The 54,607-nt window shown below is 67.3% G+C and carries 58 protein-coding genes and 5 tRNA genes (1 of these 63 cut by a window edge); 19 read left to right on the top strand and 44 right to left on the bottom strand.

The features are described 5' to 3' along the window. Positions 1–641 carry the 3' portion of a bifunctional 4-hydroxy-2-oxoglutarate aldolase/2-dehydro-3-deoxy-phosphogluconate aldolase gene (locus tag SOM39_RS12325; protein WP_320458500.1) on the top strand. The gene continues 19 nt to the left of window position 1, outside the view, so only the last 641 of its 660 coding nucleotides appear in the window; its start codon lies off the left edge, out of view; the stop codon is at positions 639–641. A 51-nt stretch (positions 642–692) separates the two neighbouring features. Here SOM39_RS12325 and SOM39_RS12320 read toward each other — a convergent pair whose 3' ends face one another. From SOM39_RS12320 to ispG, 3 genes are all read right to left on the bottom strand, one after another. Next, positions 693–1,340, bottom strand: a complete 648-nt coding sequence (locus SOM39_RS12320; protein WP_068850981.1) for a response regulator — start codon at positions 1,338–1,340, stop codon at positions 693–695. 223 nt (positions 1,341–1,563) lie between these two features. Beyond that, the gene (locus SOM39_RS12315; RefSeq protein ID WP_093534152.1) at positions 1,564–2,271 is read right to left on the bottom strand and encodes a phosphatase PAP2 family protein; all 708 of its coding nucleotides are present in this window, start codon (positions 2,269–2,271) and stop codon (positions 1,564–1,566) included. Continuing rightward, positions 2,252–3,517: a flavodoxin-dependent (E)-4-hydroxy-3-methylbut-2-enyl-diphosphate synthase gene (ispG, locus tag SOM39_RS12310; protein ID WP_093534150.1), complete on the bottom strand. Its 1,266-nt coding sequence runs from the start codon at positions 3,515–3,517 to the stop codon at positions 2,252–2,254. The genes SOM39_RS12315 and ispG overlap by 20 nt, the downstream gene beginning before the upstream one ends. An 84-nt stretch (positions 3,518–3,601) precedes the next feature. On the opposite strand from ispG, the gene SOM39_RS12305 reads away from it, so the two are divergent. Together SOM39_RS12305 and SOM39_RS12300 are read left to right on the top strand one after the other, a co-directional pair. After that, complete coding sequence (locus SOM39_RS12305) at positions 3,602–4,828, top strand: ATP-binding protein (protein WP_320458499.1); 1,227 nt, start codon at positions 3,602–3,604, stop codon at positions 4,826–4,828. Then, positions 4,825–5,403 (top strand): response regulator transcription factor, encoded by a 579-nt coding sequence (locus SOM39_RS12300; RefSeq protein ID WP_320458498.1) that lies wholly within the window; start codon positions 4,825–4,827, stop codon positions 5,401–5,403. The genes SOM39_RS12305 and SOM39_RS12300 overlap by 4 nt, the downstream gene beginning before the upstream one ends. A 126-nt stretch (positions 5,404–5,529) precedes the next feature. Here the strand turns inward: SOM39_RS12300 and pgi are convergent, their stop codons facing one another. The 6 genes from pgi to pcnB form a co-directional block, all read right to left on the bottom strand. Then, on the bottom strand, positions 5,530–7,041 hold the full coding sequence (pgi, locus tag SOM39_RS12295) for a glucose-6-phosphate isomerase (RefSeq protein WP_320458497.1): 1,512 nt from the start codon (positions 7,039–7,041) through the stop codon (positions 5,530–5,532). Beyond that, positions 7,038–7,418 carry an aspartate 1-decarboxylase gene (gene panD, locus SOM39_RS12290; protein ID WP_068850963.1) on the bottom strand — a complete coding sequence of 127 codons (381 nt, stop codon included), beginning with the start codon at positions 7,416–7,418 and terminating at the stop codon, positions 7,038–7,040. The genes pgi and panD overlap by 4 nt, the downstream gene beginning before the upstream one ends. A 647-nt stretch (positions 7,419–8,065) precedes the next feature. After that, positions 8,066–8,908 (bottom strand): pantoate--beta-alanine ligase, encoded by an 843-nt coding sequence (gene panC / locus SOM39_RS12285; RefSeq protein ID WP_320458496.1) that lies wholly within the window; start codon positions 8,906–8,908, stop codon positions 8,066–8,068. After that, positions 8,905–9,720, bottom strand: coding sequence for a 3-methyl-2-oxobutanoate hydroxymethyltransferase (panB, locus tag SOM39_RS12280; protein WP_068850957.1), 816 nt, complete (start codon positions 9,718–9,720; stop codon positions 8,905–8,907). Before panB ends, panC begins: the two co-directional genes overlap by 4 nt. Positions 9,721–9,751: 31 nt before the next feature. After that, positions 9,752–10,240 carry a 2-amino-4-hydroxy-6-hydroxymethyldihydropteridine diphosphokinase gene (gene folK / locus SOM39_RS12275; RefSeq protein WP_320458495.1) on the bottom strand — a complete coding sequence of 163 codons (489 nt, stop codon included), beginning with the start codon at positions 10,238–10,240 and terminating at the stop codon, positions 9,752–9,754. Positions 10,241–10,243: 3 nt separating this feature from the next. Next, complete coding sequence (gene pcnB / locus SOM39_RS12270; protein ID WP_068850951.1) at positions 10,244–11,614, bottom strand: polynucleotide adenylyltransferase PcnB; 1,371 nt, start codon at positions 11,612–11,614, stop codon at positions 10,244–10,246. 50 nt (positions 11,615–11,664) lie between these two features. On the opposite strand from pcnB, the gene SOM39_RS12265 reads away from it, so the two are divergent. Next, a tRNA-Glu gene (locus SOM39_RS12265) sits at positions 11,665–11,739 on the top strand. Between the two features lie 63 nt (positions 11,740–11,802). Here SOM39_RS12265 and SOM39_RS12260 read toward each other — a convergent pair. Further along, the gene (locus SOM39_RS12260) at positions 11,803–13,224 is read right to left on the bottom strand and encodes a sugar porter family MFS transporter (RefSeq protein ID WP_217535945.1); all 1,422 of its coding nucleotides are present in this window, start codon (positions 13,222–13,224) and stop codon (positions 11,803–11,805) included. A gap of 247 nt (positions 13,225–13,471) precedes the next feature. Between SOM39_RS12260 and fdxA the strand changes: the two genes are divergently transcribed. Then, positions 13,472–13,798, top strand: a complete 327-nt coding sequence (gene fdxA / locus SOM39_RS12255; RefSeq protein WP_068850945.1) for a ferredoxin FdxA — start codon at positions 13,472–13,474, stop codon at positions 13,796–13,798. A 547-nt stretch (positions 13,799–14,345) separates the two neighbouring features. Here the strand turns inward: fdxA and SOM39_RS12250 are convergent. Together SOM39_RS12250 and dapA are read right to left on the bottom strand one after the other, a co-directional pair. After that, a complete protein-coding gene (locus SOM39_RS12250; RefSeq protein ID WP_095364060.1) occupies positions 14,346–14,855 on the bottom strand; it encodes a hypothetical protein in 510 nt (169 codons plus the stop codon). A 28-nt stretch (positions 14,856–14,883) separates the two neighbouring features. After that, the gene (gene dapA, locus SOM39_RS12245) at positions 14,884–15,777 is read right to left on the bottom strand and encodes a 4-hydroxy-tetrahydrodipicolinate synthase (protein WP_068850938.1); all 894 of its coding nucleotides are present in this window, start codon (positions 15,775–15,777) and stop codon (positions 14,884–14,886) included. 163 nt (positions 15,778–15,940) lie between these two features. Here dapA and SOM39_RS12240 point away from each other — a divergent pair, with 163 nt between their 5' ends. From SOM39_RS12240 to SOM39_RS12200, 9 genes are all read left to right on the top strand, one after another. Continuing rightward, on the top strand, positions 15,941–16,501 hold the full coding sequence (locus tag SOM39_RS12240) for a glycine cleavage system protein R (protein ID WP_019183297.1): 561 nt from the start codon (positions 15,941–15,943) through the stop codon (positions 16,499–16,501). A gap of 81 nt (positions 16,502–16,582) precedes the next feature. Continuing rightward, entirely contained in the window at positions 16,583–17,062 is a 480-nt protein-coding gene (locus SOM39_RS12235) for a peroxiredoxin (protein WP_320458494.1), read from the top strand. Between the two features lie 81 nt (positions 17,063–17,143). Beyond that, positions 17,144–18,544 (top strand): PhoH family protein, encoded by a 1,401-nt coding sequence (locus SOM39_RS12230; RefSeq protein ID WP_068850934.1) that lies wholly within the window; start codon positions 17,144–17,146, stop codon positions 18,542–18,544. Then, positions 18,541–19,044 (top strand): hypothetical protein, encoded by a 504-nt coding sequence (locus SOM39_RS12225; protein WP_093534132.1) that lies wholly within the window; start codon positions 18,541–18,543, stop codon positions 19,042–19,044. Before SOM39_RS12230 ends, SOM39_RS12225 begins: the two co-directional genes overlap by 4 nt. A gap of 55 nt (positions 19,045–19,099) precedes the next feature. Beyond that, complete coding sequence (gene thiD, locus SOM39_RS12220) at positions 19,100–19,909, top strand: bifunctional hydroxymethylpyrimidine kinase/phosphomethylpyrimidine kinase (protein ID WP_210132277.1); 810 nt, start codon at positions 19,100–19,102, stop codon at positions 19,907–19,909. Beyond that, complete coding sequence (locus tag SOM39_RS12215) at positions 19,906–20,745, top strand: alpha/beta fold hydrolase (protein WP_093534130.1); 840 nt, start codon at positions 19,906–19,908, stop codon at positions 20,743–20,745. The genes thiD and SOM39_RS12215 overlap by 4 nt, the downstream gene beginning before the upstream one ends. A gap of 61 nt (positions 20,746–20,806) precedes the next feature. Then, positions 20,807–20,883 (top strand) — tRNA-Arg (locus SOM39_RS12210). Between the two features lie 56 nt (positions 20,884–20,939). Continuing rightward, positions 20,940–21,016: transfer RNA gene (locus SOM39_RS12205), tRNA-Arg, on the top strand. Positions 21,017–21,048: 32 nt separating this feature from the next. Further along, positions 21,049–21,125, top strand: a tRNA-Arg gene (locus SOM39_RS12200). Between the two features lie 53 nt (positions 21,126–21,178). Here SOM39_RS12200 and SOM39_RS12195 read toward each other — a convergent pair. Both SOM39_RS12195 and SOM39_RS12190 read right to left on the bottom strand, forming a co-directional pair. Next, positions 21,179–22,327, bottom strand: a complete 1,149-nt coding sequence (locus SOM39_RS12195) for an alpha/beta fold hydrolase (RefSeq protein WP_320458493.1) — start codon at positions 22,325–22,327, stop codon at positions 21,179–21,181. Positions 22,328–22,438: 111 nt separating this feature from the next. Beyond that, on the bottom strand, positions 22,439–23,362 hold the full coding sequence (locus SOM39_RS12190) for a LysR family transcriptional regulator (protein WP_320458492.1): 924 nt from the start codon (positions 23,360–23,362) through the stop codon (positions 22,439–22,441). Positions 23,363–23,502: 140 nt separating this feature from the next. Here SOM39_RS12190 and SOM39_RS12185 point away from each other — a divergent pair, with 140 nt between their 5' ends. Next, on the top strand, positions 23,503–24,204 hold the full coding sequence (locus SOM39_RS12185; RefSeq protein ID WP_068850916.1) for a pirin family protein: 702 nt from the start codon (positions 23,503–23,505) through the stop codon (positions 24,202–24,204). Positions 24,205–24,259: 55 nt separating this feature from the next. On the opposite strand, the gene SOM39_RS12180 is transcribed toward SOM39_RS12185, so the two are convergent. From SOM39_RS12180 to rlmE, 17 genes are all read right to left on the bottom strand, one after another. Continuing rightward, positions 24,260–25,414: an aldo/keto reductase gene (locus tag SOM39_RS12180; RefSeq protein WP_320458491.1), complete on the bottom strand. Its 1,155-nt coding sequence runs from the start codon at positions 25,412–25,414 to the stop codon at positions 24,260–24,262. A 136-nt stretch (positions 25,415–25,550) separates the two neighbouring features. After that, positions 25,551–25,643, bottom strand: a tRNA-Ser gene (locus tag SOM39_RS12175). 81 nt (positions 25,644–25,724) lie between these two features. Continuing rightward, positions 25,725–25,928 (bottom strand): carbon storage regulator CsrA, encoded by a 204-nt coding sequence (gene csrA, locus SOM39_RS12170; protein ID WP_068850911.1) that lies wholly within the window; start codon positions 25,926–25,928, stop codon positions 25,725–25,727. 141 nt (positions 25,929–26,069) lie between these two features. Further along, complete coding sequence (gene alaS / locus SOM39_RS12165; RefSeq protein WP_320458490.1) at positions 26,070–28,718, bottom strand: alanine--tRNA ligase; 2,649 nt, start codon at positions 28,716–28,718, stop codon at positions 26,070–26,072. A gap of 143 nt (positions 28,719–28,861) precedes the next feature. Then, positions 28,862–29,353, bottom strand: coding sequence for a recombination regulator RecX (gene recX, locus SOM39_RS12160; RefSeq protein WP_320458489.1), 492 nt, complete (start codon positions 29,351–29,353; stop codon positions 28,862–28,864). Between the two features lie 109 nt (positions 29,354–29,462). Then, positions 29,463–30,506: a recombinase RecA gene (recA, locus tag SOM39_RS12155; RefSeq protein ID WP_068850903.1), complete on the bottom strand. Its 1,044-nt coding sequence runs from the start codon at positions 30,504–30,506 to the stop codon at positions 29,463–29,465. A gap of 202 nt (positions 30,507–30,708) precedes the next feature. Next, the gene (gene lexA / locus SOM39_RS12150; protein WP_249834059.1) at positions 30,709–31,359 is read right to left on the bottom strand and encodes a transcriptional repressor LexA; all 651 of its coding nucleotides are present in this window, start codon (positions 31,357–31,359) and stop codon (positions 30,709–30,711) included. A 262-nt stretch (positions 31,360–31,621) separates the two neighbouring features. Further along, positions 31,622–33,295, bottom strand: coding sequence for a 2-polyprenylphenol 6-hydroxylase (ubiB, locus tag SOM39_RS12145; protein WP_320458488.1), 1,674 nt, complete (start codon positions 33,293–33,295; stop codon positions 31,622–31,624). 35 nt (positions 33,296–33,330) lie between these two features. Continuing rightward, complete coding sequence (locus tag SOM39_RS12140) at positions 33,331–33,825, bottom strand: CinA family protein (protein WP_217535972.1); 495 nt, start codon at positions 33,823–33,825, stop codon at positions 33,331–33,333. 208 nt (positions 33,826–34,033) lie between these two features. Then, a complete protein-coding gene (gene hflX, locus SOM39_RS12135) occupies positions 34,034–35,344 on the bottom strand; it encodes a ribosome rescue GTPase HflX (RefSeq protein ID WP_068850890.1) in 1,311 nt (436 codons plus the stop codon). A gap of 23 nt (positions 35,345–35,367) precedes the next feature. Next, positions 35,368–35,652 carry an RNA chaperone Hfq gene (gene hfq / locus SOM39_RS12130; RefSeq protein WP_068850887.1) on the bottom strand — a complete coding sequence of 95 codons (285 nt, stop codon included), beginning with the start codon at positions 35,650–35,652 and terminating at the stop codon, positions 35,368–35,370. A gap of 102 nt (positions 35,653–35,754) precedes the next feature. Then, positions 35,755–36,708: a tRNA (adenosine(37)-N6)-dimethylallyltransferase MiaA gene (miaA, locus tag SOM39_RS12125; RefSeq protein WP_320458487.1), complete on the bottom strand. Its 954-nt coding sequence runs from the start codon at positions 36,706–36,708 to the stop codon at positions 35,755–35,757. Next, on the bottom strand, positions 36,708–37,607 hold the full coding sequence (gene folP / locus SOM39_RS12120; RefSeq protein WP_068850881.1) for a dihydropteroate synthase: 900 nt from the start codon (positions 37,605–37,607) through the stop codon (positions 36,708–36,710). Before folP ends, miaA begins: the two co-directional genes overlap by 1 nt. Positions 37,608–37,685: 78 nt before the next feature. Beyond that, on the bottom strand, positions 37,686–38,126 hold the full coding sequence (locus tag SOM39_RS12115; protein ID WP_093534110.1) for a hypothetical protein: 441 nt from the start codon (positions 38,124–38,126) through the stop codon (positions 37,686–37,688). Positions 38,127–38,269: 143 nt separating this feature from the next. After that, the gene (locus SOM39_RS12110; protein WP_068850876.1) at positions 38,270–38,452 is read right to left on the bottom strand and encodes a hypothetical protein; all 183 of its coding nucleotides are present in this window, start codon (positions 38,450–38,452) and stop codon (positions 38,270–38,272) included. Between the two features lie 108 nt (positions 38,453–38,560). After that, positions 38,561–40,504 (bottom strand): ATP-dependent zinc metalloprotease FtsH, encoded by a 1,944-nt coding sequence (gene ftsH / locus SOM39_RS12105; protein ID WP_068850873.1) that lies wholly within the window; start codon positions 40,502–40,504, stop codon positions 38,561–38,563. A 53-nt stretch (positions 40,505–40,557) separates the two neighbouring features. Then, positions 40,558–41,190 carry a 23S rRNA (uridine(2552)-2'-O)-methyltransferase RlmE gene (gene rlmE, locus SOM39_RS12100; RefSeq protein ID WP_068850870.1) on the bottom strand — a complete coding sequence of 211 codons (633 nt, stop codon included), beginning with the start codon at positions 41,188–41,190 and terminating at the stop codon, positions 40,558–40,560. A gap of 65 nt (positions 41,191–41,255) precedes the next feature. Here rlmE and yhbY point away from each other — a divergent pair, with 65 nt between their 5' ends. Together yhbY and SOM39_RS12090 are read left to right on the top strand one after the other, a co-directional pair. Next, positions 41,256–41,561: a ribosome assembly RNA-binding protein YhbY gene (yhbY, locus tag SOM39_RS12095; RefSeq protein WP_249834056.1), complete on the top strand. Its 306-nt coding sequence runs from the start codon at positions 41,256–41,258 to the stop codon at positions 41,559–41,561. Positions 41,562–41,566: 5 nt separating this feature from the next. Continuing rightward, complete coding sequence (locus SOM39_RS12090) at positions 41,567–41,962, top strand: Mth938-like domain-containing protein (RefSeq protein ID WP_068850864.1); 396 nt, start codon at positions 41,567–41,569, stop codon at positions 41,960–41,962. A 91-nt stretch (positions 41,963–42,053) separates the two neighbouring features. On the opposite strand, the gene SOM39_RS12085 is transcribed toward SOM39_RS12090, so the two are convergent. The 4 genes from SOM39_RS12085 to surE are packed head-to-tail and all read right to left on the bottom strand — an operon-like array spanning position 42,054 to position 44,914. Next, positions 42,054–42,830 (bottom strand): peptidoglycan DD-metalloendopeptidase family protein, encoded by a 777-nt coding sequence (locus SOM39_RS12085; protein WP_217535985.1) that lies wholly within the window; start codon positions 42,828–42,830, stop codon positions 42,054–42,056. Further along, positions 42,827–43,441, bottom strand: coding sequence for a YqaA family protein (locus SOM39_RS12080; RefSeq protein ID WP_068850859.1), 615 nt, complete (start codon positions 43,439–43,441; stop codon positions 42,827–42,829). Before SOM39_RS12080 ends, SOM39_RS12085 begins: the two co-directional genes overlap by 4 nt. Positions 43,442–43,460: 19 nt before the next feature. Then, positions 43,461–44,138, bottom strand: coding sequence for a protein-L-isoaspartate(D-aspartate) O-methyltransferase (locus SOM39_RS12075; RefSeq protein ID WP_068850856.1), 678 nt, complete (start codon positions 44,136–44,138; stop codon positions 43,461–43,463). Continuing rightward, a complete protein-coding gene (gene surE / locus SOM39_RS12070; RefSeq protein WP_184124344.1) occupies positions 44,135–44,914 on the bottom strand; it encodes a 5'/3'-nucleotidase SurE in 780 nt (259 codons plus the stop codon). The genes SOM39_RS12075 and surE overlap by 4 nt, the downstream gene beginning before the upstream one ends. A 187-nt stretch (positions 44,915–45,101) precedes the next feature. Here surE and SOM39_RS12065 point away from each other — a divergent pair, with 187 nt between their 5' ends. Continuing rightward, positions 45,102–45,641, top strand: a complete 540-nt coding sequence (locus SOM39_RS12065; RefSeq protein WP_068850850.1) for a Smr/MutS family protein — start codon at positions 45,102–45,104, stop codon at positions 45,639–45,641. 20 nt (positions 45,642–45,661) lie between these two features. On the opposite strand, the gene truD is transcribed toward SOM39_RS12065, so the two are convergent. From truD to SOM39_RS12020, 9 genes are all read right to left on the bottom strand, one after another. Continuing rightward, positions 45,662–46,705, bottom strand: a complete 1,044-nt coding sequence (truD, locus tag SOM39_RS12060; RefSeq protein WP_320458486.1) for a tRNA pseudouridine(13) synthase TruD — start codon at positions 46,703–46,705, stop codon at positions 45,662–45,664. Then, on the bottom strand, positions 46,702–47,196 hold the full coding sequence (gene ispF, locus SOM39_RS12055) for a 2-C-methyl-D-erythritol 2,4-cyclodiphosphate synthase (protein WP_320458485.1): 495 nt from the start codon (positions 47,194–47,196) through the stop codon (positions 46,702–46,704). Before ispF ends, truD begins: the two co-directional genes overlap by 4 nt. 37 nt (positions 47,197–47,233) lie before the next feature. After that, the gene (ispD, locus tag SOM39_RS12050; protein ID WP_414715874.1) at positions 47,234–47,929 is read right to left on the bottom strand and encodes a 2-C-methyl-D-erythritol 4-phosphate cytidylyltransferase; all 696 of its coding nucleotides are present in this window, start codon (positions 47,927–47,929) and stop codon (positions 47,234–47,236) included. After that, positions 47,929–48,279, bottom strand: a complete 351-nt coding sequence (gene ftsB / locus SOM39_RS12045; RefSeq protein WP_068850838.1) for a cell division protein FtsB — start codon at positions 48,277–48,279, stop codon at positions 47,929–47,931. Before ftsB ends, ispD begins: the two co-directional genes overlap by 1 nt. A gap of 5 nt (positions 48,280–48,284) precedes the next feature. Next, positions 48,285–49,574, bottom strand: a complete 1,290-nt coding sequence (gene eno, locus SOM39_RS12040; protein ID WP_068850835.1) for a phosphopyruvate hydratase — start codon at positions 49,572–49,574, stop codon at positions 48,285–48,287. 119 nt (positions 49,575–49,693) lie between these two features. Next, positions 49,694–49,966 (bottom strand): hypothetical protein, encoded by a 273-nt coding sequence (locus tag SOM39_RS12035; protein WP_320458484.1) that lies wholly within the window; start codon positions 49,964–49,966, stop codon positions 49,694–49,696. A 77-nt stretch (positions 49,967–50,043) separates the two neighbouring features. After that, positions 50,044–51,708, bottom strand: a complete 1,665-nt coding sequence (locus SOM39_RS12030) for a CTP synthase (RefSeq protein WP_068850828.1) — start codon at positions 51,706–51,708, stop codon at positions 50,044–50,046. Then, positions 51,705–51,968, bottom strand: a complete 264-nt coding sequence (locus SOM39_RS12025; protein WP_320458483.1) for a hypothetical protein — start codon at positions 51,966–51,968, stop codon at positions 51,705–51,707. Before SOM39_RS12025 ends, SOM39_RS12030 begins: the two co-directional genes overlap by 4 nt. Before the next feature lie 108 nt (positions 51,969–52,076). Then, positions 52,077–52,319 (bottom strand): hypothetical protein, encoded by a 243-nt coding sequence (locus tag SOM39_RS12020; protein WP_068850822.1) that lies wholly within the window; start codon positions 52,317–52,319, stop codon positions 52,077–52,079. Positions 52,320–52,481: 162 nt separating this feature from the next. Between SOM39_RS12020 and parE the strand changes: the two genes are divergently transcribed. After that, positions 52,482–54,371 carry a DNA topoisomerase IV subunit B gene (parE, locus tag SOM39_RS12015; RefSeq protein ID WP_068850819.1) on the top strand — a complete coding sequence of 630 codons (1,890 nt, stop codon included), beginning with the start codon at positions 52,482–52,484 and terminating at the stop codon, positions 54,369–54,371. The last annotated feature ends 236 nt before the right edge of the window (positions 54,372–54,607 follow it).

Raw genomic sequence — 54,607 nt, 5'->3', positions numbered from 1 at the left:
AGAAACGCGCTGAATCGCTGTTGCTTGCCGCCGGCATCCTGCCGGTCGTTACCGTGCATACCCTCGACCAGGCACGCGCGGTCAGCGCGGCGCTGTTGGAAGGGGGCCTGCCGGCGATCGAGCTGACCCTGCGCACGCCGGTGGCGATGGAGGCGTTGGCGATGCTCAAGCGCGAGCTGCCGGATGTGGTGGTGGGTGCGGGCACGGTGCTCACGGTCGAGCAGATGCAGCAGGCCATTGATGCGGGCGCGGATTTCCTGGTGACGCCGGGCACGCCGGCGTTCATGGCCGATGCGCTGGCGGAGGCGCCGTTGCCGGTGGTGCCGGGTGCGGCCTCGCCGACGGAGCTGCTGGCGCTGTACGCGCGCGGGTTCCGGGTGTGCAAGCTGTTCCCGGCCTCGGCGGTCGGCGGGCTGGCGATGATCAAGGGCCTGGCCGGTCCGATCCCGGACCTGAAGCTGTGCCCGACCGGCGGCATCACGGAAACCACGGCGGCCGAATACCTGGAGCAGAAGAACGTGGTCTGCATCGGCGGTTCGTGGATGGTGCCGGGCCCCTGGATCGAGAACGGCGAGTGGGACAAGGTGCGCGACAGCGCGGCGCAGGCGGCGAAGATCGTGGCGCGGGTCCGCTCGCGCTGAACGAAAAAAGCCCGGGAATTCCCGGGCTTTTTTCTGGAGCGCGAGGCGGGCTTACATCGGCCGTGACGGGTCCACCAGGCCGTACTGGCTGGCCATGCGCGCCAGCGCGATGTTGTCGTGGATGCCCATCTTCTCGAACAGGCGCGCCTTGTGGGTGTTGACCGTCTTGGCGCTCAGGCTCAGGCGCTTGGCGATGTCTTCCTGGCGCAGGCCCTGGGTCAGCAGCAACGCCACTTCCAGTTCGCGCGGGGACAGGCTGTCGAACGGCGACTGGCTGCCTTCGACGTTGGACAGGGCCAGGTTCTGGGCGATGCTGCTGCCGAGGTAACGCCGGCCGAGCGCGGCGTCGCGCACGGCGCGCAGCAGTTCCTGGGCGTCGCAGGCCTTGCCGATGTAGCCGGAGGCACCGGCTTCGAGCAGGCGTTTGGGCATCGGGCCGTCTTCCAGCACGGACACGATCACCACGCGGGTGCCGTGGTCGCCACGCACCACGCGTTCGGTGACTTCCATTCCGCTTACCCCGGGCAGGTGCAGGTCGCACAGCACCACGTCAGGGCGCAGCAGGCGGATCGCAGGCAGCGCGTCCTCGCCGGATTCGGCTTCCCCCACCACTTCGATGTCCGTCTCGTTGGACAGGATCATCTTCATGCCGGTTCGCACCAGCGCGTGGTCGTCCACCAGATACACTCGAATCGTCATCCCACCCACCTTCGTCCAAACGCTGCAAACCGGGGCCAGCCTAGCGACGGGGTCGGACGATAACAAGGAAGTATTTTCCCCATCAGCGCATTCTGATGCCCGCGTCACATCCGTGCCGGGCTACCCCTGCCCCATGCCTATCACCCCAGGCCATATCGGTTTATTGGACCTATGACGGTCCGCGGAAACCCCTGCCGCATCCGGCCCGCTCCCAGCAGGCCGGTCAGTGCCGGCGGCGCCAGGGATGGCGGCGGCGGAACATCACCAGGAAACACCCTACCACCCAAACCAGTGCGGCACACCATCCGGCCAGGATGTCGGACGGGTAATGCACGCCCAGGTAGATGCGTGACAGGCTGACCGAGCCGGCGAACAGCACGCCGAACACCAGCGCCGGCCAGCGCCAGCGGGTGTTCCAGGCCAGCAGCACCAGCACGGCGGCGAGGGTCATCGAGCCCATGGCGTGGCCGCTGGGGAAGCTGTAGGTACTTTCCGGGGCGATCGACTCCCACAGGGTCGGCCGGTCGCGCTGGAAGAACTGCTTGCTGCCGATGTTGAGCAGGGCCGAGCCGGCGAAGCTGAGCGCGGCAAAGCTGGCTTCACGCCAGCGCCGGCGCAGCAGCAGCACGGCCACGATCAGGATGTCGGCCGGGATCACGCCCCACTGGTAGCCGATCCGGGAAATGAACACGAACGCGGCATCCAGGCTGGGCCGGGCCACGTCATGCATTTTCCACAACAGCGGGGCATCGAAGTAGAACGCCTCCAGCTCGTGCACTTCGTCGGCCAGCGCCACGAACCCGGCCAGCGGCAGCAACACGCCGGCAAACAGCAGCACGAAGCGCCAGGCATTGCGCGCCATCCAGTGGCGGACGCCGGCGGCCGGCTCCGGCGCGGCCAGCACGGCGGGCTTATCCGACGCTTCGGACATACTTGCGTTCGACGTACTCGTCGATCAGCGCCACAAATTCCTGGGCGATGTTGTCACCGCGCAGGGTGACCGTCTTTTCGCCGTCGACGAACACCGGTGCGGCCGGGGTTTCACCGGTGCCGGGCAGCGAGATGCCGATGTTGGCGTGGCGCGATTCGCCCGGCCCGTTGACGATGCAGCCCATCACGGCCAGGGTCATGTTTTCCGCGCCGGGATGGCTCACTTTCCATTCGGGCATCTTGCCGCGCACGTGGTTCTGCACGACCTTGGCCAGCTCCTGGAAGAACTCGGAGGTGGTACGGCCGCAGCCCGGGCACGCGGTGACCAGCGGGGTGAAGGCGCGCTGGCCGGTGGTCTGCAGCAGTTCCTGGGCGACGATCACTTCCTGCGTGCGCGACTGGCCCGGTTCGGGCGTCAGCGAAATGCGGATGGTGTCGCCGATCCCTTCCTGCAGCAGCACGGCCAGCGCCGCCGAGGAAGCGACGATGCCCTTGCTGCCGATGCCGGCTTCGGTCAGGCCCAGGTGCAGGGCGAAGTCCGAACGCTGGGCCAGGTCGCGGTACACGGCGATCAGTTCCTGCACGCCGCTGACCTTGGCCGACAGCACGATGCGGTCGCGCGGCAGGCCCAGTTCCACGGCGGTGTGCGCCGAATCCAGCGCTGAACGGATCAGCGCTTCGCGCAGCACCCGGCCGGCGTCCCAGGGCTGGGCGCGCTGGCTGTTCTCATCCATCAGGCGCGCGGCCAGCGACTGGTCCAGCGAGCCCCAGTTGGCGCCGATGCGGACCGGCTTGTCGTAGCGGATCGCGAACTCGATGAGCTGCGCGAACTGGGTGTCCTTCTTTTTGCCAAAGCCGACGTTGCCCGGGTTGATCCGGTACTTGGCCAGCGCTTCGGCGCAGGCCGGCTCCTGGGTCAGCAGCTGGTGGCCGTTGTAATGGAAGTCGCCGATCAGCGGGACCTCGATCCCCATCATCCGCAGCTTTTCCACGATGCGCGGAATGGCGGCGGCCGACTCGGGATTGTTCACGGTCAGGCGCACCATTTCCGACCCGGCCCGCCACAGCTCGGCCACCTGCTTGACACTGGAGGCCACGTCGGCGGTGTCGGTGTTGGTCATCGACTGTACTACCACGGGCTGGCCCCCACCCACGACCACGCCGCCGATGCGGACAGGCTGGGTCTGGCGGCGGGCCCACACGGTGGTGTCGGAAGGTTGGGTCGGTTGGCTGACGGCGTCGTGCATTCCCCATTTTAACGCACCCGCGCGCCCCCGATGCGGCCGATTGTCGCAGGCAGCGAACCGCGCAAGCGCATACGATGGCAGCCGATGACCGGTACCGACGCCCCCTTCCTACGCACCCTGTGCAGCCTGCGCTGGCTGGCCGTGGCCGGCCAGGCCGCGACCATCCTGGTGGCCAGCTGGGTCCTGGGGCTGGAACTGCCGCAGCTGCCGCTGTGGTCCGGGGTGCTGGTGCTGATCCTGTTCAACCTTTACGCGCAGCTGCGCGTGCTGGATGCCGATACCGCGCCGCTGACCGCGTTCTGCCACATCCTGGTGGACGTGGCGGTGCTGACCTGGATGGTGGGCTGGAGCGGCGGGGTGGGCAATCCGTTCGGCTCGCTGTTCCTGATCCTGATCGCACTGGCCGCGCTGGCCCTGCCGGTGCGCTGGACGCTGGCCGTGGCCGCCGCCTGCCTGATCGGCTATGCGGTCAGCGGCATCTTCGGCAAGCCGCTGCCGCATGGTTACTTCACGGCCATGGACCTGCACCAGTGGGGCGTGGTGGCCAACTTCCTGCTGTCGGCGGCGGTGGTGCTGGCCTTCGCCACCCGGCTGGCGATGGCACTGCGCCGGCGCGAACACGAACTGGCCCTGCTGCGCGAACGCTTCGCGCGCAACGAGGGCATCGTGGCGCTGGCCACCCATGCCGCCTCGGTAGCGCATGAACTCAACACCCCGCTGGCGACCATGACCCTGCTGGCCGACGACATCGCCGACCAGACCGACAACCCGGAAGTACGTGACGATGTCGACACGCTGCGGGAGCTGCTGGTGCAGTGCCGCGAACGGGTGCTGGCGCTGGCGCGCCCGGCCGCCGGCCAGGCGCGCGGCAACGCGCCGGTGACCCTGCCGCAGGTGCTGGAGCAATGGCAGCTGGTACGCCCGACCATCACCCTCAAGCGCAACGAGGATGCCCCGCTGCAGCAGCCGCTGGACCCGGGCATCGGCCACCTGCTGATGGTGCTGCTCAACAACGCCGCCGATGCCGGCGAACAGGCCGAACGGCCGCAGGTGGACCTGACCCTGCGTATCGAAGGCAGCGACCTGATCGGCGAAGTGCGCGATTACGGGCGCGGCTTCGACGCACGCGATGCGGTGCTGCCCGGCACCTTGTTCAGCAGCGGCAAGACCCAGGGCATGGGCGTGGGCCTGGCCCTGTCCCATGCCACCATCGAGCGCCTGGACGGCGAGTTGTGGATGCGGCCGGCGCAGGGCGCCGGCACCCGCGTCGGCTTCCGCCTGCCCCTGGCTGCACCGGAGATTTCGCCATGAATACCCCCACCCTGCCCGCCTCCAGCCACGGCCTGCTGGTCGATGATGACGAACTGTACCTGCGCACGCTGCAGCGCAGCCTGGCCCGCAAGGGGCTGGAAACGGTGACCGCCAGCGACATCGCCTCGGCGTTGCTGCTGGCGCGGCAGCAGCCGCCGGCCTACGCCCTGATCGACCTGAAGCTGGGTTCGGAATCCGGCCTGTCGTTGATCCAGCCGCTGCGGGCACTGCGCGAGGACATGCGCATCCTGCTGGTGACCGGCTACGCCAGCATTGCCACCGCGGTGGAGGCGATCAAGCTGGGCGCCGATGACTACCTGCCCAAGCCGGCCACGGTGCCGATGATCCTGCGTGCGCTGGGCGAGGAAGACGACGGCCCGGCCGACGATGGCGAGATGGAGCCGCCGGATGCGATGACCCCGATCAGCCGCCTGCAGTGGGAACACATCCAGCAGGCGATGCATGAAACGGGCGGCAATGTGTCGGCGGCGGCGCGCCTGCTCGGCATGCACCGGCGGTCGCTGCAGCGCAAATTGGCCAAGCGGCCCAGCCCGGAGCGCGATCCGACGAGGTAATGGCGGGATCGCGGCGCGACGACCAACGGTCGTCGCCTACCGCGCATCACGATCGGCGAACCGGTAGGTATCGACCGTTGGTCGATACGCCGCTGGTAGGTATCGACCGTTGGTCGATACTGCTTGTCAGCGCAAACGCCCCAACAGCTCCAGCGTCACCGGATCGGTGATGCCATGCGCTTCACCCTGCAGCGCCGGCAACAGCTGGCTGGCCAACTGCTTGCCCAGCTCGACGCCGAACTGGTCGAAGGCGTTGATGTTCCAGATCAGCGACTGCACGTACACGGCGTGTTCGTACATCGCGATCAGCGCACCCAGCGACTGCGGGGTCAACGCGTCCAGCAGGATGAGCGTGCTCGGGCGTCCACCCGGGTACTCGCGGTGCGGATCGTCGCTGCCCTGGCCGTTGGCCAGTGCTTCGGTCTGCGCCAGCAGGTTGGCCATCAGCGCCTGGTGGTTGATTTCATACGGGTCGTCGTTGTGCACGCAGCCGATGAAATCGGCCGGAATCACGCTGGTGCCCTGGTGCAGCGCCTGGAAGAAGCTGTGCTGCACGTCGGTGCCCGCCCCGCCCCACCACACCGACACGGTGTCGCTGCCGACCGGGGTGCCGTCGAGCTGCACGCGCTTGCCCAGGCTTTCCATCACCAGCTGCTGCAGGTAGGCCGGCAGCAGCGCCAGGCGCTGGTCGTAGGTCATCACCGCATGCGTGGCATGGCCAAGCAGGTTGCGGTTCCAGATGTCGGTCAGGGCATGCAGGACCGGCAGGTTCTGCGCCAGCGGCGAACTGAGCGCATGCGCGTCCATCTCGGCCGCACCGGCCAGCAGCTGTTCGAAACGCTCGAAGCCGATTGCCAGCGCGATCGGGAAACCGACCGCCGACCACAGCGAATAGCGTCCGCCCACCCAGTCCCACATCGGCAGCACGCGGCCGGCGGCGATCGAGAACGCCTTGGCGGCACGCTCGGGATTGGCGCTGACGGCGTACAGGCGCTCGCTGCCGCCCAGCCAGTCATGCAGGATCTGCCCGTTGAGCAGGGTTTCCTGGGTGCCGAAGGTCTTGGAAATCAAGATGCCGGCGGTGGTGGCCGGGTCCAGCGTGGCCAGCGTGCGCTGCATGGCGGCGCCGTCCACGTTGGAAACGAAATGCACGCGGAAGCGCGCGCCGGTGACCGGACGCAGCGCGTCGGCGACCAGGCGCGGACCGAGGTCGGAACCGCCGATGCCGACGCTGACGATGTCGGTGACAGTGGTCTTTTCCAGCGCGGCGATCAGTTCGCCCATCTGCGCACGCACCTTGGCGGCGGTGGCGAAGGCTTCTGCGGCGACCGGGGCGCCACTGACATCGCCGCGCAGGGCGGTGTGCAGCGCGGCGCGGCCTTCGGTGACGTTGACCGTCTCACCGCGGAACAGGCGCTGGAAGCCGCCGGCGACATCGCGCTCGGCGGCGAGCTGCAGCAGCGCATCCAACGCCGCGCGGTCGTACTTCTGCCGCGCGAAGTTGGCATACAACGGACCGACCCGCAGCCCCAGCGATTGTGCGCGACCGGGTTCGGCGGCGATCAGTGCGGGGATGCTCGCGCCACGCAGGCGCTGGGCATGGGAGTGAAGCGGGTCGAATCCGTTGGTCTGTGTCATGCGGCCTGGGTCGGGATGCTGTCGTTGGTGTGGGAGATCTGGTTGTTGCCGTCCACATATACCAACTTCGGCCGGAAGCTGTCAGCTTCTTCTTCACTCATGCTGGCGAAGGCGGCAATGATGATGATGTCGCCGACCTGCACGTGGCGCGCGGCGCCGCCGTTGAGCGAGACCACGCCGCTGCCCGCTTCGGCGCGGATGGCATAGGTCGAGAAGCGCGCACCGTTGGTGACGTCCCAGATGTGCACCTGCTCGAACTCGCGGATGCCGGTGGCCAGCAGCAGGTTGTCATCGATGGCGATGGACCCTTCGTAGTTCAGCTCCGAATGGGTCACGGTGGCGCGGTGGATCTTGGTCTTGAGCAGGGAGAGGTGCATGGCACGGGACGACGTAAAGGAAAGGGAAATTCTAGCACCCGGGCACCGGGCGGCAGGGGTTTCCACCCACCCGCTGCCGGCGGTTCAGGCAGATGAGGGTCCCTACCGCCAATGGCGACTTTTTTGCGGCATTCGACGGTTGGCTGATTTGCCGGGCTTCGCCCGGCAGCTGACGATTTATGGCGAACAGCTGGTTGCCAGCAGTTTCCCTGGCTTGGCGGGACGGTGCGGGTTTGCGGGGGACGCCGTGAACCCATCCTTGGGGGCTTGGTCGCCGCATCCATGCGGCTCACACCCCCGCAAACCCGCCCCGACCCGCCATTGACAGTGTGTCGTTGCCATGGGAGAGCAAAAGCACACCTGGAGCGAGATGCACTGGCGCTGCTGTGGTTTTGGCTTTTTCCGTGGCAACCGACAGATTCAGGAGGGTCGGCCGGGGCGGGTTTGCGGGACCGTAGAAAACATGGATGTTTTCTACGAGCCCCCATGGACGGGTTCACGGCGTGTCCCGCAAACCCGCACCGGTCGGCCCAGCTCAGGCCAAGGCTCAGCTATCGGCTGTTTGCCAGATTGCGTGAAGCAGTCGGCCTCTGGGCCGACTGGCAGGGATCCAGCGCAATCCCTGGCCGGCGCTCACCCAATCGCTATCAAAACTCGAGGTTGTCGATCAGCCGGGTGTTGCCGATGCGCGCGGCGATCAGGGCGACGCGGTTGCCGTCTTCGCTGTCGGCCGGCTCGGACAGGTCCGGCTTGCGGACCACGGCGTAGTCGACTTGGAAGCCGGCGGCCTGCAGGGCCGCGGCGGCTTCTGCTTCGATCAGGCTGCGGGTCTTGGCGGTGATGAAGCCTTCGCGCATGCCCAGCAGCACCTGGTGGATGGTGGTCGAGACCGGGCGCTGTTCGGCGTTGAGGTACTGGTTGCGCGAGCTCATGGCCAGGCCGTCGGTTTCGCGCACGATGTCGCCGCCCACGATCTGGATCGGGAAGGCCAGGTCTTCCACCATCTGGCGGATCACCGCCAGCTGCTGGTAGTCCTTCTTGCCGAAGGCAGCCACGTCCGGCTGGACCTGGTTGAACAGGCGCGAGACTACGGTGCACACGCCGTCGAAGTGGCCCGGGCGGTGGGCGCCTTCGAGCAGGCTGGAAATGCCCGGCACGTTCACGCTGGCCGCCAGCTCCACCCCGAACGGGTACATCGATTCGACCGTAGGCAGCCACAGCACGTCACAGCCGGCCTGCTCCAGTCCGGTGGTGTCGGCTTCCGGGGTGCGCGGGTAGCGGGTGAAGTCTTCGTTCGGGCCGAACTGGGTCGGGTTGACGAACACGCTGGAGACCACGCGGTCAGCGTATTGCTTTGCCAGGGTGACCAGGGAGTAATGGCCGGCGTGCAGGTTGCCCATGGTGGGGACCAGCGCGACGCGCAGGCCCTCGCGCTTCCAGCCGTTGACGACGGCGCGCAGGCGGGACAGTTCGGTGACGGTGTCGATCATGAGGCGTAGGCGTGTTCTGCGTCGGGGAAGGAGCCGTCGCGCACGGCGTCGGCGTAGGCACGGACCGCGCCGGCGACCGACCCGCCTTCGGCAAGGAAATCCTTGACGAACTTGGGACGGCGGTGGCCGCTGTCCAGGCCGAGGAAATCGTGCAGCACCAGCACCTGGCCGTCGCACTGCGGGCCGGCGCCGATGCCGATGGTGGGCACCGACACCGCGGCGGTGACCTCTGCAGCCACCGGCGACGGCAGGCATTCGAGCACCATCATGCTGGCACCGGCCTCGACAACGGCCTTGGCGTCTTCAACCAGCTGGCGGGCCGCATCGCCGCGGCCCTGCACGCGGTACCCGCCCAGGCGCAGCACCGACTGCGGGGTCAGGCCGAGATGCGAGCAGACCGGGATCTCGCGATCCACCAGGTAACGGATGACGTCCAGCTTGAAGCCGGCGCCTTCGATCTTGACCATCTCCGCGCCGGCCTGGAGCAGGCGCAGCGAGGCCTCGAAGGCGCGCTCAGGGGTGGCGTCAGCGCCGAATGGCAGATCGGCGATCAGCAGCGCGCGGGTCAGCACCCGGGCCACGCAGGCGGTGTGGTAGACCATGTCGTCGGTGGTCACCGGCAGGGTCGAATCGTGCCCCTGCACCACCATGCCCAGTGAATCGCCGATCAGGATCAGGTCGACGCCATTGGCGTCGAACGCACGCGCGAAGCCGGCGTCGTAGGCGGTCAGCATGACCAGCTTCTGGCCGTTGCGCTTGGCCTCGGCCAGTGCGGGGACGGTCCAGGGCTTGCTGTCTGCGTGGGTACTCATGAGCTGATAACCGGTGGCGATAAGCCCCGCATTATCCTCCTATTGGCGCGATCCCGCAGGCCTCGATACGCATCGCAGCGTCCCGCACGCGGCCCTGCCCCGGAATCATCGCCTCCGGGGCGATCTCGGCCAGCGGCAGCAACGCGAACGCGCGCACGTGCAGGTAGGGGTGCGGCACCTTCAGCTGCGGCAGGTCGATCACCGCCTCGCCGTACAGCAGCAGGTCCAGGTCGAGCGTGCGCGGACCCCAGTGCACCGCCGCATCGCGGACCCGGCCGAAGTCGCGCTCGATGCCCAGCAGCGCCTCAAGCAGTGCGGTCGGTTCCAGCCCGGTGTCGAGCAGCGCGGCGGCATTGACGAACGCCGGCTGGTCTTCATTGCCCCAGGCCGGCGTGCTGTACAGCTGCGAGCGCGCCTGCAGCGTGGTCAGCGGCAGCGCGGCCATGGCGGCGAACGCCGCGCGCAGGGTCTGCGCGGCGTCGCCGAGGTTGGCGCCCAGTCCAATACAGGCCAGGGTCACGACTTACTCGCCTGCAGCGCCACCGGGACGACGACGACGGCGGCGGCGCTTGCGCGGCGCCCCATTCTCGTCCAGCTCGCCTTCGGCCTGCGCGGCGTCCAACGTGGAATCCAGCTCGGGCCCGGACTGCAGCTGGGCTTCGCGCCAGAACTCCACATCGGCCTGGTGCTCGCTGGAGGCCACCTGGCGCAGCGCAAGGAAGTCGAACGCGGCACGGAAGCGCGGGTGGGTCAGGGTGCGCACCACGCGCTTGCGCTGGCGCGAGCTGAAACGGCCCTGCAGCAGCCAGATTTCCTGCATCGGCAGCGAGAACCGACGCGGCAGCGCGATGGTGGTCAATTGGTGCAGGGTGACCCGGTCGGCGGCACGGCGCTGCGCTTCTTCCAGCTGCACGCCCTGCTTCTGCAGGGTCGCCAGCGCGCGGCAGAACGCCGGCCACAGCAGCAGCGCGAACAGGAACGAGGGCGAGACCGGCTCGTCGTTGGCCACGCGCTGGTCGGTGTTGTGCAGGCCTTCGATGACCATGCGGCGCAGCGCGCCACTGCGGTTGCTGCGCAGCGCGGCGGCACTTTCCGGGAACAGCACGTCGAGCAGCCCGTAACGCTCCAGCCCTTCGAAGCTGGCCACGCCGTGGCCGGACAGGAACAGCTTGAGCACTTCTTCGAACAGGCGCGCCGGCGCGGCTTCGCCCAGCAGGCTGGCCAGGCGCGGCAGCGGTTCGGCGCTGGCGTCGTCGATCTGGAAGCCGAGCTTCGCGGCCAGGCGCACCGCGCGCAGCATGCGCACGGGATCTTCCTGGTAGCGCTTTTCGGGATCGCCGATGAGTTTCATGAGGCGCGCCTGCACGTCTTCGAAGCCACCGGTGTAATCGCGCACCGAGAAATCCTCGATCGCGTAGTACAGGGCATTGCAGGTGAAGTCGCGGCGCACCGCATCGTCTTCGATGCTGCCGTACACGTTGTCGCGCACCAGCATGCCGTTTTCCATCTCGCGGTCGCCGCTGCCGTCGTCAATGTTGGCGCGGAAGGTGGCCACTTCGATGATTTCACGGCCGAACACCACGTGCGCCAGCCGGAAGCGGCGCCCGATCAGGCGGCAGTTGCGGAACAGCGACTTGACCTGCTCCGGCGTGGCATCGGTGGCCACGTCGAAATCCTTGGGGTTGCCGCCGACCAGCAGGTCGCGCACGGCGCCACCCACCAGGTAGGCGCCAAAGCCCGAGTCGCGCAGCCGGTACAGGACGCGCAACGCGTTGGGGCTGATGTCCTTGCGGGAGATGTTGTGCTGGTCGCGGGGGATCACGCGCAGACTGAACGGTGATGTAGCGGAGGAATTGATGTTGGCGCTTCCGGTTGAAGTTTCGGGATTGCCCAATGGCATCGAGGTCCATATACTAGCGCGCTGCGCAGTTCGCGACAAAGCATGCTCCCTTCGTCTAGAGGTTAGGACGTGGCCCTCTCAAGGCTAAAACAGGGGTTCGAGTCCCCTAGGGAGCACCATTTGCCGCGCCAGCCGACGAAAAACCCCGCCTTGGCGGGGTTTTTGCGTTGTGGGGCCGGGCCTCAGCCCTCCATCTGCTCCAGCTCCTTGCCCTTGGTCTCGCGCACGTAGCGCAGCACGAAGAAGATCGAAGCCACCGCCGCCACCGTATAGATGCCGTAGGCGCCGGCCAGGCCGATGCCGGCCAGCAGGATCGGGAAGGTCACGGTGATGGCGAAGTTCGAGGTCCACTGGGCCGCGCCGGCCACCGCCAGGCCCGAACCGCGGATCTGGTTGGGGAACATCTCGCCCAGCATCACCCACATGACCGGGCCCCAGGACATGTTGAAGAACACCACGTAGACGTTGGCCGCCACCAGCGCCAGCCGTCCCATGCCGTCGGACAGCTGCAGGTGGCCATCGGCCAGGGTGCCGCTGGCAAAAGCCACCACCATCAGCGCCAGCGCCACCGACATGCCGACCGAGCCGACCCACAGCAGCGGCTTGCGGCCGACCCGGTCGATCAGCACCACGGTCAGCAGGCAGGCGCCGATGCTGAGCGCGCCGGACAGCACATTGATCAGCAGTGCGTCGTTTTCGGAGAAGCCGACCGCCTGCCACAGCACCGCGCCGTAGTAGAACACCACGTTGATGCCAACCAGCTGCTGGAACACGGCCAGGCCGATGCCGACCCAGACGATGCCGCGCAGCTTGCCGGTGCCCTTGTCGACCAGATCCGACAGCCGCGGGCGATGCTGGTCCTGGGCCAGCGAGCCTTCGATCTCGGCGATCTTGGCCTGGGCCTCGGCCGCGCCGTACAGGCGGGTCATCACGGCCAGCGCATCGGCGCGACGCCCCTTCACCACCAGGTAGCGCGGGCTTTCCGGGATCCCCAGCAGCAGCACCAGGAACAGGGCCGACGGAATGGCCTGCATCCAGAACATCCAGCGCCAGGCTTCCTGGCCCAGCCACAGCGGCTCGGTGGAGGCCCCGGCAGCGCGGGCCAGCAGGAAGTTGCTCAGGAACGCGCAGAACAGCCCGCTGATGATGGCGATCTGCTGCACGGTGGCCAACCGCCCGCGATAGCGCGCCGAAGCCACCTCGGCGATGTACGCCGGCGACATCACGCTGGCGGCGCCCACCGCGAAGCCGCCGATCACGCGCGCGATCACGAACGCAAGCGAGCTGTGCGCCGAACCGGCGCCCAGTGCCGACAGCAGGAACATGACGGCGGCGATGATCAGCACCCCGCGCCGGCCGAGGCGGTCGCCCAGGCGGCCGGCGAAGAAGGCGCCAATCGCGCAGCCCAGCAGCATGGAGGCGACCTCGAAGCCGATCCCGGCCTCGCTGGACTGGAAGGTCTGCTTGAGGCCATCGACGGTGCCGTTGATGACGCCGCTGTCGAAGCCGAACAGGAAGCCGCCGATGGTGGCGACGCAGCTGATCAGCACGATGAAGGAGGTGTTCTCGCCGCGGGCGGCGTTGGCTGCAAGTGTGGTGGACATGAAGGGTCCTGGCAGGAGTGGGACAGCAACGGGTCAGCGCAGCGGGGTCTCGTCCGGCAGGTTCTCACACGCCCTGCCTGCCCACAAAGGGCTGCCAGGGCCTGATCTGCCTGCGTCTTGGCCCCCGGGTGTCTACCGGTAGGCATCGGCATCTAACCGCACCCACCGGCTCCGGCGCATCGTGCACTGCGACAAAGCCGCAACTGTTCTAGAATTGTCCGGCTTACTGTCGGATCCAGATCCAGCCATGCCCTTTGTCGTCACTGAAAACTGCATCAAGTGCAAACACACCGATTGCGTGGAAGTGTGCCCCGTGGATTGCTTCCACGAAGGCCCGAACTTCCTGGTGATCGACCCGGATGAGTGCATCGACTGCACCCTGTGCGAGCCCGAATGCCCGGTCAACGCGATCTTCCCCGAAGACGACGTGCCCGCCGGCCAGGAAAAGTTCGTGGAACTCAACGCCGAGCTGGCCAAGGCCTGGCCGGTACTGACCGTGCGCAAGGACCCGCCCGCCGACGCCGGCGAGTGGGACGGCAAGCCGGACAAGCTCCAGTATCTGGAGCGGGGATAGGAAAAAAGGCGCCGTCGGCGCCTTTTTTGTTTGGATCGGTGGCCATCTGGAACCCACCGGGCCTGTAACGGTTCGGGGCCCATGGTTGATTGATCCGGATCCCAATGGGGCCCGTAACAATTCGTAGCCCCGGCCGTTGGCCGGACACCGCGCGCAGCGCGGCCCAAGCGTCCGGAGCCGATGGGTTATCGCTTGCGGCCAACATCCCGGCGTTTAAAGGTTCCGAAACCGCCCGTCAGGCGTTCATGACGCCTGATGCACGGTTTCGTTTTGGTTGCACACCCGGATGTACGGTCGCGACCGACAGCATGTCAGGCTCCGGACCCTTGGGCCGCGCTGCGCGCGGTGTCCGGCCAACGGCCGGGGCTACGAACCGTTACGTAACGCCCGCAAATCGGGATCAATCAACCATGGGTGGGCAACCGTTACGGGCCCATTGGGAACTGGATCAACCCACCATCTGCCCGGGACCGTTACGGATTGCCCCGAACGTTTACCGGCCCACCCGGGCCCACAGGCCCGGCCGGCGGCCGGACCCATGTCAGCATCATTGCGCCAGCTTCGCCTTCAGCTCACCCAGCAGCTTGGTCGGCGCAGCACCGGTAGCCGGCAGGCCGCGCGGGTCGACGGCCGAAATGTAGGCGCCGGCTTCGACTGCGACCACGCGGATCAGGAAATCGCTGCCTTCGAAGGCCACGTCGTAGGAGCCCAGCAGCTGGGCCTTGCTGGCGACCTTCACGCCCTGAACCGACTCCAGCGCCGTGCCGACCTTGCCGAACACCTCGTCCTTGCTGCCCGGGACGGTGAAACCGGCATTGTTGGCGGCCGGCGCCTGGGACGAGGCCGGCTTGGCGGCCTGCGAGGCCAGTACCGGCACCTGCGCGGCCGGGCTGGCGCCCGGGGCGTTCAGATCCGGCGGGATTTCCAGCGGGCGCACTTCCGGCGCCAGTGCGTAGTCGCCCTTGACGCCGCGCTTGCAGCCGGTGACACCTGCCAGGGTGGCGGTGGCCAGAATCGCGAACGACAGCACGCGGATGGCGGAAACGGATTGACGCATGTGAATCTCCTGGGTCAGGCCACTGATGTCAGTGGCTGGAAAGGGCTTCGAGCGCACCGATGTCGGTGGCCAGGTGTTCGGCGGCGGCGTGGTGGGCGGCCGACAACGACAGCAGCGGCAGGCGCAGGCCGTGGCCGATGCCGATCCGGCGCAGCAGGTCTTTGACCGGGATGGGGTTGGGTTCCACCCCGCAGAATTCATGGAACGGCTCCAGCCGGGCATCCCAGGCCTCGGTGGCCTCGCGTTCGCCGGCCGCGGCCAGGTCGCACATGCGCCGGTAGGCACCGGGCAGCGCGTTCGAGCCGACCGAGATCAGCCCATCCACCCCCGACAGGATCGAACGGGCGGCCGTGCCGTCATCGCCACTGAGGATCGCAAAGGTCGGCGACCGCAGCGCCAGCAGCGCCTGGACCCGACCCACATCGCCCACCGCTTCCTTGATGCCCACGATGTTCGGGTGCGCGGCCAGCTCGGCCACCGTTTCCGGCAGCATGTCGCAGCCCGTGCGGCCCGGCACGTTGTACAGGATCACCGGCAGGCCGCCTTGGTCCGCCACCGCCCGGTAGTGGGCGATCAGCCCGGCCTGGGTCGGGCGCACGTACGGCGGGGTCACCACCAGCGCGTGGGTCGCGCCGCTGGCCGCCGCCCGGCGGGTCTGCTCGATCGTTTTGGCGGTTCCGGACAGGCCGGTACCCGCCAGCACCGGAACCCGCCCGGCCACGGTTTTGACCGCACTGCGCAGCAGCTGGTCATATTCGTCATCGGACAGGGTCGCGGCCTCGCCGGTCGACCCGGCCACCACCACCCCGTGAACGCCACCCTCCAGTTGCAGGTGCAGCAGGCGCTGCCAACCGTCGGGATCCAATGCGCCATTGGCCTGGAAAGGCGTGGCCAGCGCGGTGATGAGACCGGAAAGGGACAAGGAAACGATGCTCGGAAGTAAGGGGGACGAACGCCGCTGGAAGCGCGGTCGGACGTACGTTGCATGTTACTTGCGGGTCGAAAGCGCGGGCAAGTATGCTGGACTCCGGCGAACGCGCCGTCGTCGGCGCCGTTCAGACTCATCCCGCATTACCGGAACCACCTTGACCGACACCACGCCGCGGCCTGCGCCGACCGAAAACCATCTCCTGATCAACGCCTACACGACGCATCCGGAGTCCCCCCTGCTGCCCGTCACCCGGCGCATCGCCGACAGCGGCTGCAACCTGGTCGATGCCCGCCTTGCCACCGTGGGCCGCGATGTCTCCGTCACCGCCCTGGCCACCGGCTCCTGGGACTCGGTGGCCAAGCTGGAAGCCATGCTGACCCGGCTCGAGCGCGAGGAAGGCCTGAAGCTGGTGTGGTACCGCACCGGTGCCAAACAGGCACAGTCCAACCTGCTGCCCTACATCGTGGAAGTGATCGCCGCCGACAAGCCCGGCATCCTGTTCCAGCTGGCCGATTTCTTCGACCGCCAGGGCATCACCATCGAAAACCTGCAGAGCACCCGCTACCGGGCCATGCAGACCGGCGCGGAAATGTTCTCGGCGCAGGTCACCATCGGGGTGCCCGCCAACATGCACATCGCCGCCCTGCGCGACGATTTCCTCGAATTCTGCGACCACCTCAACCTGGACGCGATCATGGATCCGATGAAGTTCTGACGGCTTCGCGCGTTCATCACCAACGCGCGGTGTTTCATGCAGTTGTAAGACGCTTCACTCAGGCTCCGCAGCAAGGACCTCATGAACAACGGCGATACCCTGGACAGCACCACCCTCGCCCTCCCGCTGGCCCTGTCCGGCGGCGACCACACCACCCTCGGCGATCTCGCCGGCCAGTGGCTGGTGCTGTACTTCTACCCCAAGGACAGCACCCCGGGCTGCACCACCGAGGGCATCGACTTCAACGCCCTGCTGCCGGCGTTCAAGCGTGCCGGCGCCCGGGTGTTCGGCGTCTCCCGCGACTCGGTCAAATCCCACGACAACTTCTGCGCCAAGCAGGGCTTTGCCTTCCCGCTGGTCAGCGATGGCGACGAGGCGCTGTGCAACGCGTTTGATGTGATCAAGCTGAAGAACATGTACGGCAAGCAGGTGCGTGGCATCGAACGCAGCACCTTCCTCATTTCGCCCGACGGTCGTATCGTGCAGTCGTGGCGCAAGGTGAAAGTGGCCGGCCACGCCGAATCCGTCCTTGAAGCCCTGAAGGCCGCGAAAACCCAGTGATCCACCTGTACCCCACAATGGCCATCACCCTGCCCCGCAGGTCGTGATGGCTTGTCCCTGTTCTGCCACCAGGAAATGACGATGACCCGAGGCAAGCGCATCTACGTTCTGGATACCAACGTGCTCATGCACGATCCAACCGCGCTGTTCAAGTTCGAGGAGCATGATGTCTACCTGCCGATGCAGGTGATCGAAGAGCTGGACAACGGCAAGAAGGGCACGTCCGAAGCGAGCCGCAACGCCCGCCAGGTGAGCCGCTTCCTCAACGAGCTGGTGCAGGCCTCGGGCCTGGACAACCTGGCCGACGGCATTCCGCTGCAGCGCCCGAACGGGCTGCAGCTGCGCGGCAAGCAGAGCGTGGGCCTGCTGCGCTTCCAGACCAGCCATTTCGATGCCGGCAAGAGCTTCGGCGCGGTCATCCCGGACAACGCCATCCTCGGCGCGATCCTCGCCTTGAAGGAACAGGTGCCGGAGATTCCGGTGGTGTTCGTCTCCAAGGACATCAACCTGCGGATCAAGGCGGCCATCGCCGGGATCGTGTCGGAAGACTACGAGAATGATCGCGCACTGGACGATTTCAGCCTGCTCTACACCGGCGCCACCGAGCTGCCGGAAGACTTCTGGAAGAAGCACACCGACGACCTGCGCAGCTGGAGCGACAAGGGCCGCACCAGTTACGAAATCCTGGCCAAGGATGACGAAGACTGGCATCCCAACCAGTACGCCTACCTGCCGGGCGACGATGAAGTCGAACTGCGGGTGGCCAAGGTCGATGGCAGCGGCAAGGTGATCCTGTCGCTGGTCAACGATTTCCGGCATGGCAGCCATGCGGTATGGGGCATCAGCGCACGCAACCGCGAGCAGAATTTCGCGCTCAACGCGCTGATGGACCCGGAGATCGACTTCGTCACCCTGCTCGGCACCGCCGGCACCGGCAAGACCCTGCTGGCGCTGGCCGCCGGCCTGGCCCAGACCATGGACCAGCAGCGCTACCGCGAAATCATCATGACCCGCGCCACGGTCAGCGTGGGCGAGGACATCGGCTTCCTGCCCGGCACCGAGGAGGAAAAGATGACTCCGTGGATGGGCGCGCTCACCGACAACCTGGAAGTGCTCACCCACACCCAGGAAGGCGGCGCCTGGGGTCGCGCGGCGACCAACGACCTGATCGCCAGCCGGATCAAGATCCGCTCGTTGAACTTCATGCGCGGGCGTACCTTCCTGTCGCGCTACCTGATCCTGGACGAGGCGCAGAACCTCACCCCCAAGCAGATGAAGACGCTGATCACCCGTGCCGGCCCCGGCACCAAGATCGTCTGCCTGGGCAACGTCGAACAGATCGACACGCCCTACCTGACCGAAACCACCTCGGGCCTGACCTACGCGGTGGACCGCTTCAAGAACTGGCCGCACAGCGCGCACATCACGCTGCGCCGTGGCGAGCGTTCGCGCCTGGCCGATTACGCTTCGGAGGTGCTGTGAACCGTTCCCTGTCCCGTGCGTTGCTGCCACTGGCGCTGGCGGCCGTGGCAGCTGCCTGCACGCCTGCCAACACCCGCCCCGGCGCCACCGTGCCGACGGCGGTCAAGACCGGCCAGTCGTGGGTGGTCACCCGCCCGCTGGTGGTTGCCCAGGTCCTGGATACCTGCTCGCGTCCCAGCCCCGGCCAGACGCCGGGGCGGGTCACCGGCTACTGGGCACCCAGCCGCCAGCAGATCGAACAGCTGGAAAGCCGGTTGCCCACACTGGAAGCGCAGGTACCCAACGTCACCGATTTCGACCGCCAGTATGTCGGCATCGAAGTGGAAGGACGCAAGCTGATCTACCTCAACGCCTTCCACCTGCCCGACCACGGCGACATGGACCCCGCCCGCGAAGCGATCCGCGTGTGCGATGGTGGCAACCAGTTCTGGGGCGCGCTGTTCGATCCGACCAGTGGCGAGTTCTCCGAGCTGCAGTTCAACGGCGGCTTCGGCGGGTAGCGCCACGCCCTGCGCGGCTGCCGCTACGTCCGGGGCGGCATGGCACAATCGCGAAATGAGCCCTTCCACCCCCGTGTCCGTCCTCACCATCGCCGGTTCCGATTCCGGCGGTGGTGCCGGCATCCAGGCCGACCTGAAAGCCTTCGCCGCGCACCGCGTGCACGGATTGTCGGCGATTGCCGCGCTCACCGCGCAGAACACCCGCGGCGTGACCGCCGTGCACGTGCCGCCCCTGGATTTCCTGCAGGCGCAGATCGACGCCTGCTTTACCGACTTCGACATCCATGCGGTCAAGCTGGGCATGCTGGCCAACGCCGAGGTGATCGGGCTGGTCGCCGATGCGCTGGAGAAGCATCGCCCCACCCACGTGGTGCTGGATCCGGTGATGGTGGCCACCAGTGGCGCGCGCCTGCTAGAAGACAGCGCCCTGGACGCGCTGCGCACGCGGCTGCTGCCGCTGGCCACGCTGCTTACACCGAACACCCCGGAAGCCGAACTGCTGCTCGGCCGTCGCATCGTCAGCGCCGATGACGCGGAGGATGCCGCCATCGCACTGCTCGACCTCGGCGCCGGTGCGGTATTACTCAAGGGTGGCCACATGGCCGAAGGCGCGCGCGTGATCGATCGCTACTTCGATGGTGTCACCCGCGAGGAGTTCAGCCACGCCCGACTGCCGGTAGACGCGCACGGCACCGGCTGCACGCTGGCCTCGGCGATCGCCGCGCAGCTGTGCTGCGGCTTGTCGCTGCCCAACGCCTGCGAAGCCGCCATCGACTACGTCGCGCGCGGCCTGCAGGGCGGTTACACGCCGGGCCGCAGCGCGGTGCTGGTGCTGGATCACTTCGGCGCGGCGCGGCCGGCATGACGCGCGCGCTGGCGGTACCGGTCCAGAGCGACGATGGCCATCGCTTCGAACTGATCGGGCGCGTGCCCGCGCAGCCGCGCGCGCAGCTGCTGTGGCTGCCGGCGCTGGGCGTGTCGGCGCGCAATTACCAGGCGTTCGCTGATGCACTGGCGGCATGCGGCATCAGCGTGTTCCTGCACGAGTGGCGCGGCAACGGCAGCAGCAGCCTGCGCCCGTCGCGCACGCAGGATTGGGGCTATCGGGAAATCCTCGAGCAGGACCTGCCAGCCAGCCTGGCGGCGGTGCGCCTGCACGGCAACGTGCCGCTGATCATCGGTGGGCACAGCCTGGGCGGGCAGCTGGCCTGCGTGTTCGCCGGGCAGCACCCGGACCTGTTCGCCCGGTTCTGGCTGGTGGCCACCGGCACCCCGTTCTGGCGAACGTTCCCCGCCCCGCGCTGCTGGGCCCTGCCGCTGGTGTACCGGTTCCTGCCGTGGCTGGCGCAGCGCCAGGGCGTCCTGCACGGGCGCCGCCTCGGCTTCGGGGGCACCGAGGCGCGCGGCCTGATCCGCGACTGGGCACGCGTGGGCCTGAACAACCACTACGCCGGCACCGGCATCCACGCGGACCTGGAGGGCGGCATGCGGCGACTGCGCGGCCAGGCCAGCGCGGTGGTGATGGCCGACGACTGGTTCGCTCCGCCGGGCTCGATGCAGGGGCTGCTGGTGAAGCTGCCCCAGGTCGTTTCCACGTTGTCGGTCCTGCCCGCAGGCGCACTGGGAACCCGGGCAGATCACTTCGCATGGATGAAGTCGCCGGAGGCCGTGGTGAAGGCACTTTTTCATTCATTTGAATGAAGTCCTTCACAAAAGCGTTGACGGATGCGGCGTCGATCCGCATAATTCCGCTCCTGTTGACGCGCCCGTAGCTCAGTTGGATAGAGTACCTGGCTACGAACCAGGCGGTCGGGAGTTCGAATCTCTCCGGGCGCACCATCAACAGGCTGGCAGTTTCGCCTCTGCCGGAAGCAACACCACAACGTGATGTAAATGCGCCCGTAGCTCAGTTGGATAGAGTACCTGGCTACGAACCAGGCGGTCGGGAGTTCGAATCTCTCCGGGCGCACCATTACATCGCGGCAACAACCAGACAATGCAAGCGCGCCCGTAGCTCAGTTGGATAGAGTACCTGGCTACGAACCAGGCGGTCGGGAGTTCGAATCTCTCCGGGCGCACCATTGCATCGATGACGAAAAAAGGCAGCCACGGGCTGCCTTTTTCGTGTGCGCGTTCATGACCGGATCGGGTCGCCGGCACGTACCGCCGACATGGCCATCCGGTCCGCCTCGCGCGGGATCTCCGGCGCCGGGCAGCTGCCACCGGCATGCTCGTCATGCGCCAGCCAGTCATCGACCACGCCGCCGAGCAGGTCCAGCCGCAGTGGCAGGGTGATGTGGTCTTCGCCACGCATCTCGATGTAATGCACGCGCGGGCTGGCGGCGGCCAGTGCACGCCCCTGGTCCACCCGCACGTGTGCGTCATCCTGGCCGTGCAGCAGCAGCACGCAGGCGCGCGTATCGGCCAGCGCACGGGTCACGTCCACCGTGTCCAGATCCAGGTCCAGGCGCTGGCTGGCAGCGGCGATCACCGCATTGATGTCCTGTCCGCCGTAGCGCCAGCGACCATACGCGGCCATCGCCTGCGCCTTCCATGCGGTGGGCTGCAGCGACATCAGGTGCGGAATCATGCTGCGGATCGCATCGCCGGCATTGGCGAACGACTCCATCGCCACCACGCCGGTGACCCGGTCGCCCAGCTTGTCGGCGGTGAACAGCGCGGTGGCGGCGCCATAGGACACGCCGAACAGGTACAGCGGCCCGACCACTTCCCCACGGCGCTGCAGCGCGTCGATCACATCGATCACGTCATCGGATTCGAACGTCCCGTAGCCCGACGGCCCGGCACCGGAATGGCCATGGTTGCGCAGGTCGATGGTCACCACCCGGTAGCCGGATTCGGCCAACTGCAGCGACCACGGCAGCATCGAATCGCCGTTCATCATCCAGCCGTGCAGCAGCACCACGGTGCCACGCGGCGCCTGCGGCTGGAACGGCTGCGGCAGGGCCAGCTGCAGCCCGGTGCTCAGGGGCTCGCCGTTGTCATGCTGCTGCGCCAGGTAGTGATAGCGCAGCCCGTAGCGGCCCGGATCGAAGGCGCGCCAGAACAGCGGCACGCCGGCGCGGCCGGTCACGAACCCATGGCGGTTGGGGACCGCCTCCACCGCTTCGGCGATGCGCGCGGTATCGAGCAGCGTGGAAACGCCGCCGGGCGCGACCAGGCGGTCGCTGAGCGAGGTGGAGGCAGCGGATGAGGTGAGCGATGAGCACGCGGCCAGCCACAGGCCGGCCCCGGCCAGCGCGAGCAGCAGCAGGCGTTTCATGGGCACAGGAGTTCACATTGGGCCGCGCAGCGTAGCGACGGCGCGCCGGGCGCTCTACCGCAACCATATGACCAAACCGTGACACCCCAGCCGCGGTTCAGCCATCGGCGGTCACAGCCATGCCGACATCTGCCCCCACCATCCCTCCATCAACCCCGGCTGGCGCATCCGCTCGCGCCACCAGCGCAGCGCCGCCCCCTCCTCGCCGGTGCGCCAGGCCAGCCAGAAGGTCTCGTCCGGCTTGGGCTCCTCCACCTGCCGCACCACCAGCCGCCCCTGCGCCACCGCTGCCTGCACATAGGGTTCGGGCAGGAAGCCGAAGCCCAGCCCCGCGCTCTGCAGGCGGAACTTGCTGACCGTATCGGGCACGGTCACCGTCTCCTGCCCCATCAGCAGCCCGACCGTGCGCGGCAGCAGCCGGCGCGCGGAATCGGCCACGGCAATGGCGCAGTGCGCGGCCAGCTGTTCCCGCCCGAGTGGTTCCGGCAGCGCCGCCAGCGGGTGTCCCGGCGCCACCGCGAACACGAACCGCACCACGCCCAGCGGCTCCACCACGTAGCCACCGCCACTGGGGCCCTCCCCGGCTGCGCCGACCAGTAGATCCGCACGCCGGTCCAGCAGCGCCTCCCACGTACCCGACAGGGCTTCGCTGATCAGGCGGATCCGGGTCTGCTCGGCGACCGTGCTGAAGGCCCGGACATCCTCGGCCAGCAGCGCCGGCTGGAACAGCGAATCCACCGCCACGGTCAGCTCGGCCTCCCACCCGGAAGCCACCCGCCGTACCCGCATCTCAAGCTCGCGGGCGGCGCGCAGCAGGTGCCGGCCCTCGTCCAGCAGCGCGACCCCGGCCTCGGTCAAATGCGCGCGCGGGCCGATCCGGTCGAACAGCTGCACCCCCAGGTCCTGCTCCAGCTTGGAGACGGTGTAGGAGATGGTCGAGGGCACCTTGTGCAGCTCCTTGCCGGCAGACGCGAACGAGCCACGGCGGTCGATGGCATCCAGGATCTGCAGCGCGTCGAGGCTGAGCTTGAGCATTCGAATTTTTCGATGATGGCTTGCAAAACTATCCGTTTTTCAAGCGGCAGGCGCAAGCGGATACTGGCGCCAACAGGAAAGGGGCAGCCACTACGCCCCGGACCGCCATCGAAACCATCGAACACCCGAGGAGAACCACCATGCTGCAGATCCGCAAGAGCGCCACCCGTGGCCAGGCCAACCATGGCTGGCTGAACTCCCAGCACACCTTCTCCTTCGCCGGTTACTACGACGCGCGCTACACCAGCTTCGGCCCGCTGCGCGTGATCAACGAAGACAAGGTAATCGGCGGCCAGGGCTTCGGCACCCACAGCCACAGCAACATGGAGATCATCTCCTACGTGCTGGGCGGCGCGCTGGAGCACAAGGACTCGATGGGCACCGGCTCGGTGCTGCGTTACGGCGACGTGCAGCGCATGAGTGCCGGCAGCGGGGTCAGCCACAGCGAGTTCAACCACTCGGCCGACGAGACCGTGCATTTCCTGCAGATCTGGCTGTTCCCGGATACCGAGAACATCGCCCCGAGCTACCAGGAAACGCATTTCGCCCCGGACGCCAAGCGCGGCCAGTTGCGCCTGATCGCCTCGAAGGATGGCCGTGACGGTTCGCTGCTGATCCACCAGGACGCCAACATCTACGCCACGATCCTGGACGGCGACGACCGCGCCCACCTGGCCCTGGCCCCGCGCCGCGGCGCCTATGTGCAGGTTGCGCGCGGCCAGCTGCAGGTCAACGGCATCACCCTGGACACCGGCGACGCGCTGCAGATCACCGACGAAGCGCAGGTGACCCTGGAAAATGCCAGCGACGCCGAAGTGCTGGTGTTCGACCTGCCGCTGTAACCGCAGCGGCCCCCGCCAACGCCCCGAGCTGATCGGGGCGTTGTCATGTCTGGGCTCAGGACCCGGGCACCGGGGCGTCGTCGGCAATCAGCTTCGCCTGCTTCAACTCCGCCCAGAGCGCGGGCGGGATCGCCACCGACATGGATGCCACGTTGGCCTGCACCTGTCCGGGCGTGCGTGCACCCGGAATCACCGCAGACACGACCTCTGGCGCATCCGCGAACTGCAACGCCACGGTGCGCAGGTCGACGCCGTGGCGGTCGCAGATGGCCTGCACGGCCGCACGCTTCTTCGGCGCCCACTCGGGCACCTTGCCGTCGTAGAGGTACCGATCGCGGCCGGCCAGGTAGCCGGCGAGCAGCGGCGCACCCACCACCACCGACGCACCGTGCCGGGCGATGGCCGGGAAGGTGTCGTGCAACGCCTGATCGTGGTCGAGCAGCGAGTACTGGCAGGCGAGCAGGAAGATGTCCGGATCGGCTTCCTGGATCGCGCGCAGCGCCGGCTCCGGGCGGTTCACGCCAAATCCCCATCCCTTGATCAGACCCTCCTCGCGCATCCGGGTCAGCGCGGGCATCGCGCCCTTGGCCGCCTCGGCGAAGCGCTGCTCCCACGGCATGCCAAGGTCCTTCTCGTTATCCGGCGACAGGTCGTGGATGAAGACCACATCCAGCTGCGCGACCCCCAGCCGGTTGAGGCTGTCTTCCACCGAACGACGAACGCCGTCGGCGGAATAGTCATAGCGGTAGTGGAACGGCGACGGGTCTTTCCACATGGTGTCCTGCAGCTCGCCAGCGGTGGCGGTCAGCAGTCGGCCGACCTTGGTCGACAGCGTGTACTCACCCACCGGGTGGTTGTGCAGGTGATGCCCCATCCGTCGTTCGCTCAGGCCCAGGCCATACCAGGGCGACGTGTCGAAGTAGCGCACGCCTGCGGCGTAGGCTGCGGCCAGGGTCTGTTCGCTTTGCGCGTCGGTGGCCGGGGCAAAGCCGTTGCCGATGGCCACCCCGCCCAGCCCGAGGCGCGTGCGCGGCCGAAAGCGCTCGCCCTTGGCGGCGGCGTGGGTGGCCAGCGGCTGCGCGGCGCTGCGGCCACGTGTTGGCAGCACGCTGCCGGGCGCGGCGGCGCCGGACTGCGCCAGCAACGGTGAACTGGCCAATGCGGCGGTACCGGCAGCGGCGGCGGAAAGGAAGTGGCGACGTGCGTTCACGGCGACTCCGGGTGCGGGGGAGCAACCACCCTCGCAGAATGCCAGTGCACGGCGTGCGGGCAACACGTCAACGCTGCGGCAACAGCACACAAAGAAAAAGGCCTTCGTACTTGCGTACGAAGGCCTTTTCCATAACTGGCGGAGCGGGAGGGATTCGAACCCTCGATACAGTTTTTGGCCGTATACTCCCTTAGCAGGGGAGCCCCTTCAGCCACTCGGGCACCGCTCCAGTATTCTGGTTCCGCCGCTTCGATGTTTCTTCTCAGCGGGGGCGCGAAGAATAACGTTTTTCACACCCCGAGGTAAAGCCTTAATCGGAAGAATTTTCACTTCCCGATGCATTCGGCTCGTCGCCTCGCTGGATGCGCTGGTAAATCTCTTCGCGGTGCACGGCCACGTCCTTCGGGGCGGTGATGCCAATACGCACCTGATTGCCCTTGACGCCGAGCACGGTGACGCTGACGTCGTTACCGATCATCAGGGTTTCGCCAACACGGCGAGTCAGGATCAACATTTTTGCAAGTCTCCAGGGAACCGGTGGATTTTCCCGACCGGCTCGGCGCCCAGCCAAGGAACGCCACACGACAAAGGGAAAAGATTAGCCATAGTACCGTCAGCCCTCCTGCGCCATCAAGGAGCAGGAGGATTCAGGCGTTCAGATACGAGGGGTGACCCAGTCGACGACGGCAGCCAGTGCAGAAGCAAGGGCGGGCCCGTCCTCGCCACCACCCTGGGCGAGGTCCGGGCGGCCGCCGCCCTTGCCCCCGATCTGACTGGCGATGTGGGACAACAGTTCCCCGGCCTTTACCTTGCCCGTTGCACTGCCGTTCACGCCGGCGACCAGGGCCGCCTTACCGTCCTGCGTGCCGGCCAGCACGATCACCGCATCGCCCAGCTGCTGCTTGAGGCGGTCGATCGCTTCGCGCAGTGCCTTGGCATCGAAACCTTCCAGGCGCGCGGCCAGCACCTTGACGCCTTTGACCTCAACTGCGCCAGCGCCGAGGTCGGCGGTCGCGCCCGCCGCCTGCTTGGCCTTCATGGCCTCCAGTTCGCGTTCCAGCTTCTTCTGGCGCTCGCCAAGCTGGCGGATCTTGTCGACCACTTCGCCCGCATTGCCGCCGAGCAGCGCGGCCGCTTCGGCCAGCTGGGCTTCTTCGTGGGCCACGTAGTCCAGCGCGCCCTGCCCGGTCACCGCTTCGATACGGCGCACGCCCGAAGACACGCCGCCTTCGGAGGTGATCTTGAACAGGCCGATGTCGCCGGTGCGCGTTACGTGCGTGCCACCACACAGTTCAGTGGAGTAATCGCCCATCTTCAGCACGCGCACGTTTTCGCCGTACTTCTCGCCGAACAGTGCCATCGCGCCGAAATCGAGCGCTTCCTGCATGCCCATGTTGTGCACTTCGGCCGCATTGTTGGCGCGCACCTGCTCGTTGACCTTGCGCTCGATCACGGCAAGGTCCGCGGCACTGATCGGCTGGAAGTGCGAGAAGTCGAAGCGCAGGCGGTCCGGTGCCACCAGCGAGCCCTTCTGCTGCACGTGGGTGCCCAGCACTTCACGCAGTGCGGCGTGCAGCAGGTGGGTGGCCGAGTGGTTGAGGATGGTGGCGCCGCGGCGCTGGTCGTCCACAACGCCGCCCAGCACATCGCCCACCTTCAGGCTGCCCTGGGTGACGGTGCCGACGTGGCCGTGGAACTGGCCCGCGAACTTCTGCGTATCGGTGATCTGCAGCCGCACGCCGTTGCCGGCCAGGCTGCCGGTGTCGCCCACCTGGCCACCCGATTCGGCATAGAACGGGGTCTGGTCGGTCAGCACGATGACCTCGTCACCGGCCTGCACCGCGTCCACCGGACGCCCGTCCTTGAGCAGGGCCACCACGGTCAGGCCGTCGGCCTGCAGGCGGTCGTAACCCAGGAACGTGGTGGGCTTGAGCGTGGCGACCAGCTCGGCCGACAGCGTGACGCCGCCGCCGAACTTGCCGCCCTTGCGGCCGTCCTCACGCTGCTTCTCCATTGCGGCATTGAAACCGTCGATGTCCACGGTCAGGTCGCGCTCGCGCGCGATGTCCTGGGTCAGGTCGAGCGGGAAGCCGTAGGTGTCATAGAGGCGGAAGGCATCCGCGCCCGGAATGACGCCATTGGTCACCTGCGCGGCAACGTCGTCGAAGATCTTCATGCCCGAATCGAGCGTCTGCGCGAAGCGCTCTTCCTCGGCCTGCAGCGCACGCACCACGGTGTCGGCCTGTGCCGGCAGTTCCGCGTAGGCCTCGCCCATCTGCTCGACCAGGGTCGGCACCAGCTTGCTGAAGAACGGCTGGCGCACGCCCAGCATCCAGCCATGGCGCAGGGCGCGGCGGATGATCCGGCGCAGCACGTAGCCGCGGCCTTCGTTGGACGGCAGCACGCCGTCGACGATCAGGAACGAACAGGCACGGATGTGATCGGCGATCACGCGCAGCGACTTGTTCTCCAGGTCGGCCATGCCGGTCAGTTCGCTGGCCTTGCGGATCAGCGCCTGGAACAGGTCGATCTCGTAGTTGGTATGCACGTGCTGCAGGATCGCGGCCAGGCGTTCCAGGCCCATGCCGGTGTCCACGCACGGCGCCGGCAGCGGCACCAGGGTGCCGTCCGGCTGGCGGTCGAACTGCATGAACACCAGATTCCAGATTTCGATGTAGCGGTCGCCGTCTTCATCCGGCGAACCCGGCGGGCCACCGGCGATATGGTCGCCATGGTCGTAGAAGATTTCGGTGCACGGGCCGCACGGACCGGTATCGGCCATCTGCCAGAAGTTGTCCGAGGCAAACGGCGCGCCCTTGTTGTCGCCGATGCGCACGATGCGTTCTTCCGGAATGCCGACCATGTCGCGCCACAGCGCGTAGGCCTCGTCATCGGTCTGGTAGACGGTGACCAGCAGGCGGTCGGCCGGCAGCTTCCAGACCTGGGTCAGCAGCTCCCAGGCCCAGGCGATGGCGTCCTTCTTGAAGTAGTCGCCGAACGACCAGTTGCCCAGCATTTCGAAGAAGGTGTGGTGGCGCGCGGTGTAGCCGACCTGGTCCAGGTCGTTGTGCTTGCCGCCGGCCCGCAGGCAGCGCTGCACGTCCGCCGCGCGCACGTAGCTGCGCTTCTCGGCGCCAAGGAACACGTCCTTGAACTGCACCATGCCGGAGTTGGTGAACAACAGGGTCGGATCATTGCCCGGCACCAGCGGTGCCGACGGCACGATGGTGTGGCCCTTGCCCTTGAAAAACTCAAGGAAATCGCTGCGGATCTGGGAGGTAGTGAATTTGACGGGTGCGTTCATGGGGGCTGGCTTCATGCGGGCCGGCCGGTCCTTCGCACACGGCCCCAATGGCCGGGTGTCGAGAGCAGGACCGCCGAAACCACAAAGGGTATCAGGCCCGGGCCCCCGGGACACGTCCGGGTGACGGGCTCGCTGTGCGCCCTTCAGTCATCCGGGTCGTAGCGGGTGGCACGACGGATGGTGTCGCCATCGAACCCGCGGCGGGCCAGCAGATCAGCGGCTTTGCGGCGCTGGGGCAGCTCCTGGGGGCCCGCCTCGCCAAAGCGGCGGCAGACCAGGTCCCGGGCGTTCTCTGTCCAGTCGCCTTCGAAGGTGTCCATGGCGGCGGCGACCTGATCGCTGTCCAGCCCATGGGTGCCCAGTTCGGCGCGGATGTGGAGGGGGCCATAGCCGGTGTTCGCACGGATGCGGACCAGGTTCTCTGCAAAGCGGGTGTCATCCTGCCAGCCGGCCTCGGTGAGCTTGTCCACGGCGGCAGTGGCGGCGTCGCTTTCGATGCCGCGGGCAGTGAGCTTGCGGGTCAATTCCTTGCGCGAATGCTCACGGCGTACCAGCAGGCCAAGCGCGCGTTGGACCGGGGTCTGTTCACGGACGCGGCGCTTGCGGCCGGGTGCCGGGGCGTCTGGGTCGTGCATGGGCACCTCGATGAAATGCGCCGTCCGTGGCGCTCCCCCCGTCGGGGGAAGGTTGAACCCCGGGACAGGGCGAGCGTCACTGACGGCGCTGCCCTGCCCCGCAGGAAACTTACTCGGCGTCGTCGTCACCGTCGCTGTCACCGCTCTCGCGGGCAGCCTCGGCCGGCTGGAACTTCTCGCGCAGCTCGGCTTCCAGGCGCTGGGCCACCTGCGGGTTGTCACGCAGGTAACCGCGGGCGTTGTCCTTGCCCTGGCCGATGCGCTCTTCGCCGTAGCTGTACCAGGCACCGGCCTTCTCGACCAGCTTGGCTTCCACGCCCATGTCGATCAGCTCGCCTTCGCGGCTGATGCCTTCGCCGTACAGGATTTCGGTGATGACCTGCTTGAACGGCGGCGCCAGCTTGTTCTTGACGACCTTGATCTTGGTCTGGTTGCCGATGATCTCGTCGCCCTTCTTGATCGCGCCGATGCGGCGGATGTCCAGGCGCACCGAGGCGTAGAACTTCAATGCGTTGCCGCCGGTGGTCACCTCCGGGCTCTGGCCCGGCATCATCACGCCGATCTTCATGCGCAGCTGGTTGATGAAGACCACCAGCGTGTTGGAGCGCTTGATGTTGCCGGTCAGCTTGCGCAGCGCCTGGCTCATCAGGCGGGCTTGCAGGCCCGGCAGCTGGTCGCCCATTTCGCCTTCGATTTCGGCCTTCGGGGTCAGCGCGGCGACCGAGTCGACCACCACGATGTCCACCGAGCCGGAACGGACCAGCATGTCGGCGATTTCCAGCGCCTGCTCACCGGTATCCGGCTGGGACAGCAGCAGGTCGTCCACGTTCACGCCCAGCTTGGCGGCGTAGATCGGGTCCAGCGCGTGCTCGGCGTCGATGAAGGCAGCGGTGCCGCCCTTCTTCTGGCATTCGGCGATCGCCTGCAGGGTCAGGGTGGTCTTGCCCGAGGACTCCGGACCATAGATTTCCACGACACGGCCCTTCGGCAGGCCGCCGATGCCGAGCGCGATGTCCAGCATCAGCGAACCGGTCGGGATGACCTCGACGGCCTCGATGACACGGTCGCCCATGCGCATGACGGAGCCCTTGCCGAACTGCTTTTCGATCTGGCTCAGGGCGGCGGTCAGGGCACGCTTTTTGTTCTCGTCCATCGGATTGGTCCTTGCAGAGGTCATGTCGTTGGAGGTGTTGTCTTTGGAGGTCTTCTTGGCCACGGGGTCACTTTAAGGTTGGCGTATCGCACAGGCTGAGATTCTGCCCGGCGTTCGGAAAAAAATTATCGGACATCCGTACCAACCTCAGCCAAACCAGAGAATCGCCACAAAAGACCGTGCATGTCGTGCGTTGAAGAGATCAGCGGTTCGGGCGCAGCAGCCCGCAATAGAGGCCTTCAATGGCGAAGTCCTGGTCGGGCAGCACTTCGATCGGCTTGTAATCGGGGTTGCGCGGCAGCAGCCGGATCCGGTCCTTGCCCATCTTCAGCAGCTTGACGGTGATCTCGTCATCGATGCGCGCCACCACGATCTGGCCCGAGCGGGCGTCGCGGGTACGGTGCACGCCGATCAGGTCGCCGTCGAAGATGCCTTCGTCGATCATCGAGTCGCCCTGGACTTTCAGCAGGTAGTCCGGCGCGGGCGAGAAGAACACCCGGTCCAGCACCACGAAATCGTCCGAGCCGATGTCCGCCCCGATCGGCAGGCCGGCCGCGACCCGGCCCAGCACCGGGAGGCGCAGCACGTGGTCGGGCAGCGCAGCGGCCGGCAGCGAGGCGGGCAGCCCGTCCTGCAGCGGCGGCACCTGCACCAGCCGGATGCCGCGGGCCTGGCCGGGAATGCGACGGATCGCCCCGGCCTGTTCCAGCGCTTCCAGGTGGTACTGCGCGGCCCGCACGCCCTTGAAGCCGAACGCACGGGCGATTTCCGTCTGCGACGGCGGCGCGCCGTCGGTCTCGATGCGCTCGGCGATCAACTGCAGGATCGCCTGCTGGGTATCGGTAAGGTCCATGGTTAGTAGTAATACTACTAACACCCGAAAGTTTCAAGGCTCCGGACGAAAAAGCGAAGCAGAACCCACCGTATCCAGATCCCAACGAAGGCCCGTAGCAATTCGTAGTGCCGACTGTCAGTCGGCAACCGCGCGCAGCGCGGCCGTGTGTCCGAAGCCGCACCCGCCCCTCTTCCGGCCATCCGTCCAACGTTTAGCGGTGCCGAAGCCGCCGGTCAGGTGTCATGACGCCGTCCGAAGAGCAGCCGACCAACGGTCGGCTCTACCGCCCCGACCGCCAGATCGACACCAGTATCCACACCCCGCAGAACCCCGCCCCCACGAACCCGGCCACGCCCAACGCCAGCAGCCAGCGGCTCGACAGCCCACCCACGCTGTGCATCACGATCGACGACCCAATGATCAGCGCAGCGGTGACGATCCCCACCACCAGCCGGTTCGCCGCCCGGTTGACCTGCTCGCCGAAGCCCTGCAGCGCAGTCGTCTCCACCTTCAACTGCAGACGCCCCCGCCGCGCCATCTGCACCAGCTGGCGCACATCGCGCGGCAGGTCACCGGCCAGGTCCAGCAGCCCGGCCACGCTGCGCTTGCCGCGCTTGAACAGGGCCGACGGCGCGAACCGTTGCCACATCACCCGCTCCAGGAACGGGCGCGCGGCGGTGGCCATGTCGAACTGCGGGTCGAGCTGGCGGCCCATGCCTTCCAGCGTCAGGAACGTCTTGATCATCAGCGCCAGGTCGGCCGGCAGGGTCAGCGCGTACTGGCGCAGCAGCTGGGTGATGTTGCCCAGCATCAGGCCCATGTGCAGGTCCTTCAGCGGCACGCCCCGGTACTGGTCGACGAAGGTACTGATGTCCTGCTGCAGCCGCGATTCATCCACGTCCACGCCACCCGACCAGTCCAGCAGCACGTCGGTGACCGACTCCGGCTCCTGGCTGACCAATCCGTGCAGCAGCTGCGCGACCTGGAAGCGGCGCTGCTCGGAGATCGCCCCGACCATGCCGAAGTCGATCACGCCGATCCGGCCATCCCGCAGGTAAATGATGTTGCCCGGGTGCGGGTCGGCGTGGAAGCAGCCGTCCTCGAGCACCATCTTGAGCACGATGCGTCCGCCGGTGCGGGCCAGCCGGACCCGGTCGAGCCCGGCCGCATCCACGCCGGCGAGGTCGCGGCCGGGGATGCCGTCCACGAAGTCCTGCACATTGAGACTCTCGCAGGTCCACTGCCAGTGCACCTTGGGAATCAGGATGTCGTTGCGGCCGGCGAAGTTGCGCGCGATGCGCTCGGCATTGCGGCACTCGGCGGCGAAATCCAGCTCGCGCCGCAGCGACACCTGAAACTGCTGGACTACCTCGGACGGCCGGTAGCGGCGCATGTCCGGCAACCGCGCTTCGACGATTTCGGCCAACCGCGCGAGCAGGCGCAGGTCGGCTTCGATCACCTCGCGGATGCCGGGGCGGCGGATCTTCAGCACCACCTCGCTGCCATCGTGCAGCGTGGCCCGGTGCGCCTGCGCCAGCGAGGCCGCCGCCAGAGGGGTTTCATCGAGCCAGGCGAACACCTCGGTAGCCGGCGCGCCGAGGTCGGCTTCCAGCTGCTCGCGGACCTGCGCATACGGCAACGCCGGCACCGCGTTCTGCAATTCGGAGAATTCGGCGATCCAGTCCGGCGGGAACAGATCCACGCGGGTGGCCAGCACCTGGCCGAGTTTGACGAAGGTAGGGCCGAGTTCTTCCATCGCCCGCCGCACCCGCACCGGGGCGGTCATGCGCAGGATCTGCTGGGTATCGTTCCAATGCAGCAGGCGGCCGGCACGTTCCAGCACGTCCGCCAGGCCGATGCGGCGCACCAGGTCGCCGAAGCCATAGCGGATCAGGACCGAGGCGATTTCCTGCAGACGCCCCAGGTCACGGACGGTTCCCAGCGTTTCCCACATCGGTGCACCCTCGTTCGACAGCAGGGCTCAGGATGTCACAGCGCCGGGAAAATTCCCGTCAGCGCCTGCTGCACGGTCTGCCGGCGGATGGCTTCGCGGTCGCCCTCGAACTGGAACAGCTGCGCGCGGGCATAGCCACCGCGCTGCTTCCAGCCGATCCAGACGCTGCCCACCGGCTTGTCCGGGCTGCCGCCACCGGGGCCGGCGATGCCGGTCACGGCCACGGCCATGCCGGCACCGGAATTGACCAGCGCGCCGGACACCATTTCCAGCACGGTTTCGCGGCTGACCGCGCCGAACTGCTCCAGGGTCTGCGCGCGCACGCCCAGCAGGCGCTGCTTGGCCTCGTAGCTGTACACCACCATGCCGCAGTCGAAGAACGCCGACGAGCCGGCGATGTCGGTCATCGCCTTGGCGATCCAGCCGCCGCTGCAGCTTTCGGCGGTGACCAGCTGCAGCGCAGCCTGCTGCAGGCGCTGTCCGACCTCGCGGGCGAGATCGGACAGTTCGGTGTCGGTGGGTACGGTCATGCCAGCGTTTTAACCCGGTTGCCTACCTGGTGTCACGTGCGCAGGGTCATGGCGTTGACACGCATGGCGGTGTGCGTGCGCAGGGGCATGGCGTTGACACGCATGGCGGTGTGCGTGCGCAGGGGCATGGCGTTGACACGCATGGCGTGTCACTACGATCCATGGTCGCTTGGCGTAGGGACACGCCATGCGTGTCCTTGGGACGCCTTCACCATTCGGGCAGTTTTTCCGGAAGCAGTGCGCGGATCGGGGCGCCGTCGTCGGCGGCAGCCAGTTTCTCGGCTTCGGCGATCGGGATCTCGACCTGCAGCAGCCAGCCGTCCTCGTCGCTGCGTTCGCCACGCACCACTTCCAGCTGGTGCAGGCGCGAACGCAGGCGACCGGCGGTCGGCGGCAGGCGCAGGTCGCCACTGACGTGCTGCAGGCCCAGGCGCTTGCCCAGCACCGATTGCAGCAGGTCCAGGCCCAGCCCATCGCGGGCCGAGATCCAGACGCGTTCACGGCGTGCGGTATCGGGAATGCCGTCCTGGGCGTCGTGGCGGACCTCGCTGCCTTCGATGCGGTCGATCTTGTTGAACACCAGCAGCTGCGGCAGTTCGCCCGCACCCACTTCGTTGAGCACTTCGTCGACCTGCGCGATGCGCTCCTCACGGTGCGGATCGGCCGCATCGACCACGTGCAGCAGGAAGTCGGCCTCGCGCGCTTCGCTCAGGGTCGCGCGGAACGCGGCCACCAGTTCGTGCGGCAGGTCGCGGACGAAGCCCACCGTATCGGCCAACACCACGTTGCCACCCGGCACCGCGATGCGGCGCACGGTCGGGTCCAGCGTGGCGAACAGCTTGTCGGCGGCGTACGCCTCCGCACCGGTCAGCGCATTGAACAGCGTCGACTTGCCGGCATTGGTATAGCCCACCAGCGCCACGCGCGGCAGTTCGCTGCGCACGCGGGCACGGCGCATCTGGGTGCGCTGCACTTCGACCTTTTCCAGCCGCTTCTGCAGCTGTTCCACCCGCTTCTGCAGCAGGCGGCGGTCGGTTTCGAGCTGGGTTTCACCCGGACCGCGCAGGCCGATGGCACCGCCGCGCTGGCGCTCCAGGTGGGTCCAGCCACGGACCAGCCGGGTGGACATGTGGCGCAGCTGCGCCAGTTCCACCTGCAGCTTGCCTTCGTGGCTGTGCGCACGCTGGGCGAAGATGTCCAGGATCAGGCCGGTGCGGTCGATCACCCGGCGCTCCAGGAAGCGCTCCAGGTTGCGCTCCTGCGAGGGCGAGAGCGCATGGTTGACCAGCACCAGGTCGGCGCCGGTGGCCTCGGCGGCCGCCTTGATCTCGTCCAGCTTGCCCGAGCCGATCAGGATCGACGGGTTGGGCCGGTCGATGCGCGCGGTCAAGGTGGCGGCGATGCTGGCCCCGGCAGAGCGGGCCAGATCGGTGAATTCTTCCAGCACATCGTCTTCCAGCCGGCCGGAATGCGGCTGGATCAGGAGCGCGTGTTCGCCTCGCTTGGAACGGTCAAACACGCGCGTCTCCGCAGTTGCTTACTTCATTCAACGTCGTCTTCTTCCTGGGCGCCGTCGGCGCCACCTTCATTGGACTGCACATAGCCACCACCGGGGCCCACCCGGACGTTGCGTGCCGGCACCACGGTCGAAATGGCGTGCTTGTACACCATCTGGCTGACCGTATTGCGCAGCAGGACAACGAACTGGTCGAACGATTCGATCGTTCCCTGCAATTTGATGCCATTGACCAGATACACCGACACCGGCACGCGTTCGCGCCGAAGTGCATTCAGAAACGGATCCTGCAGCGATTGCCCCTTGGACATTGCACACTCCTCATTATTGTTTTTATGGTCTTCCGGCAACTGCCACGGCCCCCGCCACCGGAACCCCCGATGGTACACGGGCCAAGGGCAAGGCGCTGTGGCTCAACGGGCAACAAAGGCCGCTACGGCATCTGCCAGGGAATCCCCGTCTACATGGGGATCGAACCAGCGTGCATCAAGCTCGCCGCGCAGCCAGGTCAACTGGCGCTTGGCCAGCTGCCGGGTGGCCTGGATGGCCTTGTCGCGGAAGTCACGGGCACTGCCCTGCCCGTCCAGGAACTCCCAGGCCTGGCGATAGCCGACCGCCCGGACCGCCGGCAGGTCCAGCGGCGCCGCCACCGCCGCCATCTCCGGCAGAGCACGCAGTGCCCGCACCTCGTCCAGGAAACCCTGGGCGAGCATGTTGTCGAACCGGGTTTCGATGCGCTGGTGGAGCACGCTGCGCTCGCGCGGGGCCAGCACCAGCTTCAGGCAGCGCACTGGCAGCCGATCCACGCCGGGCAGCTTCTGCCATTCGCTGATCGGCGTGCCGGTGAGGCGATACACCTCCAGCGCGCGCTGGATGCGCTGCGGGTCGGTCGCATGGATGCGCGCTGCAGCGGCGGGGTCGATCCCGGCCAGCTCAGCATGCAGGGCGGGCCATCCGCGTTCAGCGGCCTCGGCACCAATCGCCACGCGGGTAGCCGGGTCGGCCGGCGGCATCGGCGACAGCCCCTGCAGCAGCGCGTGGAAGTACAAGCCGGTGCCGCCTGCCAGGATCGGCATGCGTCCGCGCGCGACGATGTCGGCCACCACGCGGGCGGCATCAACGGCGAATTCCGCCGCTGAATAGGTCTGCCACGGATCGCGCAGGTCGAGCAGGTGGTGCGGCGCCTGCGCGCGCTCGGCGGCATCGGGCTTGGCCGAGCCGATATCCAGCCCGCGATACACCAGCGCCGAATCGACGCTGACGATCTCTCCGTCCAGCCGCCGCGCCAGTGCGATGGCGGTGGCGGTCTTGCCCGACGCGGTCGGGCCCATCACCGCGATCGCCAGCGGGCGCCGGTCGGCGCCCATCAGCCCTCGTCCGGCCAGCGCGGCATCGCCGGCGCGGCATCCACCCGCGGCATCGGCACCGCATCCACCGCTGCCCACACTTTCAGGGCGTCCACGGTGGCGGCGACGTCGTGCACGCGCAGGATCGTGGCGCCGCGTTGGGCGGCGATCAGGTGCGCGGCGACCGAGCCGGCCACGCGCTCGCGCGGCGCCTCGCGCCCGGTCAGTTCGCCAATGCTGCGCTTGCGCGACAGGCCGGCCAGCATCGGCACGCCCAGTTCCAGGAAGCGCGCCGAGCGCGCCAGCAGGATCATGTTGTGGTCGGTGGTCTTGCCGAAGCCGAAGCCCAGGTCGATCACCAGGTTCTTCTTTGCAATGCCGGCCATCTCGGCCGAGAACATCCGATCGACCAGGAAGCGGTGCACCTCGGCCACGACGTCGTCGTAGTGCGGGGTGTCCTGCATGCTGCCGGGCTCGCCCTGCATGTGCATCAGCACCACCGGCACGCCCAGTTCGGCGGCGGCGGCCAAGGCCCCGTCCTGCCGCAGTGCATGGATGTCGTTGATCATGCCGGCACCGGCGGCCACGGCCGCGCGCATCACCTCCGGCTTGAAGGTGTCAATGCTGATCGGCACCTGCGTCTGGCGCGCAAGCTGTTCGATCACCGGGACCACCCGGCGCAGCTCTTCTTCCAGTGGCACCGGTGCGGCCCCGGGGCGGGTCGATTCACCGCCGATGTCGAGCAGGTCAGCGCCTTCGGCCACCAGCTGCAAGCCGTGCGCGACCGCCGCTTCGGTATTGTCGTGCGCGCCGCCATCCGAGAAAGAATCCGGGGTGACGTTGACGATGCCCATGACGCGCGGGCGGTCCAGCCGCAACACGCGGCCGCCGCAGTCCAGCTGGGGAGAAGTATCGAACATGGGCCTTCCACGAAATACGCCAGCGCCTAGTTTACGCCGGCGTACTCCGATAACCCGCGGCCTGCGGGGTTTGGCCGGCTAGAAATCGCCCAGTTTGGCCTCGTCGGTCGGCTTGGCCAGCCATTCGGCAAGGTCGTTGCCGATGGCGGTGACAACCCGTTCCAGCACGTCGCAGGAGCCTTTGAACCCGCCGAATGCGCCGCCGCGGGAAACACGTCGCGCGGTCACGGTGGCAACCTTCTGGCCGTCCTGCGTCAGCACGCCGCGCACGGTTGCCGACTTGAAGTGACCGCTGAAGGCGTTGCCGGCACTCTGTGCCTCCACCAGCTCCAGCTTCAGCGCCCGGCCCGTGGAGACGGCCTCCGCATCGAACGCGATCGTATTGCCGAATTTCGGGGCGTTGCTGCCCAGCGAGGTTGCAAGCTGCGCCCCCATGCGGCATTCGGCCTTGATGTTATCGGCGATGTAAGCGGACTCCGAGAACGGAATCGGATCCTGCACGTGGATGGTGTCCGCCATGGCAGGCGTGGCAAGGCAGAGCAGCACGGCTGTCGCCGCGTACCGTGAGTGACGCATGGTATTCCCCCTGGAATGTTGGCCGCGGCTGCCTCATGCAACCGCGCCCGCGCATCGTGCCGATTGCCACGCAGCGGCGCAAGGGCTCAGCGGCGGCGGCGCTTGCGGTCGAGGTACAAGGTCTTGGCCACGCTCAGGCCGATGCCGATCACGATCCCTACGATGCCTCCGAGCAGGTAGTTTCCACTGAGCAGGCCTGCGGCGGCACCGACCACCGTGGCGATCACCATTTCCGTGGTGTGCGAGACCGGGGGTGGCGGCGTGGACATGGAGACTCCGGGACAGGTGTGGGGCAAGCCACATTGTCGCCCGGATCGCCCGCGCCAGAAACGATGAAGGCCGGGTTTCCCCGGCCTCCATGCGTTACCTGTTCATCGTCAGAGCTGTTCGGCAGGCCCGGCGATCGGCGTCACCGGACGGGCGTCGCCGCCCTTGTCGTTGTTGTTGCTGCCACCGTCCTTGTTGGACTTGCCCCAGCCCATCGGCGGCGGCGGATCGCGGCCTTCCATGATGGCGTCGATCTGCGGCGCATCGATGGTCTCGTACTGCAGCAGCAGCTGGGACATCGTGTGCAGCTTGTCGAGGTTGGCCGTGACCAGCTCGGTGGTGCGGGCGTAGGCCTTGTCCAGGATGCTGCGCACCACTTCATCGATGCGGCGCGCGGTATCGTCGGACACGCTCTTGTGCTGGGTCACCGAACGGCCCAGGAACACCTCATCGTCCTCTTCGCCATAGGCGATCGGGCCGAGCTCGTCGGACAGGCCCCACTTGGTGACCATGTTGCGGGCCATCTTGGTGGCGCGTTCGATGTCGTTGGAGGCACCGGTGGTGACCTTGTCGGCGCCGAAGATCAGCTCCTCGGCGACGCGGCCGCCGTACAGCGAGCACAGCTGCGATTCGATCGCCACGCGGTTCATCGAGTACTTGTCGCCTTCCGGCAGGTACATGGTCACGCCCAGCGCGCGACCGCGCGGGATGATGGTGACCTTGTAGACCGGATCGTGCTCGGGCACCAGGCGGCCGACGATCGCGTGGCCGGCTTCGTGGTAGGCAGTGAGCGTCTTTTCTTCCTCGCTCATGGCCATCGAACGACGCTCGGCACCCATCAGGATCTTGTCGCGGGCACGGTCGAAGTGCTCCATGCGCACTTCCTTCTCGTTGCCGCGTGCGGCAAACAGCGCCGCCTCGTTGCACAGGTTGGCCAGGTCGGCGCCGGAGAAGCCCGGGGTACCGCGCGCGATCACCATCGGCTCGACATCGTCGGCCAGCGGCAGCTTGCGCATGTGCACCTTGAGGATCTGCTCACGGCCCTTGACGTCGGCCAGCCCGACCACGACCTGGCGGTCGAAGCGGCCCGGGCGCAGCAGCGCCGGGTCCAGCACGTCGGGACGGTTGGTGGCGGCAATGACGATCACGCCCTCGCCCCCTTCGAAGCCGTCCATTTCCACCAGCAGCTGGTTCAGGGTCTGCTCGCGCTCGTCATGACCGCCACCCAGGCCGGCACCGCGATGGCGGCCAACGGCGTCGATTTCGTCGATGAAGATGATGCACGGGGCCTGCTTCTTGGCCTGCTCGAACATGTCGCGCACGCGGCTGGCGCCGACGCCGACGAACATTTCCACGAAGTCCGAGCCGGAGATCGAGAAGAACGGAACCTTGGCTTCGCCGGCGATGGCACGGGCCAGCAGGGTCTTGCCGGTACCGGGCGGGCCGACCATCAGCACGCCGCGCGGGATCTTGCCGCCCAGCTTGGTGAACTTGGTCGGATCGCGCAGGAAGTCGACCAGCTCGCCGACTTCTTCCTTGGCTTCGTCGCAGCCGGCGACGTCGGCGAAGGTGACCTTGATCTGGTCTTCGCCCTGCAGCTTGGCGCGCGACTTGCCGAAGGACATCGCGCCCTTGGCACCGCCGCCACCGCCCTGCATCTGGCGCATGATGAACAACCAGAAGCCGATGATCAGGATCACCGGGAGGAAGTTCATCAGGATCGCGCCCAGCGAGATGCCACTGGACGGCTCTTCCTGGACGATTTCCACATTCTTGGCGCGCAGGATGTTGATCAGGTCGCGGTCCATCGGCGCGGTGATCGTGGCCGACTGGCCGCTGCGCGTGGTGTACGAGATCTGGTTGGTGCCGCTGCGCATGTCGCCGCTGAAGGTGACCTTCTGGACGTTGCCGCCATCCACCTGGTCCAGGAACTGCGAATACGTGGCGCCCTGGGCACCGGCGCCGCTGCTCTTTGGCGAGAAGCTCTGGAACACCACCATGAGCACCACGGCGACGACCACCCATAGCAGGAGGTTCTTGGTCAAGTCGTTCATCCTCATTGGCTCCGGTGTTCCTCTAATGCCTGACGCAATTGGTATGGTTGAGCTTACTTGATCTGGGTGCGTTTGCCCTGCCCCAAGGCATACACCTCGGGCGAGCGCTTCCGGGACGCTTCAGGCTTGCGGATCACGACCTTGTCGTACCGGCGGCGCATCTCGCGCACGTAGTCGTCAAAGCCCACGCCCTGGAACAGCTTGATCAGGAACGCGCCACCCGGCTTGAGATGGTTGTCGGCAAAATCCAGCGCCAACTCGGCCAGGTGCATCATCCGCGGCTGGTCTACCGCGTCCATACCACTTTTATTGGGGGCCATATCCGAGAGCACAAGGTCTACCGGCTGGTCCCCGAGCATGGCTTCAAACTGCGATAGGACGGCCTGCTCCCTGAAGTCCCCGTGAAGGAACTCCACCCCGGCCAGCGGCGGCATCTCCAGGATGTCCAGGGCCAGCACCCTTCCGGTGTCGCCGATCTGGCGCCGGACCTGCTGGGACCAGCCCCCGGGGGCGGCGCCCAGGTCGACCACGACCATATGCGGCTTCAGCAGCCGGTCACGCGCGAGCAGCTCCTCCAGCTTGTAAGCCGCGCGCGAGCGCATCCCCTCGGCCTGGGCCTTCTTCACGAAGGGGTCGGCGAAGTGTTCTTTCAACCAGCGTTGGCTGCTCTTGCTGCGGGAAACCATTGGAGATAGGGCCGGACGGGGTGGTCATGATACCCTGATCGCCCCAGTTAACCGCTTGTTCCTGAATGTCTATTGTCCTGACCTCCTCCCAGACCCGCTTCCTCCGCGGCCAAGCCCATGGTCTGAACGCCCTGCTGCAGATCGGCGGCAAGGGGGTCACGCCGGCCTTCCTGGCCGAGCTGAACGAGGTGCTGGAGCGCCACGAACTGATCAAGGTGAAGGTGGCCGCGGAAGACCGCGATGCACGCGACGCCATGATCGCCGAGCTGGTCCAGGCCTCGGAAAGCGCGCTGGTGCAGCGCATCGGCCACGTGGCCGTGCTCTACCGCCCCAGCAAGGAACAGCGCCAGATCGTGCTTCCGCGCGGCTGATCGCCATGCAGCTGAACCACGAAATCCCGGATTTTGCCTATGCGTTCCGCATCGTCGGCGCCGACTCGGTGGTGTTCGAAGACCGCGTGAACGCCGGCACCCGGCGGGTGGTGAAGAGCTTCATCGTCACCCCGCAGGCATTGCTGGAAGATTGGCCCGCACCCGCCAGCGTCAAGGAGCTGACCCCGGACCACCTGGCCACGGTGCTGGCCCAGCAGCCGGAACTGGTCATCCTTGGAACGGGGGAAAAGCAGCAATTCCCATCCGCGGCGGTCATGGGGGCCTGTCTGACCCGCAACATCGGCATCGAGGTCATGGACAACGGAGCGGCCGCCAGGACATTCAACCTGCTTGCAGGTGAAGGCCGCAATGTAGCGGCGGCGATCCTCCTGCCGGGCTGAAATGGGTTGATTTCGTTCAGAAAAGGCTGCCGTTGGCAGCCTTTTTTGTGGGTTCCGCCGCGGTAGCGCCACGCCCTGCGTGGCTGCGCGATCACTTGGGGGGCAGGTACAGCAGCGGGTCGACCGGCTTGCCGTTGTAGCGGATCTCGAAGTGCAGCATGTCGCGGGTGGTACCGGTGCGGCCCATCTCGGCGATCTGCTCGCCGGCCTTCACGCTCTGGCCTTCGTTGACCAGCCGCTTGCGGTTGTGGCCGTAGGCCGACAACCACTGATCGTTGTGCTTGATGATGATCAGCTCACCGAAGCCGACCAGCCCGGCACCGGAATAGACCACCACGCCCGACGCGGTGGCGCGTACCGGCTGGCCGCTGCTGCCGGCGATATCCACGCCCTGCTTGGTGACATCGGCGCCGACGAAGCGGCCCACGAGCGCACCATCGGCCGGCCAGCGCCAGTCGATGTTGCTCTTGATGGCCGTGGTCGGCGACGGGGTCGGCGCAGGCGCAGGCGTCGAACCGGTGCCCGGACGCGGCGCAGTCACCACGGTGGTCGGCGCGCGGCCCGGGCTGCTGCCGGGGTACAGGCGGATGACCTGCCCGGGATAGATGGTGTACGGCTCGCCCAGCCCGTTCCAAGCGGCCAGGTCGCGCGGGGTGATGTTGTGGATGCGTGCCAGCGCGTAGAGGGTGTCGCCACGGCGAACCACGGCGGTCTGCCCCGGCTTGGCTACCGACGTCTGCGGCGTGGTGTGCGTGGTGCGCCCGCCGGACGGCTTGACCACCGTGGCGGTGCCGCAGGCACTCAGGGTGGACACCACCAGCAGCAGGGCGGTCAGCCGTGTGGCCCCGCGCATACGATCAGCACTCATGCGAACTTCGCTCTCCAGACAAGCCAGGCCACCAGACCCACCACCAGTACGGTGGCGATCCAGCCCAGCGGTTCAATCCAACGCCGCAGCGCGGCTTCGGCGCGCGCCCCGCCAATGCGGATGACGGCCGCCAGCACGTACACGCGCTTGCCCCGCCCGATCAACATGCTCAGGAAGTACTGCGGCAGCGGCACCCCGACGATACCCGATGCCCACGTGAAGACCTTCATCGGGATGGGCATGAAGCCGCCCAGCACCAGGAAGGTGAACACCGCCCACGGGGATTCGGCCATCTTGGCCTGCACGATGGCGATGCCGCCTTCAATGCTGGTCAGCATGCCCATCGCGGCGAACAGCGGCTTGACCGCTTCAAACGCGTAGTGGCCCAGCGCATAGCCGACCAGCGCACCGGCCATCGAGCCGGCCAGGCTGAGCGTGGCGAACCACCAGCCGCGCTTGGGTTGGGCCACGCACATCGGTGCCAGCATCACTTCGGGCATCACCGGGAAGATGATCGCCTCGATGAAGCTGAGCACCGTCAGGTAGGTCGGGGCGCGCTCATGCGCGGCCCACTTCATCGCCCGCTCGTACAGCGGACCAAAAATCTTCATGACGCAACGCTCCTTGGAATCAGTCCAGCATGCCAGACAGCAGCGGCACGAACGTGACCGGTGCCAGTACCTGCTGTTCAACGCTGCCGTCGTCGCGGCGGGTCAGCTGGATCAGCGACTGCGCCCCGGCCCCACCGACCGGCGCGACCAGGCGCCCGCCCACGGCCAGCTGCTCGACCAGCGCATCGACCAGCGCCGGCGCGGCCGCGGTCACCACGATGGCGTCGAACGGCCCGTGTTCGGCCCAGCCGATGCGGCCATCGTCGTGCTTGCTGCGGATGTTCATGCCCAGCGCACGGAAGCGCTTGCGCGCCTGGCGCAGCAGGTCACCGATGCGCTCGACGGTGTAGACCTCCAGCCCCAGCGCACCGAGTACGGCGGCTTGGTAGCCCGAGCCGGTGCCCACTTCGAGCACCTTCTTCGGCGCCGACTGCAGCACCGCTTCGGTCATCCGCGCCACCACCCACGGCTGGGAGATGGTCTGGCCGTGGCCGATCGGCAGTGCGGTGTCTTCGTAGGCGCGCGAGGCCAAGGCCTCGTCGATGAACAGATGCCGCGGCACCACCCGGATCGCATTGAGGGTGGCTTCGTCGGCAATGCCGCTCTCGCGCAGGCGTTCGACCAGGCGGTCGCGCACGCGCTGGGAGGTCATGCCAATCCCGACCGCTTCGGGCTGCAGGCGCAGGCGCTGGCTCATGCCGGCCGGTCCAGCGCGGCGGTCAGCCCGCCTACCCAGCTGGCGACCTTCTCCAGTGCCTGGTAGCGGGTCAGGTCGACCTGGATCGGCGTGATCGAGATGAATCCGTTGCGCACGGCATGGAAGTCCGTGCCCGGGCCCGAATCCTGTTCGCGGCCGGCCGGGCCGATCCAGAACACTTCATTGCCGCGCGGGTCGCGCTGGGCAATGCAGCCTTCGGCACGGTGGCGGTTGCCCAGCCGGGTCACTTCGAAGCCACGCACCTCCGCCCACGGCAGGTCGGGCACGTTGACGTTGAGGATGGTGTCGGCCGGCAGCGGGTCGGCCTTGAGCCGGGTGACGATCTCCACGGCGGCACGCGCGGCGGTTTCAAAATTGCGCGGGTCGTGGTTGTGGGTGACCAGCGACATCGCCACCGCCGGCAGGCCGAGGAAACGCCCTTCCATCGCCGCCGACACGGTCCCGGAGTAGATGACGTCATCGCCCAGGTTGGCTGCGTTGTTGATGCCCGACACCACGATGTCCGGGTCGTATTCGAGCAGGCCGGTCAGCGCCAGGTGCACGCAGTCGGTCGGGGTGCCGGCTACCGAACAGGTGTAGTGGTCGATGCGCTTGACCCGCACCGGCAGGTCCAGGGTCAGCGAGTTGCTGGCGCCGGAGCGGTCGCGGTCGGGGGCGACCACCATCACTTCGTGGCCGGCCTCGCGCAGCACGGAGGCGAGCATCCTGATGCCGGGGGCATCGACGCCGTCGTCGTTGCTGACCAGGATCCGCATCTGGGTTTTAACCGCTTGATTGTTCAAGACTTCATTTCCATCACTTTCCAGCGTTGGCGGGGCCGGCCTTCACCCGTTTCGGGATCACCGACCGCGCAAGTGCGTCAGCTATTGTGCCGCAAGCGGGCAGATCGGCCTACCCCGGCGGGAGGTAGGCACGGCCGATTCAGGGCATTAGGCTGTACGCATGTCACATCCTGAAGACGAAGATCCGGCCGCACTGTTCCGCGCCGCCATCGGCGAGGTCACGCCGCTGCGCAAACCGGTGGCTGCGCCACCGGCGACACCCCGACCGAAGCCGCGTGCGCGCATGGCCGAACAGGACGAGGACGCCGCGCGCGGGGAATTCGCCAGGCTGCTTCGCGACAGCAGCCCGCTGGAGGCCGGCGACACCGCCAGCTACCGGCGCGAGAACCTGCCGGCACGGATGTTCCAGCGGCTCAAGCGCGGGCAGTATTCGGTGCAGGACGAGCTGGACCTGCACGGTGCCACGGTGGCCCAGGCGGAGACGCTGCTGCGCCAGTTCCTGCTGGAAGCGCATGCGCACGAGCACGGCTGCGTGCGCATCATCCACGGCAAGGGGCTGCAGTCCGACGGCGGTGCACCGGTGTTGAAGAACCTGGTGGACCGGCTGCTGCGCCAGCGCAATGACGTGCTGGCGTTTCATTCGGCGCCCGCCGGGCAAGGCGGGACGGGGGCGGTGTTGGTGCTGTTGGCGCGACGGTGATCGCCCGCACCACGTAGAAATCACTCGTTCGACGAAGCGCTGCTGGCGTCGTCCACCGGACCCAGCTCGTGCAGCACGGCGGTGGCATAACACCCCGGCGGCAGCGCGAAGGTCAGCTCGAGCACATCGGCTTCCAGCCAGCGATGCTGCAGGTTGGACGGGCGCAACCGCAACGCGCGGCGCTCCTGCTTCAGGCGCGCGCCTTCCAGCCCGGTGCGCAGCTGCACCGACTGCTCGTCGCTGATCGCGCCCAGCTCCAGCTCAGCCGCTGCACCCGTGCTGCGCAGCTCACCCTCGCCCCACAGCGGACCGCTGGGATGGATGTCGAAGCGGCCCAGGCGATCCGCCAGCAGGTCGGTCCACGGTTCGGGACCGAACACGCTGCGGCTGCCATCGAGCATCCACACTTCACCCTCCAGCGGGCTGTCCCAGTTGCCCTGCGCCACGCGTTCGGCCAGCACCTGGTTGAACAGCGCCGAGCGCGCGGCCGAAAGCAGCAGCGAGCGCTGGTCGGGGCGCACGCGGCGGCCGCCGAACATGGCCAGTGCGGCCGGCACGTTGCCGCCATCGCGGCCGAAGCGCTGCTCGCCGAACCAGTTCGGCAGGCCACGCGCGGCGATCAGCGACAGCCGCTCGTCGATCGCCTTCGCCTCGCCCTGCACGCTGCGCAGCACCAGCCGGAACCGGTTGCCGGCCAGCGCGCCGCGCTGCAGCTTGCGGTTGTGCCAGGTGGACTCGACCACCTCCACTTCATCCGAGGCCAGCAGCGCGATGTCAGGCGCGATGCGCTTGGGCAGGTGCACGCTGAAGCGCTGGGTGGTGACCGCATGCCGGTCCTTCATGCCGGCATAACTGACCGCCATGTCCGGCAGCCCCGCCCACTTCGCCAGCAGCTTGGCCACATGCACGGTGTTGGCACCACGCTTGCGGATCGTCAGCAGCAGGTGCTCGCCTTCCCCGGTGGGCTCGAACGCCGGCAGTTCGTCCACCTGGAAATCTTCCGGGACGGTGCGGATGTCGGCGCGCAGCAGCGGCTCGCCGAAGGCCAGCGGCAAGGGGATCACAGCGCCACCAACAGTACGACGGCCTGTGCAGCGATTCCCTCGCCGCGCCCGGTGAAACCGAGCTTCTCGGAGGTGGTGGCCTTGACGCTCACCGCATCCAGCGAGATGCCAAGCAGTCCGGCAATGCGCTCGCGCATGGCCAAGGCATGCGGGCCGACCTTGGGCCGCTCGCAGATCACGGTGATGTCGGTGTTGCCGACCTGCCAGCCGCGTTCGCGCAGCAGGCTGTTGCAGTGGTCAAGGAAGCGGCTGCTGTCGGCATCCTTCCAGCGCATGTCCGACGGCGGGAAGTGCTGGCCGATGTCGCCGAGCGACAGCGCGCCCAGCATGGCATCGCACAAAGCGTGCAGGATCACATCGCCATCGCTGTGCGCCAGCACGCTACAGCTGTGCGCGACGCGCACGCCGCCGAGCATGATGTGGTCGCCCTCGCCGAAGGCGTGGACGTCATAACCCTGCCCGATGCGGACCGGAGGAAACGGGGTGTTCATGGCAAAAAACCTGCGGTGATGGCCGGCGCGGACGGGCTCAGGAGCCGCGGCGCGACAGCTCGAATTCGAATCGGGACAGATCGGCCGGGGTGGTGACCTTGAAGTTGTCCTCGTTGCCCTCGACCAGCAACGGGCGCAGGCCCTGGCGCTCCATCGCCATGGCGTCGTCGGTGACGTCCACGCCGGCGGCGGCCGCGTCCTGCAGCGCGCGGGCCAGCTGGTGTCGGCGGAACAGCTGCGGGGTCAGCGCGCGCCACAGGCGCGCACGCGGCTCGGTGCCATCAATGCCGCCGTCGTCGCCGGCCCGCTTGAGGGTATCGCGCACCGGCGCGGCCAGGATCGCGCCGACCGGATCGGCACGCCCCACTTCCAGCAGGCGACCGAGGTCGGCTGCGGCCAGGTTCGGCCGCGCAGCATCGTGGACCAGCACGAAATCGTCGGCCCGCACGCTGTCAGGCAGCGCCTGCAGGCCGGCCAGCACCGAGGCAGCGCGGGTCGCCCCGCCGATGCAGGTCAGGATCGGTTTGTCGGCCAACGACTGCCAGCCCGGCCAGTCGACATCGTTCTCGGCGATGACCACCATCACCCCGGCCACGACCGGGTGTGACAGCAGGGCTTCCAGGGTGTGCGCCAACAGCACCCGGTCGCCTGCGACCAGGTACTGCTTGGGCGTGTCGCTGCCGAAGCGGGTACCTCGGCCGGCGGCCGGAACCACGGCCCAGACACTGCCCATCAGGGCACGTCCGGGTGTGGCGCGTTCGGGTCGGCGGCCAGCGCCGGCGCACGCGGCGCCGCCACCGGTGCGTTCTCGACCACGCGGTAGAACTTCTCACCGGGCTTGATCATGCCCAGCTCGCTGCGCGCGCGCTCTTCGATGGCGGCCTCGCCTTCCTTGAGGTCCTTGACCTCGGCCGCCAGCGCATCATTGCGCTGTTGCAGGCCGGCGTTGTCGCGCTTCTGGGATTCGACCTGGGCTTCGAGCGACATCACTTCTCCCGAATTGCCCGGGCCGAACCAGAAGCGGTACTGCAGCCATGCCAGCAGTACCGCGAGCACCAGCAGCAGCCAGCGCCAGTTGCGCATGCGGATCAGCGCTTCAGCGACACGAACGCGTCACGCCCGGCGTAACGCGCGCCGGCACCAAGGGCTTCCTCGATGCGCAGCAGCTGGTTGTACTTGGCCACGCGGTCGCTGCGGCACAGCGAGCCGGTCTTGATCTGGGTGGCGGTGGTGGCCACGGCGATGTCGGCGATGGTGGTGTCTTCGGTTTCGCCCGAACGGTGCGAGACCACCGCAGCGTAGTTGGCGTGGTGCGCCATGGCGATCGCTTCCAGAGTCTCGGTCAGGGTGCCGATCTGGTTGACCTTGATCAGGATCGCGTTGGCGGTGCCGGACTCGATGCCTTCCTTGAAGATCTTCGGGTTGGTCACGAACAGGTCGTCGCCGACCAGCTGCACCTTCTTGCCGATGCGGTCGGTAAGCAGCTTCCAGCCGGCCCAGTCGTTCTCGGCCAGGCCGTCTTCGATGGTGATGATCGGGTACTGGGCGGCCCAGTCGGCCAGGAAATCGACGAACTGCTCGGAGGTCAGGCGCTTGTTCTCGCCCACCAGGTTGTACTTGCCGTTCTCGTAGAACTCGCTGGAGGCCACGTCCAGGCCCAGCAGCACGTCTTCGCCGGCGGTGTAGCCGGCCTTGCCGATCGCCTCGAGGATGGTGTCGAGCGCTTCGACGTTGCTGCGGAAGTCCGGCGCGAAGCCGCCTTCGTCGCCCACCGCCGTGCTCAGGCCATGGCCCTTGAGCACCGACTTGAGCGAATGGAAGATTTCGGTACCGGCACGCAGCGCTTCGGAGAACGAGGTGAAGCCGACCGGCAGCACCATGAATTCCTGGAAGTCGACGTTGTTGTCGGCATGCGCCCCGCCGTTGATGATGTTCATCATCGGCACCGGCAGGCTCACATCGGTGCTGCCCTTGGAAAGGTACTGCCACAGCGCCTGCTTGTTGGCGGCAGCGGCGGCATGGGCATTGGCCATGGACACGGCCAGCAGTGCGTTCGCGCCCAGGCGACCCTTGTTCTCGGTGCCATCCAGGTCGATCAGGCGCCGGTCGAGGCCTTCCTGGTCGGCCGCGTCGAAGCCCTTCAGCGCGGAGGCGATGGTGGTGTTGACGTTGTTGACGGCGTTGCGCACGCCCTTGCCCAGGTAACGGGTCTTGTCGCCATCGCGCAGTTCGACCGCTTCCTTGGTGCCGGTGGAGGCACCCGACGGCACGGCGGCACGGCCGAACGAGCCGTCCTCCAGGGTGACTTCGGCTTCCAGCGTGGGGTTGCCACGGCTGTCGAGGATTTCACGGGCGTGGATGCTGCGGATCGTGGTCATAGCGGGCCGGTTACCAGTCAGAAAGGGGGAACGCCAAAAATCAATGCGTTGAAACGTGCCGCGTGATTATCCCCACCTGCCCCCCGCTTGCCAAATCCGCGCGCGGAAAGCGCCAGGGGCTACAGCAGGGAGGGCAGCAGCAGCACCAGCAGCAGCAGGCCCAGCAGGCCCAGCGCGGCGCCGCCACCGGCCGGCTGGCGGCGCAGGCGCAACGCCAGCACGCCGGCCAGCACGGTGCCCAGCGCGCAGGTTGCGCCCAGCGCCAGGGTTAGGTTGATGGGCGTGGCGACGGCCTGGACGGCATGGCTGCCGTCACCGGGCGAACCCACTGCGGAAAACACCAGCACCATGAGCACGAACGCGCAGCCCCAGCTGGCTGTCGACAGGACCAACGCTGCCCAGCCCCAGGGCCACGCCCGCCAGTGGCGGCGCTGGCGACGGGCCAGCTGCGCCGCCCACGGGTCCTGGCTCAGGCGCTTGCTTCCTGCAGCAGCGCGCCGCCGGCCTTGCGCTCACGCGCGGCACGGATGAAGCCGATGAACAGCGGGTGGCCATCGCGCGGGGTGGACAGGAATTCCGGGTGCGCCTGGCAGGCGAGGAACCACGGATGCTGGTCGCGCGAGAGCTCCACCACTTCCACCAGGGTGTCGTCCATCGATTTGCCGGCAATCACCAGGCCGGCATCTTCCAGCTGGGTGCGGTAGCGGTTGTTGAACTCGTAGCGGTGACGATGGCGCTCGGACACCACGTCCTTGCCGTACAGCTCGCGGGCCAGCGTGCCGGGCTTCAGGCGCTGCTCCTGCAGGCCCAGGCGCATGGTGCCGCCGAGATCGCTCTTGTCATCGCGCTTTTCCACATCGCCGGTGGCGGTGCGCCATTCGGTGATGAGGCCGATCACCGGGTTGGGCGACTGGCGGTCGTTCTCGGTGCTGTTGGCACCCTCCAGGCCGACCACGTTGCGGGCGAAATCGACCACGGCGGCCTGCATGCCGTAGCAGATGCCGAAATACGGCAGCTGCTGTTCACGGGCGAACTGCGAGGTGAGCACCTTGCCCTCGAAGCCACGGTCGCCGAAGCCACCCGGCACCAGGATGCCATCGACATCCTTCAGCGCCGCCATGTCGGTGCCTTCCAGGTCCTGCGCTTCGAGCCACTTCAGGTTGACCCTGGTGCGCTGGCGCAGGCCGCCGTGCTTGAGCGCTTCGCCGACCGACTTGTAGGCGTCCTGGTGGTCGACGTACTTGCCGACCACGGCGATGGTGACTTCATCCACCGGGTGCAGGGTGGCATCCAGCGCGGCTTCCCATTCGTGCAGGTCGGCGGGACCGGCCTTGTCGCCGAGCTTGAGCTGGTTGATGACGATCTCGTCCAGGCCCTGCGCGTGCAGGCCCATCGGAATGCGGTACAGCACGTCGACGTCGGGCACGCTGATCACGGCGCGCTCGGAGACGTTGGTGAACTGGGCGATCTTGCGGCGCTCGGAGTCGGGCACCGGCTGCTCGGAACGGCACAGCAGCACGTCGGGCTGGATGCCGATCGAGCGCAGTTCCTTGACCGAGTGCTGGGTCGGCTTGGTCTTCAGCTCACCGGCGGCGGCGATGTACGGCACCAGGGTGAGGTGCATGAACAGGGCCTTCTCCGGGCCGCGCTCGGTGCGCACCTGGCGGATGGCTTCCAGGAACGGCAGGGATTCGATGTCGCCCACGGTGCCGCCGATTTCCACCAGCGCCACGTCGAAGCCTTCGGTGGCTTCGTCCATGCAGCGGCGGATCTCGTCGGTGATGTGCGGGATGACCTGCACGGTGGCGCCCAGGTAGTCACCGCGGCGCTCCTTGCGGATCACGTTCTCGTAGATGCGGCCGGTGGTGACCGAGTTCTTCCGGCTCAATCGGGTGCGCACGAAGCGCTCGTAGTGGCCCAGGTCCAGGTCGGTCTCGGCGCCGTCGTCGGTGACGTACACCTCGCCGTGCTGGAACGGGCTCATGGTGCCCGGGTCGACGTTGATGTACGGGTCGAGCTTCATCATCGTGACCTTCAGGCCACGGGCTTCGAGGATGGAGGCGAGCGAGGCGGCGGCAATGCCTTTGCCGAGCGAGGAAACCACGCCGCCGGTTACGAAGATCAAGGGAGTCATGGCTGGGGGTGTCCTGTCAGGAAGGGGGAAACGGCGCCGGCGCGCGGGGCGGCGGACGTCGTGAAGGGGGAATCGGGGAGGATCCGGGCGGCGGCGGCGGGATGTTCACGCGCCAGGGCCAGGATCAGGGGAGCGATGACGTGGCGGCCGGTCGGCGAGGTCGGGTCGGCCGTGCCGGTCGCCGTTGGGACCGTCACCTCCTGCCTACCCTGCTGGCGGCCGCGCACGACCAGACCAGTCCATTCGCTGATGGATGACACGTACTGCTCCCGGAAAGCCATAGTTTACAGATTGAGGGCGCCCAGCCCAAGGGGCACGAACGAAGACGCCCCGGCAAGCCGGGGCGTCGGGGAAGCCGAAACGCCGGTTCAGCGCTTCTTCTTGGCCTCTTCTTCCTCTTCCTGCTGGGGCGCCTGCTGGCCCTTGGCCTTCATTTCGGCGTTGGCGGCCGCGCGGCGCTTGGCCTTGGCGTCGGCTTCGGACTGCGCCTTGGCCTCGGCCTGCTCGCCCTGCTGCGCGGTGGACTGGCCCTGTCCGGCGTTCTGCGCCATTGCCAGCGGCACGGCCACGACGGCGGCGGCAATGGCAACGATGGTCAGCAACTTCTTCATGGGGGTCTCCTCGCGTATGGCTGGGGATGGGGTGCCGGGGTTCCGGTTTTCCCATCCCCTACAGTCTATCGCGCGCTCTTCGGCCGGCCCCTGAACGTGCGGCGTGCAAAAAAACCGGCCAGACCGCAAACTTCGCCGTCGCTATGCGCTTTATGAAGACAGATGAACACCCGCTATAACGCCGCCGATATTGAAGTCCTGTCCGGCCTGGACCCGGTCAAGCGCCGCCCGGGCATGTATACCGACACCGCGCGCCCGAACCACCTGGCGCAGGAAGTGATCGACAACGCCGTGGACGAAGCGCTGGCCGGGCACGCCCGGACGGTCGAGGTCACCCTGTACAAGGACGGCAGCTGCGAGGTCACCGATGACGGCCGCGGCATGCCGGTGGACATCCACCCGGAAGAGAAGGTGCCCGGCGTGGAGCTGATCCTGACCCGGCTGCATGCGGGCGGTAAGTTCAACAACAAGAACTACACCTTCTCCGGCGGCCTGCACGGCGTGGGCGTGAGCGTGGTCAATGCGCTGTCGACGCTGGTGGAAGTGCATATCCGGCGCGATGGCAGCGAGCACCGCATCACCTTCCGCAATGGCGACCGCGCCACGCCGCTGGAAGTGGTCGGCAGCGTGGGCAAGAAGAACACCGGTACGCGGGTGCGCTTCTGGGCCGACCCGAAGTACTTCGACACGCCCAAGTACAACCTGCGGGCGCTGCGCCACCTGTTGCGCGCCAAGGCGGTGCTGTGCCCGGGCCTGACAGTGAAGCTGCGCGACGAGGCCACCGACGAGCAGGACACCTGGTACTACGAAGATGGCCTGAGCGATTACCTGAAGGCTGAGCTGGGCGAGCGCGAAATGCTGCCGGCCGAGCTGTTCGTGGGCCAGCTGAAGAAAGATACCGAGGTGGTGGACTGGGCGGTGGCGTGGCTGCCGGAAGGCGAGCTGGTCCAGGAAAGCTATGTCAACCTGATTCCAACCGCGCAGCACGGCACCCACGCCAACGGGCTGCGCACGGGCCTGACCGAGGCGCTGCGCGAGTTCTGCGATTTCCGCAACCTGCTGCCGCGCGGGGTGAAGCTGGCCCCGGAAGACGTGTGGGACCGGGTGTCGTTCGTGCTGTCGCTGAAGATGACCGACCCGCAGTTCAGCGGGCAGACCAAGGAGCGGCTGTCGTCGCGCCAGGCCGCCGGGTTCGTCGAAGGCGCGGCACATGACGCCTTCAGCCTGCTGCTGAACCAGAACGTGGCGCTGGGCGAGCAGATCGCGCAGCTGGCGATCGAGCGTGCCAGTGCGCGCCTGAAGACCGAAAAGCTGGTGGTGCGCAAGAAGGTCACCCAGGGCCCTGCCCTGCCGGGCAAGCTGGCGGACTGCATCAGCCAGGACCTGTCGCGCACGGAGCTGTTCCTGGTGGAAGGTGATTCGGCCGGCGGCAGTGCCAAGCAGGCGCGTGACAAGGACTTCCAGGCGATCATGCCGCTGCGCGGCAAGATCCTGAACACCTGGGAAGTGTCGTCGGGCAGCGTGCTGGCGTCGGAAGAAGTGCACAACCTGGCCATTGCGATCGGCTGCGATCCGGGCAAGCAGGACATCAGCGGGCTGCGTTACGGCAAGGTGGTGATCCTGGCGGACGCGGACTCGGACGGCCTGCATATTGCGACGTTGCTGACGGCGCTGTTCCTGAAGCACTTCCCGTCGCTGGTGGATGCGGGCCACGTGTTCGTGGCGATGCCGCCGCTGTTCCGCGTGGACGTGGGCAAGCAGGTGTTCTACGCGCTGGACGAGGAAGAAAAGCGTTCGCTGCTGGACAAGATCGAGCGCGAGAAGATCAAGGGCCAGGTCAACGTGACCCGCTTCAAGGGCCTTGGCGAGATGAACCCGCACCAGTTGCGCGAGTCGACCATCCACCCCGACACCCGCCGCCTGGTGCAGCTGACGGTGGACGATGGCGAGCAGACCAGCGCGCTGATGGACATGCTGCTGGCCAAGAAGCGCGCGGGCGACCGCAAGCAGTGGCTGGAGAACAAGGGCGATCTGGCTTCGCTTGAGGTCTGATTGCTGATGAAAAATCCCGCTTCGGCGGGATTTTTTTTTGCGCCCGCTTGCGTGGCCTGCAAACGTCGGGGGTGCAGACACTCCCGTAGTGCCGGGCCCTGCCCGGCAGCTTCATGCTTCTGGGCGAACAGCCGGTGGCCGTCGCTTGGTCTGAGCTGGGCCGGCGGGTGCGGGGGTACGGGGGGCGCCGTGAATCTGTGGTGGTCAAGTTTTTCTGGACACTCTCAAGGGGCGTT

It is taken from the genome of Stenotrophomonas sp. CFBP8994 (assembly GCF_034044835.1).
GTDB lineage: Bacteria > Pseudomonadota > Gammaproteobacteria > Xanthomonadales > Xanthomonadaceae > Stenotrophomonas > Stenotrophomonas rhizophila_A.
This window is presented reverse-complemented; position numbering and strand designations above follow the sequence as displayed.

What these genes read in the sequence shown, in the direction of transcription:
- SOM39_RS12320 (WP_068850981.1), bottom strand. Translation starts at nt 1,340, where the DNA reads ATGACGATTCGAGTGTATCTGGTGGACGACCACGCGCTGGTGCGAACC.
- SOM39_RS12315 (WP_093534152.1), bottom strand. Translation starts at nt 2,271, where the DNA reads ATGTCCGAAGCGTCGGATAAGCCCGCCGTGCTGGCCGCGCCGGAGCCG.
- ispG (WP_093534150.1), bottom strand. Translation starts at nt 3,517, where the DNA reads ATGCACGACGCCGTCAGCCAACCGACCCAACCTTCCGACACCACCGTG.
- SOM39_RS12305 (WP_320458499.1), top strand. Translation starts at nt 3,602, where the DNA reads ATGACCGGTACCGACGCCCCCTTCCTACGCACCCTGTGCAGCCTGCGC.
- SOM39_RS12300 (WP_320458498.1), top strand. Translation starts at nt 4,825, where the DNA reads ATGAATACCCCCACCCTGCCCGCCTCCAGCCACGGCCTGCTGGTCGAT.
- pgi (WP_320458497.1), bottom strand. Translation starts at nt 7,041, where the DNA reads ATGACACAGACCAACGGATTCGACCCGCTTCACTCCCATGCCCAGCGC.
- panD (WP_068850963.1), bottom strand. Translation starts at nt 7,418, where the DNA reads ATGCACCTCTCCCTGCTCAAGACCAAGATCCACCGCGCCACCGTGACC.
- panC (WP_320458496.1), bottom strand. Translation starts at nt 8,908, where the DNA reads ATGATCGACACCGTCACCGAACTGTCCCGCCTGCGCGCCGTCGTCAAC.
- panB (WP_068850957.1), bottom strand. Translation starts at nt 9,720, where the DNA reads ATGAGTACCCACGCAGACAGCAAGCCCTGGACCGTCCCCGCACTGGCC.
- SOM39_RS12260 (WP_217535945.1), bottom strand. Translation starts at nt 13,224, where the DNA reads ATGTCCACCACACTTGCAGCCAACGCCGCCCGCGGCGAGAACACCTCC.
- fdxA (WP_068850945.1), top strand. Translation starts at nt 13,472, where the DNA reads ATGCCCTTTGTCGTCACTGAAAACTGCATCAAGTGCAAACACACCGAT.
- SOM39_RS12250 (WP_095364060.1), bottom strand. Translation starts at nt 14,855, where the DNA reads ATGCGTCAATCCGTTTCCGCCATCCGCGTGCTGTCGTTCGCGATTCTG.
- SOM39_RS12235 (WP_320458494.1), top strand. Translation starts at nt 16,583, where the DNA reads ATGAACAACGGCGATACCCTGGACAGCACCACCCTCGCCCTCCCGCTG.
- SOM39_RS12230 (WP_068850934.1), top strand. Translation starts at nt 17,144, where the DNA reads ATGACCCGAGGCAAGCGCATCTACGTTCTGGATACCAACGTGCTCATG.
- thiD (WP_210132277.1), top strand. Translation starts at nt 19,100, where the DNA reads ATGAGCCCTTCCACCCCCGTGTCCGTCCTCACCATCGCCGGTTCCGAT.
- SOM39_RS12215 (WP_093534130.1), top strand. Translation starts at nt 19,906, where the DNA reads ATGACGCGCGCGCTGGCGGTACCGGTCCAGAGCGACGATGGCCATCGC.
- SOM39_RS12195 (WP_320458493.1), bottom strand. Translation starts at nt 22,327, where the DNA reads ATGAAACGCCTGCTGCTGCTCGCGCTGGCCGGGGCCGGCCTGTGGCTG.
- SOM39_RS12190 (WP_320458492.1), bottom strand. Translation starts at nt 23,362, where the DNA reads ATGCTCAAGCTCAGCCTCGACGCGCTGCAGATCCTGGATGCCATCGAC.
- SOM39_RS12185 (WP_068850916.1), top strand. Translation starts at nt 23,503, where the DNA reads ATGCTGCAGATCCGCAAGAGCGCCACCCGTGGCCAGGCCAACCATGGC.
- csrA (WP_068850911.1), bottom strand. Translation starts at nt 25,928, where the DNA reads ATGTTGATCCTGACTCGCCGTGTTGGCGAAACCCTGATGATCGGTAAC.
- alaS (WP_320458490.1), bottom strand. Translation starts at nt 28,718, where the DNA reads ATGAACGCACCCGTCAAATTCACTACCTCCCAGATCCGCAGCGATTTC.
- recX (WP_320458489.1), bottom strand. Translation starts at nt 29,353, where the DNA reads ATGCACGACCCAGACGCCCCGGCACCCGGCCGCAAGCGCCGCGTCCGT.
- recA (WP_068850903.1), bottom strand. Translation starts at nt 30,506, where the DNA reads ATGGACGAGAACAAAAAGCGTGCCCTGACCGCCGCCCTGAGCCAGATC.
- lexA (WP_249834059.1), bottom strand. Translation starts at nt 31,359, where the DNA reads ATGGACCTTACCGATACCCAGCAGGCGATCCTGCAGTTGATCGCCGAG.
- ubiB (WP_320458488.1), bottom strand. Translation starts at nt 33,295, where the DNA reads ATGTGGGAAACGCTGGGAACCGTCCGTGACCTGGGGCGTCTGCAGGAA.
- SOM39_RS12140 (WP_217535972.1), bottom strand. Translation starts at nt 33,825, where the DNA reads ATGACCGTACCCACCGACACCGAACTGTCCGATCTCGCCCGCGAGGTC.
- hfq (WP_068850887.1), bottom strand. Translation starts at nt 35,652, where the DNA reads ATGTCCAAGGGGCAATCGCTGCAGGATCCGTTTCTGAATGCACTTCGG.
- miaA (WP_320458487.1), bottom strand. Translation starts at nt 36,708, where the DNA reads ATGGGCGCCGACCGGCGCCCGCTGGCGATCGCGGTGATGGGCCCGACC.
- folP (WP_068850881.1), bottom strand. Translation starts at nt 37,607, where the DNA reads ATGTTCGATACTTCTCCCCAGCTGGACTGCGGCGGCCGCGTGTTGCGG.
- SOM39_RS12115 (WP_093534110.1), bottom strand. Translation starts at nt 38,126, where the DNA reads ATGGCGGACACCATCCACGTGCAGGATCCGATTCCGTTCTCGGAGTCC.
- SOM39_RS12110 (WP_068850876.1), bottom strand. Translation starts at nt 38,452, where the DNA reads ATGTCCACGCCGCCACCCCCGGTCTCGCACACCACGGAAATGGTGATC.
- ftsH (WP_068850873.1), bottom strand. Translation starts at nt 40,504, where the DNA reads ATGAACGACTTGACCAAGAACCTCCTGCTATGGGTGGTCGTCGCCGTG.
- rlmE (WP_068850870.1), bottom strand. Translation starts at nt 41,190, where the DNA reads ATGGTTTCCCGCAGCAAGAGCAGCCAACGCTGGTTGAAAGAACACTTC.
- yhbY (WP_249834056.1), top strand. Translation starts at nt 41,256, where the DNA reads ATGTCTATTGTCCTGACCTCCTCCCAGACCCGCTTCCTCCGCGGCCAA.
- SOM39_RS12090 (WP_068850864.1), top strand. Translation starts at nt 41,567, where the DNA reads ATGCAGCTGAACCACGAAATCCCGGATTTTGCCTATGCGTTCCGCATC.
- SOM39_RS12085 (WP_217535985.1), bottom strand. Translation starts at nt 42,830, where the DNA reads ATGAGTGCTGATCGTATGCGCGGGGCCACACGGCTGACCGCCCTGCTG.
- SOM39_RS12080 (WP_068850859.1), bottom strand. Translation starts at nt 43,441, where the DNA reads ATGAAGATTTTTGGTCCGCTGTACGAGCGGGCGATGAAGTGGGCCGCG.
- SOM39_RS12075 (WP_068850856.1), bottom strand. Translation starts at nt 44,138, where the DNA reads ATGAGCCAGCGCCTGCGCCTGCAGCCCGAAGCGGTCGGGATTGGCATG.
- surE (WP_184124344.1), bottom strand. Translation starts at nt 44,914, where the DNA reads ATGCGGATCCTGGTCAGCAACGACGACGGCGTCGATGCCCCCGGCATC.
- SOM39_RS12065 (WP_068850850.1), top strand. Translation starts at nt 45,102, where the DNA reads ATGTCACATCCTGAAGACGAAGATCCGGCCGCACTGTTCCGCGCCGCC.
- ispF (WP_320458485.1), bottom strand. Translation starts at nt 47,196, where the DNA reads ATGAACACCCCGTTTCCTCCGGTCCGCATCGGGCAGGGTTATGACGTC.
- ispD (WP_414715874.1), bottom strand. Translation starts at nt 47,929, where the DNA reads ATGGGCAGTGTCTGGGCCGTGGTTCCGGCCGCCGGCCGAGGTACCCGC.
- ftsB (WP_068850838.1), bottom strand. Translation starts at nt 48,279, where the DNA reads ATGCGCAACTGGCGCTGGCTGCTGCTGGTGCTCGCGGTACTGCTGGCA.
- eno (WP_068850835.1), bottom strand. Translation starts at nt 49,574, where the DNA reads ATGACCACGATCCGCAGCATCCACGCCCGTGAAATCCTCGACAGCCGT.
- SOM39_RS12030 (WP_068850828.1), bottom strand. Translation starts at nt 51,708, where the DNA reads ATGACTCCCTTGATCTTCGTAACCGGCGGCGTGGTTTCCTCGCTCGGC.
- SOM39_RS12020 (WP_068850822.1), bottom strand. Translation starts at nt 52,319, where the DNA reads ATGAAGAAGTTGCTGACCATCGTTGCCATTGCCGCCGCCGTCGTGGCC.
- parE (WP_068850819.1), top strand. Translation starts at nt 52,482, where the DNA reads ATGAACACCCGCTATAACGCCGCCGATATTGAAGTCCTGTCCGGCCTG.